This window comes from Catellatospora sp. NPDC049133 (assembly GCF_040648455.1).
GTDB lineage: Bacteria > Actinomycetota > Actinomycetes > Mycobacteriales > Micromonosporaceae > Catellatospora > Catellatospora aurea.
Window position 1 is genome coordinate 287,496 of the sequence record NZ_JBEZDT010000002.1, and the last position, 50,371, is coordinate 337,866.

General features: G+C 72.6%; 40 protein-coding genes and 1 pseudogene (1 of these 41 running past the window's edge). 14 read left to right on the top strand and 27 right to left on the bottom strand.

Annotation, left to right across the window (positions count from 1 at the left end; translation table 11 throughout):
- Positions 1 to 656 carry the 5' portion of a hypothetical protein gene (locus AB0B35_RS03545; RefSeq protein WP_361040178.1) on the bottom strand. It extends 34 nt beyond the left edge of the window, so 656 of the gene's 690 nt are visible here — the first part of the coding sequence; it begins with the start codon at positions 654 to 656; its stop codon lies off the left edge, out of view.
- Positions 649 to 1,185, bottom strand: coding sequence for a SigE family RNA polymerase sigma factor (locus tag AB0B35_RS03550; protein WP_361040181.1), 537 nt, complete (start codon positions 1,183 to 1,185; stop codon positions 649 to 651). Before AB0B35_RS03550 ends, AB0B35_RS03545 begins: the two co-directional genes overlap by 8 nt.
- Before the next feature lie 145 nt (positions 1,186 to 1,330).
- Here AB0B35_RS03550 and AB0B35_RS03555 point away from each other — a divergent pair, with 145 nt between their 5' ends.
- Positions 1,331 to 4,594 carry a S8 family serine peptidase gene (locus AB0B35_RS03555; RefSeq protein WP_361040183.1) on the top strand — a complete coding sequence of 1,088 codons (3,264 nt, stop codon included), beginning with the start codon at positions 1,331 to 1,333 and terminating at the stop codon, positions 4,592 to 4,594.
- 241 nt (positions 4,595 to 4,835) lie between these two features.
- Here AB0B35_RS03555 and AB0B35_RS03560 read toward each other — a convergent pair whose 3' ends face one another.
- Together AB0B35_RS03560 and AB0B35_RS03565 are read right to left on the bottom strand one after the other, a co-directional pair.
- Complete coding sequence (locus tag AB0B35_RS03560; RefSeq protein WP_361040186.1) at positions 4,836 to 6,113, bottom strand: ATP-binding protein; 1,278 nt, start codon at positions 6,111 to 6,113, stop codon at positions 4,836 to 4,838.
- A 112-nt stretch (positions 6,114 to 6,225) separates the two neighbouring features.
- A complete protein-coding gene (locus tag AB0B35_RS03565; RefSeq protein ID WP_361040286.1) occupies positions 6,226 to 7,395 on the bottom strand; it encodes an acyl-CoA dehydrogenase family protein in 1,170 nt (389 codons plus the stop codon).
- Positions 7,396 to 7,559: 164 nt separating this feature from the next.
- On the opposite strand from AB0B35_RS03565, the gene AB0B35_RS03570 reads away from it, so the two are divergent.
- Together AB0B35_RS03570 and AB0B35_RS03575 are read left to right on the top strand one after the other, a co-directional pair.
- Positions 7,560 to 8,978: a UDP-glucose/GDP-mannose dehydrogenase family protein gene (locus tag AB0B35_RS03570; RefSeq protein ID WP_361040188.1), complete on the top strand. Its 1,419-nt coding sequence runs from the start codon at positions 7,560 to 7,562 to the stop codon at positions 8,976 to 8,978.
- 192 nt (positions 8,979 to 9,170) lie between these two features.
- Entirely contained in the window at positions 9,171 to 14,126 is a 4,956-nt protein-coding gene (locus AB0B35_RS03575; RefSeq protein WP_361040289.1) for a permease, read from the top strand.
- Positions 14,127 to 14,263: 137 nt separating this feature from the next.
- On the opposite strand, the gene purE is transcribed toward AB0B35_RS03575, so the two are convergent.
- The 5 genes from purE to AB0B35_RS03600 form a co-directional block, all read right to left on the bottom strand.
- Positions 14,264 to 14,770, bottom strand: coding sequence for a 5-(carboxyamino)imidazole ribonucleotide mutase (gene purE, locus AB0B35_RS03580; protein ID WP_360522114.1), 507 nt, complete (start codon positions 14,768 to 14,770; stop codon positions 14,264 to 14,266).
- 58 nt (positions 14,771 to 14,828) lie between these two features.
- Positions 14,829 to 15,974, bottom strand: coding sequence for a 5-(carboxyamino)imidazole ribonucleotide synthase (locus AB0B35_RS03585; protein ID WP_361040191.1), 1,146 nt, complete (start codon positions 15,972 to 15,974; stop codon positions 14,829 to 14,831).
- A 15-nt stretch (positions 15,975 to 15,989) separates the two neighbouring features.
- Entirely contained in the window at positions 15,990 to 18,167 is a 2,178-nt protein-coding gene (locus AB0B35_RS03590; protein WP_361040193.1) for a hypothetical protein, read from the bottom strand.
- 107 nt (positions 18,168 to 18,274) lie between these two features.
- Positions 18,275 to 20,287 (bottom strand): thioredoxin domain-containing protein, encoded by a 2,013-nt coding sequence (locus AB0B35_RS03595; protein WP_361040196.1) that lies wholly within the window; start codon positions 20,285 to 20,287, stop codon positions 18,275 to 18,277.
- Between the two features lie 136 nt (positions 20,288 to 20,423).
- Positions 20,424 to 20,957, bottom strand: a complete 534-nt coding sequence (locus tag AB0B35_RS03600; RefSeq protein WP_361040200.1) for a flavoprotein — start codon at positions 20,955 to 20,957, stop codon at positions 20,424 to 20,426.
- Positions 20,958 to 21,022: 65 nt separating this feature from the next.
- Here AB0B35_RS03600 and AB0B35_RS03605 point away from each other — a divergent pair, with 65 nt between their 5' ends.
- Entirely contained in the window at positions 21,023 to 22,105 is a 1,083-nt protein-coding gene (locus AB0B35_RS03605; RefSeq protein ID WP_361040202.1) for a DUF3626 domain-containing protein, read from the top strand.
- 86 nt (positions 22,106 to 22,191) lie between these two features.
- On the opposite strand, the gene AB0B35_RS03610 is transcribed toward AB0B35_RS03605, so the two are convergent.
- From AB0B35_RS03610 to mca, 5 genes are all read right to left on the bottom strand, one after another.
- Positions 22,192 to 22,902 carry a PspA/IM30 family protein gene (locus AB0B35_RS03610; protein ID WP_360522096.1) on the bottom strand — a complete coding sequence of 237 codons (711 nt, stop codon included), beginning with the start codon at positions 22,900 to 22,902 and terminating at the stop codon, positions 22,192 to 22,194.
- A gap of 2 nt (positions 22,903 to 22,904) precedes the next feature.
- Positions 22,905 to 24,524 (bottom strand): hypothetical protein, encoded by a 1,620-nt coding sequence (locus tag AB0B35_RS03615; protein ID WP_361040204.1) that lies wholly within the window; start codon positions 24,522 to 24,524, stop codon positions 22,905 to 22,907.
- A gap of 186 nt (positions 24,525 to 24,710) precedes the next feature.
- Positions 24,711 to 27,260: a bifunctional diguanylate cyclase/phosphodiesterase gene (locus AB0B35_RS03620; RefSeq protein ID WP_361040206.1), complete on the bottom strand. Its 2,550-nt coding sequence runs from the start codon at positions 27,258 to 27,260 to the stop codon at positions 24,711 to 24,713.
- Positions 27,261 to 27,369: 109 nt separating this feature from the next.
- On the bottom strand, positions 27,370 to 27,591 hold the full coding sequence (locus AB0B35_RS03625) for a hypothetical protein (RefSeq protein ID WP_155374249.1): 222 nt from the start codon (positions 27,589 to 27,591) through the stop codon (positions 27,370 to 27,372).
- 5 nt (positions 27,592 to 27,596) lie between these two features.
- Positions 27,597 to 28,487 (bottom strand): mycothiol conjugate amidase Mca, encoded by an 891-nt coding sequence (gene mca / locus AB0B35_RS03630; RefSeq protein ID WP_361040208.1) that lies wholly within the window; start codon positions 28,485 to 28,487, stop codon positions 27,597 to 27,599.
- Positions 28,488 to 28,566: 79 nt separating this feature from the next.
- Here mca and AB0B35_RS03635 point away from each other — a divergent pair, with 79 nt between their 5' ends.
- On the top strand, positions 28,567 to 29,007 hold the full coding sequence (locus AB0B35_RS03635) for a DUF4307 domain-containing protein (protein ID WP_361040210.1): 441 nt from the start codon (positions 28,567 to 28,569) through the stop codon (positions 29,005 to 29,007).
- 114 nt (positions 29,008 to 29,121) lie between these two features.
- The gene (gene greA, locus AB0B35_RS03640) at positions 29,122 to 29,610 is read left to right on the top strand and encodes a transcription elongation factor GreA (RefSeq protein WP_360522080.1); all 489 of its coding nucleotides are present in this window, start codon (positions 29,122 to 29,124) and stop codon (positions 29,608 to 29,610) included.
- A 169-nt stretch (positions 29,611 to 29,779) separates the two neighbouring features.
- Here the strand turns inward: greA and ilvA are convergent, their stop codons facing one another.
- The 3 genes from ilvA to AB0B35_RS03655 form a co-directional block, all read right to left on the bottom strand.
- Positions 29,780 to 31,006, bottom strand: a complete 1,227-nt coding sequence (gene ilvA, locus AB0B35_RS03645; RefSeq protein ID WP_361040212.1) for a threonine ammonia-lyase — start codon at positions 31,004 to 31,006, stop codon at positions 29,780 to 29,782.
- Positions 31,003 to 31,785: a DUF4328 domain-containing protein gene (locus AB0B35_RS03650; protein ID WP_361040214.1), complete on the bottom strand. Its 783-nt coding sequence runs from the start codon at positions 31,783 to 31,785 to the stop codon at positions 31,003 to 31,005. The genes ilvA and AB0B35_RS03650 overlap by 4 nt, the downstream gene beginning before the upstream one ends.
- Before the next feature lie 173 nt (positions 31,786 to 31,958).
- Positions 31,959 to 33,332, bottom strand: coding sequence for an amidase (locus AB0B35_RS03655; protein WP_361040216.1), 1,374 nt, complete (start codon positions 33,330 to 33,332; stop codon positions 31,959 to 31,961).
- Positions 33,333 to 33,490: 158 nt separating this feature from the next.
- On the opposite strand from AB0B35_RS03655, the gene AB0B35_RS03660 reads away from it, so the two are divergent.
- Positions 33,491 to 34,075 carry a hypothetical protein gene (locus tag AB0B35_RS03660; RefSeq protein WP_361040219.1) on the top strand — a complete coding sequence of 195 codons (585 nt, stop codon included), beginning with the start codon at positions 33,491 to 33,493 and terminating at the stop codon, positions 34,073 to 34,075.
- 122 nt (positions 34,076 to 34,197) lie between these two features.
- Here AB0B35_RS03660 and AB0B35_RS03665 read toward each other — a convergent pair whose 3' ends face one another.
- A complete protein-coding gene (locus AB0B35_RS03665; RefSeq protein WP_361040221.1) occupies positions 34,198 to 35,334 on the bottom strand; it encodes a cystathionine gamma-synthase in 1,137 nt (378 codons plus the stop codon).
- A 30-nt stretch (positions 35,335 to 35,364) separates the two neighbouring features.
- Here AB0B35_RS03665 and msrA point away from each other — a divergent pair, with 30 nt between their 5' ends.
- The gene (gene msrA, locus AB0B35_RS03670; protein ID WP_361040223.1) at positions 35,365 to 36,021 is read left to right on the top strand and encodes a peptide-methionine (S)-S-oxide reductase MsrA; all 657 of its coding nucleotides are present in this window, start codon (positions 35,365 to 35,367) and stop codon (positions 36,019 to 36,021) included.
- 69 nt (positions 36,022 to 36,090) lie between these two features.
- Here msrA and AB0B35_RS03675 read toward each other — a convergent pair whose 3' ends face one another.
- From AB0B35_RS03675 to AB0B35_RS03690, 4 genes are all read right to left on the bottom strand, one after another.
- Positions 36,091 to 36,468 (bottom strand): hypothetical protein, encoded by a 378-nt coding sequence (locus tag AB0B35_RS03675; protein WP_361040226.1) that lies wholly within the window; start codon positions 36,466 to 36,468, stop codon positions 36,091 to 36,093.
- Positions 36,469 to 36,566: 98 nt separating this feature from the next.
- A complete protein-coding gene (locus AB0B35_RS03680) occupies positions 36,567 to 37,094 on the bottom strand; it encodes a hypothetical protein (RefSeq protein ID WP_361040228.1) in 528 nt (175 codons plus the stop codon).
- A 78-nt stretch (positions 37,095 to 37,172) separates the two neighbouring features.
- Positions 37,173 to 37,760: a hypothetical protein gene (locus AB0B35_RS03685; RefSeq protein ID WP_361040231.1), complete on the bottom strand. Its 588-nt coding sequence runs from the start codon at positions 37,758 to 37,760 to the stop codon at positions 37,173 to 37,175.
- A 90-nt stretch (positions 37,761 to 37,850) separates the two neighbouring features.
- Positions 37,851 to 40,211: a glycoside hydrolase family 3 N-terminal domain-containing protein gene (locus tag AB0B35_RS03690; RefSeq protein WP_361040233.1), complete on the bottom strand. Its 2,361-nt coding sequence runs from the start codon at positions 40,209 to 40,211 to the stop codon at positions 37,851 to 37,853.
- Positions 40,212 to 40,461: 250 nt separating this feature from the next.
- On the opposite strand from AB0B35_RS03690, the gene AB0B35_RS03695 reads away from it, so the two are divergent.
- Positions 40,462 to 40,986 carry a GNAT family N-acetyltransferase gene (locus AB0B35_RS03695; RefSeq protein WP_361040235.1) on the top strand — a complete coding sequence of 175 codons (525 nt, stop codon included), beginning with the start codon at positions 40,462 to 40,464 and terminating at the stop codon, positions 40,984 to 40,986.
- Positions 40,987 to 40,995: 9 nt separating this feature from the next.
- Here the strand turns inward: AB0B35_RS03695 and AB0B35_RS03700 are convergent, their stop codons facing one another.
- Entirely contained in the window at positions 40,996 to 41,586 is a 591-nt protein-coding gene (locus AB0B35_RS03700) for a hypothetical protein (RefSeq protein WP_361040238.1), read from the bottom strand.
- Between the two features lie 135 nt (positions 41,587 to 41,721).
- Between AB0B35_RS03700 and AB0B35_RS03705 the strand changes: the two genes are divergently transcribed.
- Together AB0B35_RS03705 and AB0B35_RS03710 are read left to right on the top strand one after the other, a co-directional pair.
- The gene (locus tag AB0B35_RS03705) at positions 41,722 to 42,645 is read left to right on the top strand and encodes a ribonuclease Z (protein ID WP_361040240.1); all 924 of its coding nucleotides are present in this window, start codon (positions 41,722 to 41,724) and stop codon (positions 42,643 to 42,645) included.
- A gap of 67 nt (positions 42,646 to 42,712) precedes the next feature.
- Positions 42,713 to 43,876, top strand: coding sequence for a hypothetical protein (locus AB0B35_RS03710; RefSeq protein WP_361040243.1), 1,164 nt, complete (start codon positions 42,713 to 42,715; stop codon positions 43,874 to 43,876).
- Between the two features lie 262 nt (positions 43,877 to 44,138).
- On the opposite strand, the gene AB0B35_RS03715 is transcribed toward AB0B35_RS03710, so the two are convergent.
- The 4 genes from AB0B35_RS03715 to AB0B35_RS03730 all read right to left on the bottom strand — a co-directional run bounded on the left by AB0B35_RS03715 (position 44,139) and on the right by AB0B35_RS03730 (position 47,533).
- Positions 44,139 to 44,477, bottom strand: coding sequence for a hypothetical protein (locus tag AB0B35_RS03715; protein WP_361040247.1), 339 nt, complete (start codon positions 44,475 to 44,477; stop codon positions 44,139 to 44,141).
- Positions 44,478 to 44,579: 102 nt separating this feature from the next.
- Complete coding sequence (locus AB0B35_RS03720) at positions 44,580 to 45,572, bottom strand: choice-of-anchor A family protein (protein WP_361040249.1); 993 nt, start codon at positions 45,570 to 45,572, stop codon at positions 44,580 to 44,582.
- Positions 45,573 to 45,759: 187 nt separating this feature from the next.
- Complete coding sequence (locus AB0B35_RS03725; RefSeq protein WP_203689591.1) at positions 45,760 to 47,133, bottom strand: cystathionine beta-synthase; 1,374 nt, start codon at positions 47,131 to 47,133, stop codon at positions 45,760 to 45,762.
- A 31-nt stretch (positions 47,134 to 47,164) separates the two neighbouring features.
- Positions 47,165 to 47,533, bottom strand: coding sequence for a DUF1232 domain-containing protein (locus tag AB0B35_RS03730; protein WP_361040253.1), 369 nt, complete (start codon positions 47,531 to 47,533; stop codon positions 47,165 to 47,167).
- A 136-nt stretch (positions 47,534 to 47,669) separates the two neighbouring features.
- On the opposite strand from AB0B35_RS03730, the gene AB0B35_RS03735 reads away from it, so the two are divergent.
- From AB0B35_RS03735 to AB0B35_RS03745, 3 genes and pseudogenes are all read left to right on the top strand, one after another.
- Complete coding sequence (locus AB0B35_RS03735; protein ID WP_361040255.1) at positions 47,670 to 48,731, top strand: SGNH/GDSL hydrolase family protein; 1,062 nt, start codon at positions 47,670 to 47,672, stop codon at positions 48,729 to 48,731.
- Between the two features lie 155 nt (positions 48,732 to 48,886).
- Entirely contained in the window at positions 48,887 to 49,690 is an 804-nt protein-coding gene (locus AB0B35_RS03740) for an SGNH/GDSL hydrolase family protein (protein WP_203698095.1), read from the top strand.
- A 212-nt stretch (positions 49,691 to 49,902) separates the two neighbouring features.
- Positions 49,903 to 50,371, top strand: a pseudogene (locus tag AB0B35_RS03745) (acetyl-CoA C-acyltransferase); the annotation flags it as partial.

The window sequence follows — 50,371 nt, forward strand, 5'->3', positions numbered from 1 at the left end:
TACGTGGTGGTGAGGTTCTCGGGCAGGTCGGGGACCAGGGCATTGGTGCCGTCGACGACCTGGACGTAGCGCCGGCCCTGGAACAGCGACCAGGTCCCGTCGGCGACCTGCTCGATCTTGAAAAGCTGCGCCTGCGCGGCGGGGTCGCACGCCCGGCCGCGCACACTGCCCGGCGCGGCGTCGTGCACGACGGTCATGCAGAGGCGGCCACCGGCCTGCGGCACGGCCAGCTCGATCCGGTACCGGTCCCCCTCGGGGCGCAGGACCCAGCGGGCTCTGTCATCGACGCCCTGCTCGGTGGTGGCGCGCACTCGGTCGTCGTCAGGGCCGATCGCCAGCACGGCATCGCGCATGCCGGGCACCACGATCATGACCTGCCGTCGACCGGCGAGGATCTCCTGCGGTCCTGCCGAAGCGGCCACGGACGGGACAGCCGACGTCGGCGCGCCGACCACCGGCGGCTCCGCACCGTCGCGCGCCTGAAACAGGGCCGTGGCGGCGGCCACGGCAAGCACCACCAAGCCCGTGCCGGTAACGGCCGCACGCCGGCTGCGACGGCGGTCGGCGCGCTCGCGCAGCATCGACGCGGCGGGGAGCTTCGCTGCCCGCTGGGCGCCGTCGGCGATCCGGATCAGGTCGTCGTGCAGTTCAGCCATGGGAGGCCTCCTCCTGGTGCGCCTCGTCCAGCAGCCCGGCCATGGCCCTGCGGCCACGGGCCAGGTACGTCTTGACGGTCCCGACCGGCTTGCCCATCTCAGCGGCCACGTCGGCGACGCTGAGATCGTTCAGGTGGTGCAGCACCACGGCCCGGCGCTCGTTGACGCCCAGCCTTTGCAACGCCTGCAGCAGGGCGACGTGATCCTCGGTGAGGCCGGGCACGCTGTGGTCCACGGCAGCCCGGCGGTGGGCGCGTACCCGGTTGAAGGCCTTACGCCAGCTGCTCACCGCGATCCGGGTGGCGACCCGGCGCACCCACGCCTCCGGGCTGTCCGCGTCCCTGACCTCGGGCCAGTGCTGCCAGGCCCGGGTGAACGCCTCGGCGACGGCGTCCTCCGCCTCGGTGCGGTTGCCGGTGAGCGTGTACACGTGACCCACGACGCGTCCCGCACAGGCGGCGTAGAAGGCGTCGAAGTCCTCGGCGTCACTCGTCCGGCCCGTGCCCCCGAAGCTTCGTTTCGCGGTCACCCGGCGAATGGAACCCCGGCCGGGTCGCCGGCCGACCGTCCCGGGGCAGCTTTGTGAGCACCGTCACGCCCGACTGATCAACCGACGGCCGCGGCCGGACGTCATCGTGCGGTCCCGGGAGACACCCGGCGGCGGAGAGGACGATGTGCGACGACGGCAACGACACGCACTGACAGCCGGGGCGCTCGCGACCGCGCTGGTCGCGGCGGCACTGACGGCTCAACCCGCGAGCGCGGTGACCGCGGTGGGCACGACGGCCCCGCCCGCGGCGACGGCGCAGCGGCCGACGGCCGGGAGCACCACCCCCGCCGTCTTCACGCTCATCACCGGGGACCGGGTCACCCTGTACGCGGACCGCGCCGTGGGCATCGAACGCGGACCGGGGCGCGCCGGCATGCGGTTCGTGAGCAGCCACGAGGACGGCCACCGGTACGTCGTGCCGGCCGACGCGATGCCGCTGCTGCGCGACGGGCGGCTCGACCGGCGGCTGTTCGACCTGACCGCGCTCAGCGGGTTCGGCTACGACGACCGGGTCGCCGAGCTGCCGCTGCTGGTCGCCTACCCGCAGGACGCGTCCGTGCGGGCGCGCGCGGCCGTGGTCGGCGGTGACGCGCGGGTGTGGGCGGACCTGCCCGCCGCCGACGTGCTCGCCGTGCGGGCGAACCGCGACGACCGGGCGGACCTCTGGTCGTCGCTGACCCGCGGCACCGCGTCGCAGCGCACGCTCACGGCCGGGATCACCGGCATCTGGCTGGACGGTAAGCGCCGGATTTCGCTCGACCGCAGCGTGCGCCAGATCGGCGCGCCGGCGGCCTGGCAGGCCGGCTTCGACGGTACGGGTGTCACGGTCGGTGTGCTCGACACCGGCATCGACGCCGCCCACCCCGACTTCGCCGGGCAGCTCGCCGCGGTCCGGGACTTCACCGGCGGGAACGACCCGTCCGACAGCGTCGGCCACGGCACCCACGTCGCCTCGACCATCGCGGGCACCGGGGCCGCCTCCGGCGGCGTGTACCGCGGCGTCGCGCCCGGCGCGAAACTGGTCGTCGGCAAGGTCTGCGCCACCGACCTGTGCCAGGACTCCGACGTCATCGCGGGCATGGAGTGGGCCGCGGCGCAGGCGAAGGTGGTCAACCTGAGCCTCGGCGACACCGACCGGCCCGGCCTCGACCCGCTGGAGACCGCGGTCCAGGACCTGAGCCGGCGGTACGGCACCCTGTTCGTCGTCGCCGCGGGCAACGAGGGCAAGCCGAAGTCGATCTCGTCACCGTCCACGGTGGACGAGGCGCTGTCCGTCGGCGCGGTCGACGCCGACGACCAGCGGGCGTACTTCTCCAGCCGCGGCCCCCGCCTCGGCGACAACCACATCAAGCCCGACCTCAGCGCGCCCGGCGTCGACATCGTCGCGGCCGCCCCCGGCGGCGGCTACCAGCCCATGGCGGGCACCTCGATGGCGACCCCGCACGTCGCGGGCTCGGCCGCGATCCTCGCCGGGCAGCACCCGGACTGGACCGGACCGCAGCTCAAGGCCGCGCTGATGAATGCCACGAAGCCCGGCGGCGAAGACAGCCTGTACGAGGTGGGCGCGGGCCGCCTCGACATCGGCCGTGCCGTCGCGCAGCCGGTCGCCGCCGAGGTCGGCTCCATCGACTTCCCGGTCCAGCGCTGGCCGCACGCCGACGACACGCCGTTCGATCAGATCATCTGGTATCGCAACACGAGCCCCGCGCCGGTCACGCTGTCGCTGTCGGTCGCCCCGGCACCGGCGGGCATGCTCACCGTCAACCCGGCCACCCTGGTCGTGCCCGCAGGCGGCCGCGCTTCGGCGACGGTCACCGTGGACACCCGCGTCGACGCGCCCGACGGCGTCTACCAGGGCACCGTCACCGCGACCGGGGCCGGGGACCTGCGGGTACGCGTCCCGTTCGCGCTCAACCGGGAGATCGAGAGCTACGACGTCCGGCTGCCCCACACCGGGCGGGACGGCAAGCCGGCCACGGACTACGAGACCGTGGCGGCGAACCTGGCCACCGGCGAGTTCACCACCCTGTCCTCGGTGGCGGGCGGCGGCACCATGCGGCTGCCCAAGGGCCGGTACGCGCTGTACAGCACCATCCACGACGGCAGCGTGTCCACGCTGCTCGTGCAGCCGCTGCTGGACGTGCGCGGGCCGGTCACCGAGGCGCTCGACGCGCGTACCGCCAAGCCGGTCGCCCTGACCGTGCCGCAGCGCGACGCCGCCCCGACGGCGATCAACATCAGTGCGAACTGGGACGACGGCCTGCGCTACCCGGGCGTGCAGCTCAACGGCACGTCGTTCCGGGACGTGTTCTTCGGCCGGATCGGGCCCGCCGTCGCGGCACCCGAGTTCGCCGTGACCCTCGGTATCGGGCTCGCCCGTCCCGGCAAGGACGGGACCTTCCGCAACAGCCCGTACACGTACGACCTCGCGTACGTGCGCAAGGGTGACATGTTCACCGGTCTGGCCAGGAAGCTGTCCCCGGCGAACCTGGCCACCGTCAAGGCGGTCTACCGCAGCCAGTCGGCGACCGCCGCCGCGGTGCGCTTCCACCGCGCGGCCGCCATCGGCGGACCCGGGCCGATCGGCTCCAACACCGCGATCGACCTGCCGTTCCGCGCCACCGAGTACTACAACACCGACGGCGGGCTGATCTGGACGACGACGTTCGTCGAGGGCGCGAACTCCACCACGCAGGAGTCGATCTACCAGGCGGGCAGGACGTACGCCCAGACCTGGAACGCGGCGGCGTTCGGGCCGACGGTGCTCGGGGCCCCGGAGTGGTCGCCGACGGGGTACGCGGGCCGGGACGGTGACGTGATCACGGTCCAGCCGGCCATGTTCGCCGACGCGGACGGCCGGCCGGTCGGGCGCGACGACCTGCAGGTGAAGACGCGACTGTCGCGCAACGGCAAGGAGATCGGCACGGCCGAGGGCTCGTACGCGGAGTTCACGGTGCCCGCCGCGAAGGCCGCGTACCGGCTGGAGGCGACCGTCACCCGTGGCGCGCCGGACACCCTGTCCACCTCGGTCACGGTCGTCTGGACCTTCACCTCGGCGCACACCTCCGCGCCGGAGCGGTTCCCGCTGACCACGGCCCGGCTCGTGCCGGTGCTCGACGACACCAACACCGCACGGGCGGGCCGCATTGTGGCCGTTCCGGTGGTGCTGGACCGGCACCTGGCCACGGCGTCCGCGTCCTGCCGCGAGCTCGGCGTCGAGGCGTCGTTCGACGACGGCCGGACGTGGGTCGAGCAGCGTGTGCTCTGGGGAACGGCCTTCGTCAGCCACCCGAAGCGGCCCGGCTTCGTGTCGCTGCGCGTGAAGGCCACCGACCAGGCGGGCAACACGGTCACGCAGACGATCGTGCGCGCGTACCGCACCGCATAGCTGGACAACGGACAGGGCCTGGCGGATGGCCGCCAGGCCCTGTCCGTGTCCGAAGGCCGCAGTTCAGGCGACTATCGGCTTCCGGCGATTTAGTATCCAGAAGTCCTAGCAGGAAGAAGGACCATGAACAGCCCCAGGCGCAAAACAGCTTGAGATCGACATGCGATGCAAAATCAGATGGCCAAGCCTGAAGAGGCGCAGCCAGACGGGCCATGAGGTTTGGCAGGCCCTACGGATTAGGTCAGAACTGCGACGTCCAGAGGGAGTCGAGCGGCAACACCGTGGTGCCGTCCTCATGGGTATACGCCAACTGACCGCTGTAGAGAACGACGGCCGCCATGAGGCGAGCACCGAGCCGGGCACGCAGCGCCCGGATTCCAGCGAGATCGGCGCCGTCGACCCTGGTTCCAGCCTTGACCTCGAACGCTATGACATTTCCGTCATCGCGTTCCAGTACGAGGTCGACCTCCTCGGCTGCGGCGGTCCGAAAATGTCCGACCGCTACCGGCGCATCCCACCAACTGACCTGTTTGAGGATCTCACCAACGGCGAAGGTTTCCACGAGGTGCCCGTACTCGGTCAGCACCGACGGATCGTTCTGTGCGATCTTCTCGGGCGTCAGGCCTAGCAGCCATGCCATCACGCCCGCGTCGACGAGGTGGACCTTGGGCTGACGCGCTATGCGGGAGCCCAAGGTGGTGCCCCACGCCGGCAGTCGCTGGATGAGAAAGACAGCTTCCAGCAGACGGACGTAGTTCTCCGCGCTACTTTTTTCCATGCCAACGGCTTCTGCAGCAGCAGCGATATTGAGCACTTGACCGGATCGAGACGCAAGCACGTTCATCAGCCTGGGAAGCATTTCTCGCTGCCGCACCCGGGCCAGTTCGATCACGTCACGCGCGATCACGAGTTCGAGATAATTGGCTAACCAGCGTGAGCGCGACCGACCTGGCGGCCGGCGCAGCGCCACCGGCATCCCGCCCGACGTGATCCGCCGGGCGTACTCGTCACGAGTGGTGACTGACGGCTCGGTGAAGACCGGTACACCGACGCCTTCAAGCAACCGATGTATCAGCAGATCACCCGGCGTTCCGTCGATCTCGACCTGCGCGAGCGGCAACACGTCCAGGACGTCGACACGGCCGGTCAACGCCTGACCAGCCTGCGGGAGGGTCGAGTACCTGGTCGATCCAGCCAACAGATAGCGGCCTGGACTCAGGTCGCGATTCAGTTCTGCTTTGATCGCGTCGAGCAACTCAGGCACATGCTGATACTCGTCTATCAAAACGGGACCCGGACCGGCCACGAATCGACCTGGGTCATTGCGCACGGCTGCTCGCGTCGCCGGATCATCGCAGTCGATGACCGGCCTGCCCACGTCGTCGGCGAGCGAGTGCAACAGGGTGCTCTTACCCACTGTCCGGGGACCGTTCAAAACGATCGCCGGCTCCTCGCCAAGTCGACGGGACAACACGGAGGCAAGCCGACGATGAGCCAGGCCGGTGAGCGATCCATCCACGTCGCCAGCCTAAGTTACTTCCGCTTCTGCACCCAATATTTTCCGCGTTTACAGATCCGGTCTTCCGCGATTCAGCGATCCCGCGTCCGCCCCGCCGGTAGCTGGCACTGGATCAGATGACGCCCTTGAGGAGCTGGCGGGCCATGACGATGCGCTGGACCTGGTTGGTGCCCTCGTAGATCTGGGTGATTTTGGCGTCGCGCATCATGCGCTCCAGCGGGAAGTCCTTGGTGTAGCCGTAGCCGCCGAGCAGCTGGACCGCGTCGGTCGTGATCGCCATGGCCACGTCGGAGGCGAAGCACTTGGCGGCCGCGCCGAAGTAGGTCAGGTCGGCGTCGCCGCGCTCGGAGCGGGCGGCGGCGGAGTAGGTCAGTTCGCGGGCGGCGGTGAGCTTCATGCCCATGTCGGCGAGCATGAACTGCACGCCCTGGAAGTCCGCGATCGGCTTGCCGAACTGGCGGCGCTCCTTGACGTAGTCCAGGGCCGCGTCAAGCGCACCCTGGGCGATGCCCAGCGCCTGGGCGGCGATGGTGACGCGGGTGTGGTCCAGGGTGCGCATGGCGGTGGCGAAGCCGGTGCCGGGTTCGCCGATCATCCGGTCGGCCGGGATGCGCACGTTGTCGAGGTACACCTCGCGGGTGGGCGAGCCCTTGATGCCGAGCTTCTTCTCCGGTGCGCCGAAGCTCACGCCGGGGTCGGACTTCTCGACGACGAACGCGGAGATGCCCTTGGCGCCGATGCCGGGCTCGGTGACGGCGAAGACGGTGTAGTACTCGCTGACGCCGGCGTTGGTGATCCAGCGCTTCACGCCGTTGAGAATATAGTGATCTTCGTCACGAACTGCCCGGGTTGTCATGGCGGCCGCGTCGCTGCCCGCTTCGGGCTCGGAGAGGCAGTACGAGAACATGCCCTCGCCGGAGGCGACCTTGGGCAGGTAACGCTGCTTGAGCTCGGCGGACCCGGCCAGCAGCAGGGGCATGGTGCCCAGTTTGTTCACGGCCGGGATGAGCGAGGACGAGGCGCACGCGCGGGCGACCTCCTCGATGACGATCGCGGTGGCGAGCGCGTCAGCGCCCGCGCCGCCGTACTCCTCGGGGATGTGCGGGGCGTGGAAGTCCGAGGCGCGCAGCGCATCGAAGCTGGCCTGCGGGAACTCGCTCGTTTCGTCCGCCTCGGCGGCGTTAGGGGCGACCTTGGCGTCGCACACCTCACGCACGGCTTCGCGGATCGCCACGTGCTCCTCGGAGAGCTGGTACAGCGTGAACACCCGAGACCTCCTCAGAACCGGCTAGCAGATGGGGCGTACCGGTCGGTAGCTTAACGCTCGATCAGCCAAGGTCGTCCATCGGCTGCCGGTAAACTTTCTTTGGGGTGGTCGAGGGCGTAGGCTCTTCAACTGCTCAAACCTGATACCCCCACCCCCCTTGCGGATCAAGGAGACGAAGCGTGACGCTCCCGTACGCGAGCCAGCCTGCCCCGGTGACCCCGCCGTCAGGCGCCGCCCGGCCCCGACTGACCTTCATCGGCACCGGTTACCTGGGAGCCACCTACGCCATCTGCTACGCCGAACTCGGGTACGAGGTCATCGGCTTCGACGTGGACGTCGACAAGATCGAGAAGCTGGGCAAGGGCGAGGTGCCCTTCCACGAGCCCGGGCTCGACGAGATGCTGCGCCGCAACCTGGCCGCGGGCCGGCTGCGCTTCACCACGTCGTACCAGGAGACCGCCGACTTCGGTGACGTCCACTTCATCTGTGTGGGCACCCCGCAGCGCGCCAGCGGCCTGGGCGCCGACCTGACCTACGTCGAGGCGTCGGTCAGCAACCTGGCCCAGCACCTGAGCCGCAAGGCCCTGATCGTCGGCAAGTCCACCGTGCCGGTCGGCACCGCGGAGTGGGTCGAGCAGCTGGTCGCCAAGCACGCCCGCCCGGAGCTGGCGGTCGAGGTCGCCTGGAGCCCCGAGTTCCTGCAGGAGGGCTTCGCCGTCGACGACGTCATGCGGCCCAACCGCATCGTGGTGGCGACGAAGACCGAGTGGTCGAACTCGCTGCTGCACGCCGCCCACAAGGGCGTCTTCGACCTGGCCGCCACCGAGGACCGCGAGGTGCCGGTGGTTTCCACCGACTTCGCCACCGCCGAGCTGGTCAAGGTCGCCGCGAACTCGTTCCTGGCCACCAAGATCTCCTTCATCAACGCGATGGCCGAGGTCTGCGAGGTCGCCGGTGGCGACATCACGCAGCTGGCCCGCGCGCTCGGCTACGACCCGCGCATCGGCAACCGCTTCCTGCAGTCGGGCGTCGGCTTCGGCGGCGGCTGCCTGCCCAAGGACATCCGCGCGTTCCAGGCCCGCGCCCAGGAGCTGGGCGCCGGTGAGGCGCTGCGCTTCCTGCACGAGGTCGACCTGATCAACCTGCGCCGCCGCCAGCGGGTGCTGAACCTGGCCGCCGGCCTGCTCGGCCGCAAGTTCGGCCCGGCCGGCCCGGACCTGTCCGGCGCGCGCATCGCCGTGCTCGGCGCGACCTTCAAGCCCAACTCCGACGACGTACGCGACGCGCCCGCGCTCGCCGTGGCGGGCATGCTGTCCCGCGCCGGCGCCTCGGTGCACGTGTACGACCCGCAGGGCATGGAGAACGCGAAGCGGGCGCTGCCCGAGGTCGAGTACGCCAAGTCGATGGTCGAAGCCGTCACCGATGCCGACCTGGTCTGCGTGCTCACCGAGTGGGCCGAGTTCCGCAACGCCGACCCCGTGGCGCTGGGCGAGGTTGCCGCGAACAAGCTGATCGTCGACGGCCGCAACTGCCTCGACGCGACCGCCTGGAAGTCCGCGGGCTGGACGCTGCGCGCACTGGGCCGCCCGACGGTCTGACGTACTGACGAGAGGGGCCCGTCCGCACCGCGCGGCCGGGCCCTTTCGTTTACGTGGGGTGCGGCGTGTCCCCGCGATCCACTTGCTGACTGAAATGGGGCTTTTCAAAGGTCACTCCTATTAGGCATGCTGCTGCTGAGTGGATCCATACGCCGCGTCGTCAAGGTGACGTGCTTGGAGTCGGAGGTAGCCATGGCTGCGGCCACCAGCACGTGCTCGATGTGTGGCCGGGAACGGGATCCGTCGGTGCGCTGCCCGCACTGCGGCAACACCCCGGAGCAGCTCGCGGCCGAGGTGGCCCGGCTCAACAAGGCCATCGCCGACATGAACGCCGAGGACCTGCGCCTGTCCGGCGAGCGCAAGAAGCTGAGTGGCAAGCTGCAGGCGGCGCTGTACCAGCGCGACATCCTCGCCCACGCCGAGGCGCAGCGGCAGAAGAAGGCCGCCCCCAAGCAGCGCCGCTGGATCCCCCGGCCGCCCGGCGCGAAGGACCCCGCCGTGCCGCCCGCGGAGTCGGCGGATCCGGCGGCGACCAGCCCCGCGGCAGGGGACGACGCCACGGCGCCCCGCCAGGCCCCTACCGCCCCTCGTGGTGTCGGCACGGGTCGGCCCGGTGACGCGGCCCGGCCGCCAGGCTCGGGTCGGCCCACCGACTCGGCGCGGGGCGGCGGCGGGCCACGGGTCGCGCCGCTGCCTGAGTCGATGGCCGAGCCGCCGCCGGAGGCGTCCGCGCGTTCGGTGCAGAACATCATGCTCGCGCTGGGCTCGCTGCTGCTCGGCATCGCCGCGGTGGTGTTCGGCGCGGTCGCGCTCAGCAACGTCGCCCCCGGCATCCGGCTCACCGTGCTGGCGGTGGCCACCGTCGCGCTGCTCGGCATCGCGCCGAGCCTGGTCCGGGGCGGCCTGTCCGCGACCGCGGAGGCGCTGGCCGCAGTCGGCCTGGCGCTGCTGCCCGTCGACGGCTATCTGCTGGCGCAGTTGAGCCTGATCGACACGTCGCTGGCCGTCGTGGCCGGGCTGGTCTTCGCCGCGACGGCCGGGATCTCGTACTTCTACCACCGGGCCACCGGGCTGACCATCCCGCGCTATGCCGTCGTGATCGCCATCCAGCCGGTGCTGCCGCTGCTGGTGTACGACCTGATCCACGGGCCGGCCGGCTGGGCCGTGGTGCTGACCGTGGTCGCCGCGCAGAACGCCGTGATCGCCCGCGCGGTCGAGTTGGCCAACGTCCCTGCCCGGCCCGCGTCGGCGAAGACCGCCGGGCTTCCCGAGAGCGTCGCGACATTCATGCGGCGGCCCGATACGGCCGCCACGGCGACCCGGCGCTCCGCGTTCTGGCTGCGCGAGCTGGCCTGGGTGCTGCACGGGCTGGCCATCGCCGCCGCCACCGTGTACGCCGTGGCCGCCCTGCTCACCGCCGACACGGTGCCGTCGGTGCTGCGCGCCTCCGGCACGCTGCTGCTGGCGGTCGGTGTGGCGCTGGTCGGCGCGTTGATGCTGCGCCGGGCACCGCTGAACGAACTCGCCGCCGGGGCCATGGTGCTGGCCGTCATCGGCTCGGCCGCGCGGGTCGCCGTGGTCGCCCTGCCCGACCGGGCATTGCTGGTCATCGCCGCCGCTGTCGCGATCACCGGCCTGGGCGTACGGGCCATCCCGGAGCCGACCCGGCGCGGCCCGCAACTCGCCTCCACCCTCGCCCTGGTCGTGATGGGCCTGTTCACCGCGGGCAGCGCGCTGCGGGCCGCGCTCGCGCCGGTCGCCGCGGCCTGGCCGTTCGGCAGCGCCGACGTGACCGGGTTCACCGCCGAGATCGCACAGCGGGCCGGTCACCCGGGTTGGCCGCTGGTCGCCACGATCGCGCTGCTCACCATCGCGGCGGCGCTGGCGCTGCCGGCCGCCTGGCGGCACGAGACCGTCGTGGCGGGCGCGGCGCTCACCGCGCTGGCCGCACCCGCCTCGCTGGGCCTGGGCTGGGTCGCCACCCAGTGGCTGCTGGCCGCCGCGGCGATCGCGCTGCTGGCCGCCGGGATCGGCGTCGCGGGCATCGGCGCCGCCGAGGGCGCGCCCTGGGCCGCGACCACCCCACGCGCGGCCCGCACGCATCTGATCGCCTCGTTCCTGGTCGGCGCGACCGCGGTCGGGGTCGCGCTGGCGCACACCTGGTCCACCGCGGGGCTGATGGTGGCGTTCACGCTGGCAGGGGTGCTGCTCGCGGCGGCGCAGCGGGCGCTGCCCGTGCCCCCCGCCACCGGGCTGCTCGGCGACGCCGCGGCCGGTGCGGCCGCGTTCGCCGCGCCGCTGGCCGTCGGCACCAGTGTGCTCACCCTGTACCCCGCGGCCGGGGAGCAGGTCGCGCTCGCCTCCGCGTTCCTCGCCTGTGCGGCCACCCTGGGCGTGGTCGCGGCGCGTCTGGTCGCGCATCGCCGCCTGGGCACCCCGCTCGCGCTGGGTGCGGGGCTGGGCGCGCTGGTCGTGGCCGGGGCGTCGTTCGGCACCGCGGGCGCGGGCGTGCTCGACGCCGGGCTGGGCGCGCTGCTGCTGGTCGCGGCGATCCTGCTGGCGCTGGCCCCGTACATCGACTCCGGCCGCCGGGCCGACCGGGCCCTGGACGGCGCGGACTTCGCCGCCGCGGCGGTCACCACCGCGCTGATCGCCGCCCTGGCCCGGGTGGCGCACCTGATCGCCCCGGCGTACTGGCTGGTGCTGTCGGCGCTGCTGGTGTTCGCGGTCGGGGTCGCCGTCCGCCTGCTCCCGGAGGAGCTGCGCCGCGGACCCGTCGCGGGCAGCGCCATGGCCGGCGGCATCCTCGTGCTCATCGCGGGCTACCCAGCGCTGGCGGGCGGGATCAAGGCGCTCGCCCGGCCCGGCGACCTGTGGGCGGCCAACCTGGCCCCGGTCGGCGGCGGGGTGGAGTTCGGCTGGCAGGCGCCCGCCGCCCTGGTGGTGCTCGCGATCGCCGCGGCCGTCGTGCTGCCGCCGCCGCGCAGCCACCAGGCCGCCGCGATCGCCGCGATCCTGGCCACCGTCGGCACCCCCGCCGCCCTGGGCTGGCCCTGGTGGTCCCCGATCGTGCTGGGCCTGACCATCGCCACCGGGTACGCCCTCGCGGCGGCCGTGGCGCAGGACGCGCGCGCCGGATACACCCGTCTGGCCGTGGCCACCGCGGTGGCACTGCACGCGCTCGGGGCCAGTCTGGTGCGCCCGTGGACCACCGCCGCGGCGCTCGGCATGATCGCCCTCGTCGGCGCGGCGCTCGTGCTGATGGCCGCGCTGATGACCGACCAGGCCCGGCAGGCCGGCGACCAGCCGCCCGGACACCTGGACGTGCTCGGCGGCGCGGGCGTGCTCGCCGTGCTGCTGGCCGGTCCCGCGGCGCTGGCCGCGTTCGCCGCGAGCGCCGGCAAGGAACCCGAGGTGCTGCTGACCGCGGCACTGGGCGGGGTCAGCATCGGGCTCGCGGCGCTGGCCGCGGCCCGCCGGCCCGCCGCGCCCTACCTGGGCTGGGGCACGGTCGGCGTGGCGATCTCCGGCACGCTCATCGCCCTGCTCGCACTGGCCAACGGACATCCCGCCGGGGTGTACGCCGCCGCGGCGGCCCTGCTCGTGGTGCTCGCCGAACTGCTCCGCACCACCACCCGCGACCAGCTCGGCCTCACCCCCGAACGGGTGGCCGTGCCGATGCCGCGCCGCGTGCCGAAGGAGGGGCCGCAGCGCTGGCGCGTCGGGTTCGACACCCGCCAGGAGCTGATCGAGCGCAGCCGGCGCTTCCCGTCGTACCCGGGCGCGATGGCAGCCGCCGCGGCCGCCGCACCGGCCTTCATCGCCCTCATCTCGCTCGCGCCCGCGCTGCACGCCGCGCTGGTCCGCCCGTACGACAGCCTGAACGCGATCTGGCAGGGGCCACCCGCGACCGGCACGGTCACCACGGACGTCGCTGCGGTGCTGACCGCGGTGCTGCTCACCGTCGCCGCCGGTATCGCGGCCGTCGGCTTCGGCGGCGGGCCCACCCGGGCCGTGTCCGTCGTGGTCCCCGGCGCGGCGGTGACGCTGCTGATCGCCCCCACCGGCCTCGGCCTGGCCTGGCCCGCGAGCGTGCTGGCCGGGCTGGGCGTGTTCACGGTCTGCATGCTCAGCGTCGCGCTCACCGAGCCGCCGTCCGGTGACGACGTCGACCGGCCCGTCCGGGCCGCGCGGGTCGCGGTGCTGCTGCTGGGCCTCATCGCGGGCGGCGCGGGCCTGGCCGGGGCGCTGGCCACCCCGGGGCTGACCATCTTCACCTTCGGCGGCGCGGTCGCCGTCGGAGCCGTCGCGGCGCTGGGCGGCAAGAGCCAGCGCGCCCGCATCCTGGGCTGGCTCGGCGCGGCACTGGCCGCGCAGCTGTTCGTGCTGACCGTCAGCCTGCGGGTCGGCGCGAAGCCGGAATGGGCGGCGTTCGGCGTGCTGGGCGTCGGGGCGATCCTCATCGTCGGCGCGGCACTGCACCCGCGGTTCACCCGTCCGGAGGCGGTACGCGAGGCCAGCGCGGTCGAGTGGGCCGGCTACACCGCCGGAGTGATCGCCCTGGCCCTGGCCGTACGTGCCCCGTCGCAGGTCGCGGCGCTGCTCGTCGGCTGGGGTGCGGTGCTCGGCATCGCGGCGACCCGGGCGGGCCGGCCGCCGACCCAGCGCCGGATCCTGTGGTGGGCCGCCGCGGCCAGCGAGATCGCCGCATGGTGGCTCATCATGCGCAGCGCCGACATCGCGCTGCCGGAGGCGTACACGATGCCGTTCGCGGTGCTCGCGCTCGCGGTCGGGCTGCTGGAGCTACGGCAGCGCCCGCAGCTGGGCAGCTGGGCGGCGTACGGGCCGGCGCTGATCGCGGGCTTCGGGCCCACCGTCGTGGTCGTGCTGGTCACCGACACCAACCCGATCCGCGAGGTCGGGCTGCTCGTCGCCGCGATCCTGACCCTCGTGATCGGCTCCCGCTACGGCCAGCAGGCCCCAGTGGCGATCGGCGCGGCGGTCACCGTCATCGCCGCTCTGCACGCCCTCACCCTGGTCGGCACGACCTGGCTGGGCGTCCTGGTCGGCGGCATCGTCCTCATCGTCCTCGGCGCCAACTCCGAACGCCGCCGCCGCGCCACCGACCGCTACAAGCAACTCCGCTGACCGGTCTTTGATCATCGGACTTGCCGGGCACCTGTGCGTATCTTGACCGTTGATACGCACAGGTGCCTGGCAAGTCGAGCGATCTTGGTGCGGCGCGGGACCGCGTTCAGGGCTGCGGCGCGAAGGACCCGGCAGGGTCAGAGGGTCGCCTGGAGGGCCGCGTCCTTTTGGGCGACGAGTTCGGTGAGGCTGTGGGCGTAGTCGGTGAGCTTGGCGCGCAGGGTGGCGTCGTGGGCACCGAGGATGCGCGCGGCGAGCAGGCCCGCGTTGCGGCCACCCGCGATGGAGACCGTGGCGACGGGAATGCCCGCGGGCATCTGCACGATGGACATCAGCGAGTCCATGCCGTCGAGGTACTTCAGCGGCACCGGCACGCCGACCACCGGCAGCGGGGTCACGCTGGCGACCATGCCGGGCAGGTGCGCCGCGCCGCCCGCGCCCGCGATGATGACCTTGATGCCCCGGTCCGCGGCGGTCTGCCCATAATCGATCATGAGCTGCGGCGTACGGTGCGCCGACACGACCCGCACCTCGTAGGTCACGCCGAACTCGGCCAGCGCCTCGGCCGCCGGTTTCATCACGGGCCAGTCCGAGTCGGACCCCATGATGATCCCGACCTGCGGTGCGGGAGTCTGCTCAGTCATGCCGAAACCTTCCTTCGCCGGGTGGCGGCGGACGGACCGAGCGCGGCCCGTCGCTTGCTCATGCCTCGGGAGCCTTGCCGTACGTGAGCCAGTGGCCGGCGCGAGCGGCGCGGGCGCGGCAGTCGGCGAGGTCGTCGCCGAGCGCCGTGACGTGCCCGATCTTGCGGCCGGGACGGGTCTGCTTGCCGTACAGGTGGACCTTCACGCCCGGCTCGGCGGCCATCAGGTGGTGCAGCCGCTCGTCGATCGACAGGCCGCCGTCGGGCCCGCCCAGCACATTAGCCATGACGACCACGGGCGCGGCGAGCGAAGTGTCGCCCATCGGGTAGTCGAGGACCGCCCGCAGGTGCTGCTCGAACTGCGAGGTGCGGGCACCCTCGATGGTCCAGTGCCCGGAGTTGTGCGGCCGCATGGCCAGCTCGTTCACCACGAGCCCCGACGGAGTCTCGAACAGCTCCACCGCCAGCAGCCCGACCACGCCCAGCTCGTTGGCGAGGCGGATGGCCAGCTCCTGCGCCCCGACCGCCACGTCCTCGGGCAGGTCCGGGGCGGGGGCGAGCACCTCGACGCAGATACCGTCGCGCTGCACGGTCTCGACCACCGGGTACACCGCGACCTGCCCGTACGGCGAGCGGGCGACCTGCACGGCGAGTTCGCGGCGCAGTTCGACCTTCTCCTCGACGATCAGCTCGGCCCCGCTGGCCAGCAGGTCGATGATCTCCTCGACGTCGTTGACGACGAACACGCCGCGGCCGTCGTAGCCGCCGCGGGCGGTCTTCACGACCGCGGGCAGCCCGAACTCGACCAGTTCCGCGGCCGAGGCGATCGGGGCCCACCGGGGCACGGGCGCGCCCAGCTCCGACAGTTTGCGGCGCATCAGGTGCTTGTCCTGGGCGTACTGCAGCGCGTCGGCCCCCGGGAAGACCTTGTGACCGGCCGCCACCAGGGCGCGGATGTGCTCACCGGGAACGTGCTCGTGGTCGAAGGTGACCACGTCGCACGACTTCGCGAAGGTGCGCAGGGCGTCCAGGTCGGTGTGGCTGCCCAGCTGGACGTCGGTCGCGACCAGGGCCGCGGACTCGTCGACGTCGTTGGCCAGCACCCGCAGGGACTGGCCGAGGGCGATCGCCGCCTGGTGGGTCATACGGGCGAGCTGGCCGCCGCCGATCATGCCGACGACAGGGAGGCCGGTGCGAGTGTCCATCGGCAAGGAGTCTAATCAGCGCCGACGTGCCGAAGCCTTCGCGCCCTTGCGACCGGTGGGCTGCGCCACGCGGCGGGGCACGGACAGCGCCAGCACCAGCGGGGTGCGCTCGTCGCCCTGGCCGAAGGGGTTGCGCTCGCACAGCCGCTCCAGCAGCCCGGCGGGCGGTTCACCGGGCAACGACCAGCCCAGCAGCCGCATGCCGCCGTCTCCGGCGCCGACGACGGCGCAGCCGGCGAGCATGGCGTACACCTCGTCGGGCAGGGTCTTGCGCAGCGCCGCGACGATCTGCTCGGCGACCCGGTCGGCGTCGCGCGGCGGCGGCACCACGGCCAGGTGCGCGGGCGGGCAGGCCTGCTCGCGGGGCGGGCAGACGGAGCGGACCAGCGGCCCGGCGAAACGCTCGGACCAGGCCCGGCGACCTAGCCGGGCGCTGAGCACCGCCAGCCCGAGCCGGACCGGGCCGCCGTGGTCGAGCGCCACCTGCATGCTCCACGGGTCGGCGAGCCCGACCGCGGGCCCGGCGAGCTTGACCAGCGCGCGGGCGTACGAGCCGGGCTCGATCTCCCAGATGGCGCGGGACAGGCCCTGGGCCACGGCGACGGGTTTCGCGGCGACGAGCAGGTGCCAGGGGCGGCGCAGCGCCTGCCGGGCGGTCTTGTCGGCGCCGTGCGCGAACTCGGCGACGTACCAGGCGAACTTCTCGGTGTAGCGGTCACCGGCCGCGATGGGCTCGGTGAGCACCGGGTACGTGGTCCAGTCCTGGCCGGCCGCGGTGATCACCAGGGGGCCGGGCGCGGGGCGGGCGGCGGGCACGTCGGGGGTGCGCTCGTACGGGCCGAGGACCGTGGTCAGCCAGCGTTCCAGCAGGTAGCGCCGCCACAGCCGGGCCACGTCGGCCTCGGGCGCGGTCGGCAGGTGCTGCATGACGGCGAGCGCGTCGTGGTCGGTGCCGCCGTGGCGCGGGTACAGCAGCGCGCTGATCGTCTCGGCGCGCAGCCGCAGCAGGATCTCCCGCAGCGGCGGCTCCAGCGTGGCGGCGGCCGGGGCCGCGGCGGCGGCGCGCAGCGAGACCGGCGGGAGGGTGCGCTCGGCGAATCCGCGCAGCTCGGCGCGCAGGGCCTCGTCGGTGGTCTCCAGGTCCCGGTACGGGAAGCGCAGCGCGACGCCGTACCGGCTGGCGACCCGGTCGGCCAGGCGCGGCAGGTGCCCGACCGGCCCGTTCCAGCCGCCGGCCCCGAGCAGCGCGTCGACCTCCCCGCCGCTGGCCCGCGCCACCGCCCAGGCCAGGTAGCTGGACAGGTCCGGCATGGGTTCGCCGACGTCGGCGAGGAAACCGTCGACGTCGATCTCGTCGGCGAAGAACGGCAGCGCCCGGTGCCGTACGTGGCCGTCGGGCAGCGGACCGAGCAGCGCGGAGGCGTACGCGGAGGAGTCCGCCGGCAGCCCCGGGAAGTTGACCGAGTACACGGGCAGGCCGCGGGGCTCGCTGCGCTCGGACAGCGCCGCGCCGAGCACCGCCGCGCCGGGCAGGCCGGGGCCGAGCAGCACCCCCAGCCGTCCCTCGCCGACCGCACCGAGCAGCGCCATCCGGCCGGTGATCGGGTGACCCCGGTGCCGGACGGGCGGGTGCGCGCGGACCACCCAGCCCTCGGTGTGCCCGGCGGAGATCTCGACGACCTGGTGCGGCAGCACCCGGCGGATGCCGTCGAAGAAGGTGGCCGCGCCCTCGTCGCAGCTGCCCACGGCCAGGAAGCGGGCGACCGTCTCCGGGTCGGGCCGGGCCGGCACGCCTGCGGCGAGCAGCGCGGAGGGCTCGCTCGCGACCAGCACCGCGCCGCGGCAACGGGCGTAGTAGAGCGGCGGGCCGTCGCCGTTGCGGGCCAGCACCAGGCCGTCCGGGTCGGCCATGATCAGGGTGTACGGGTCGGGACCGCCGACCAGGCCCAGCGGCCCGCGATCGGCGTACCGGTTGGCCAGGGTGCTCAGCTCGACGATGCCGTCGACGATCAGCGTGGTGGTGTCCAGCCGGTGCACGATCGGCATCGCCGCCCGGATCAGGAGCTTCGCGGAGCCGCAGACGCCGCGGGCCTCCTCGGAGCCGCGCGGGGCGAGCGCGCGGGACAGTGCGGTGAGCGTGTCGGTGGAGCTGCGATCGGAGCCGAAGCTCAGCAGGGCGGCCAGACCGGCCACGCGACCATCTCCTCAGGGAAGGCTGGGCGACAGTGGCGGCACGGGGCACGCCACGCGGGGGAAGCCTCAGCCTAGCCAGGATTGTCCGTTTGGCCGTTCATATCGCACTATCGGGCGAGAATTGTCGCCAGTTCGACAGTCGTCGTCACGGGACGGTCGCAGACGAAGCCCCGGCAGACGTACGCCGTGGGCTGGTCGCCGACCATCGTCCGGCCCGCCAGCAGCGGCACGCCCGGCGCGTCCGGGTGACCCGCCACGATCACCGCTCCGGGTGGCGCGTGCTCGATCGCGGTCAGCACCAGCGGGTCGGTCTCCGGGTCCGTGGTCGCGATCGCGATCTCGTACGGCCCCGACAGCAGCGCCTCCGCCCCCGCGGCGGCGTACCCGGCGAAGCGCGGATGCCGGGCCAGCAGCGGCACCACCGTGGACAGCGCCCGCTCGGCCATCTCGTGCCAGCGCGGCTCCCCGCTCAGCGCGGAGTAGCTCAGCAGCGCGTTGACCAGCGACGACAGCCCCGAGGGGGTGGCGTTGTCGGTCGGGTCCGCGGGCCGGATCACCAGCTGCTCCGCGTCGTCGGCGGTGTCATGGAAGCCGCCCTGCCCGTCCCGGAACCGCTCCCCCGCCGTGTCCAGCAACCGCCCCGCCGCCTCCAGCCAGCGCCCGTCACCGGTGACCTGGTGCAGGGCGCAGTACGCCTCGGCCACGCAGCCGTAGTCCTCCAGCACACCGGCCGGCTGCCCGACGACACCGTCCCGGGACACCCGGCGCAGCCGCCCGTCGACGACGTGCCGCGTCAGCAGCAGCTCGCCCGCCTCCACCGCGATCGACCGGAAGTCCACATTCTCCACGTCGGCGACGTCGCCGACCTCGGTGTAGTTGCGCCAGAACTCGCACAGCGCGGTGATCGCCAGGCCGTTCCAGGCCGCGACCACCTTGTCGTCCCGCATCGGCTGCGGCCGCTCGCGGCGCGCGGCCATCATCAGCCCGCGCACCCGCTCCCAGCGCTGCTGCACCTCCGGCGCGACGTCGTCGATGTCGCGCTTGAGCACCAGCACCGACGTGCCGTGCTCGAACGTGCCCGAGTCGGTCACCCCGAACAGGTCCGCCGCGAACTTCGCGTCGTCCTCCCCCAGCACTTCGACCAGCTGCGCCGGGGTCCACGAGTACGTCGTGCCCTCCACGCCCTCGGTGTCGGCGTCCAGCGCCGAGGCGAAGCCGCCCTCGGCCGTCTGCAGGTCGTTGACCAGGAACATGGCCGTCTCGGTGGCGATGCGCTGCGCCATCGGGTCGGCGGTCAGCCGCCAGATCTCGTTGTACACCCGCAGCAGCAGCGCGTTGTCGTACAGCATCTTCTCGAAGTGCGGCACCGTCCACGTCGCGTCCACCGCGTATCGGTGGAACCCGCCGGCGAGCTGGTCGTAGATGCCGCCCCGGGCCATCGCCTCGCCGGTGTGGCGCACCAGCTCCAGCGCGTCGGCGTCCTTGGCCCGCTGGTGGTGGCGCAGCAGGAACAGCATCAGCATGTGCGGCGGGAACTTCGGCGCGCCCCCGAAACCGCCCCGCACGCTGTCGTAGTCGGCGCGCAGCCGCTCCACCGCGTGGTCCAGCAGCTCCTTGGTGATCTCGCCGCCGCCGTCGAGCGGGTTGCGCGCGATCGCCTCGACCACCGCGTCACCCTGCTCCAGCACCTGGGTGCGCTGATCCCGCCAGGCCTCGGTGACCGCCTCCAGCAGCCGGGTGAACTGCGGCTTCGGGTAGTACGTGCCGCACAGGAACGGCTTGCCGTCGGGCGCGGCGAACACCGTCATCGGCCAGCCGCCCTGCCCGGTCATCGCCTGCGTCGCCGACATGTAGACCGCGTCCACGTCGGGGCGCTCCTCGCGGTCCACCTTGATCGCCACGAAGTGCTCGTTGACCAGGTCGCCGACGACCGCGTCCTCGAACGACTCGTGCGCCATCACGTGGCACCAGTGGCAGGCGGCGTATCCGACGGAGATCAGCACCGGCACGTCGCGCCGCTTGGCCTCCTCGAACGCCTCGTCGCACCAGGGCCACCAGTGCACCGGGTTGTCAGCGTGCTGCAGCAGGTAGGGCGAGGTCGCGTCCCCGAGTCGGTTCACACGTCCCACCCTCTCACAGCGCCCCGCCCCGTGCCCCGGTGCCCCATTTGTCGCCGTACCGCTCCCCCGGAGCTGCAGTTTCGGGGAACTGCACGAATCACGGCCGGGATAAGTGCAGAAACCCGGAAACTGCACCTCAGCGCAGGTGCACGGGCAACAGGTTCATGATCGCATTCCAGCGGTACGGCTGGTCCGGGTGCTCGGGGCGCAGTGCGTCGCGCTCCGTCACCAGCGCACCCCACTCCGCCAGCAGGGCCAGGTTGCGGCGGAAGCCGGGATGCGCCGCGAGAGCAGCCTTCGCGTACGGGCTGACGATCGTCGGCACCCGGAGCCCGAACGTCGTGTTCAGCAGCCCCAGCGCCACGTTGTCGTTGATCCCGGCCACCCACTTGTTGATCGTGTTGAAGCTGGCCGGAGCGACGATGACCAGATCCGGAGGGCCCGCCCGGTGCCGCTCGTCGGGCTTGCGGAAACGATCCGCGATCGGGTTGCCGGTCAGCGCTTCGAGCGCCGGCAGATCCAGCCAATCCGCGGCGGTCGCGGTCGGCACGACCTGGACCGTCCAGTCGTCCGCCAGCAGCAGCCCGACCAGCTCGGCCACGGCCGTCGCGGGCGGGGCCGCGCATACGACGAGGTGAGCGTTTCTCCTCAGGTGCGAGCTCAGAAGCACCTCGGAAACGTCTCATCAGGTAACGACATTGCCGCCGGTGGGGGCGGTGTGATGGGGTCTCGGGCATGACGGGGGCTGCTTTCCTGGACGCGCCGACGGCGCTGACCACCGCGCAACGGGCGGCGCTCGCGCACGTCACCGGCGTCGCGACCCGGCATCGCGCACGGGCGCTGGAACGCCTCGGAGAGGTGCTCGACCTGCCCGAACTCCTGGCGGCCGTGGCCACGCACGGGCGGGTCACGCTGAACTTCCACCCGGACCGGCTGATGTCCGACGGGCGTACCGTCGCCCAGTCGATGGCCGCCGACGGCCGCTACCGGAGCCAGTTCGAGACCGGCGTGACCAACGGCAGCCGCACCGCCTTCCTCGGCGGCGACCGCGACCGCTGGGAGCAGGCCCTGTTCGGCGACGCCTACCCGGGCGCGCTGCCCGCCGAGCGGCCGCTGTACGGCGGGCTGAACCTGCTCGGCCACCCCGACGGGGCGTGCCCGCGGTTCGGCTCCTGCCACGTGCGGCTCCGGCCCTCGGTGAACGCGCGCTGCACAGTGACCCTGGGCGACAGCCACCTCGGCCCCACCGACGTCGGCACGCTCGCCGTCTTCGCACCGGTGCTGGCCGGGCTCGTCGAGCAGGCCCGCGAAACCGGCGTGACGCTGGGCCGTCCCGATGTCGACCCGCTCGCGGCGCTGCGCGAACTCGCCGGGGCCGCCCCGGCCGCCGAGCCCGGCCGGGCCCTGGACGACTACCTCGAAGTGCAGGTCCACGGGCCGGTGAACCTGGCTGTGGACGCCGAGGCGCTGGTGCTCGACCCGAGCTTCCGCGGCACGGCCGCCGGCGACGTGCTCGCCGGACTCGCCGCGCGACTCGGCGTGGATCTGGAGTGGCATGCCGGCTTCGAGCTGACCGCCGCCGAGGTGGGACCGGACTTCCGGGGTCCGGCCATCCCGCCCCTGGCCGCCCACGTGTGCGAGCGCTACGCCGGCCCGCGCGGGACGTTCGACGCCGAGCTGGTCGGCCGCGCCGCCGCCGACATGCTCCGCGACCCGCTTTCGTGGTCCACCTGGGGCACCCCCGACGAACTCCTCCAGTACGTCAAACAGCTCTGGCACACCCTCGTGCACACCGGCCGCCCGTTCGCGGGCCGCTGACCGACCGGCAGTTTCGAGGAAAGTGCGGGTATAGATCGCCCAGTGGCTGCTCTTTCCCCGAAACTGCAGCCACTGGGCGGACGGCGTCAGCGGCCGGACTTCATCGCCGCCAGGCGGGACTCGATCTCCTGGTCGCGGGCCGAGGCGGACAGCTCCTCGAACTGGGCGTCCACGGTGGAGGCCTGGAGTTCGTCGTGGCCCTTGAGGCGGGCCTCCTCGCGGCGGACCATCTCCTCGAAGCGGTTGATCTCGCTGCTCGGGTCGAGCGCGTCGATGCTGCGCGCCGAGCTCTGCACCCGGCCGCGCGCCTCGGTGACCTTGGCCCGGCCGACCAGCTCGTCACGCTTGCGGCGCAGTTCGTCGAGCTTGCCGCGCATCTGGGTGACACCCTGCTTGAGCTGCTCGGTGACCTGCGTCTGCTCGGCGATCATCGGGCCGAAGCTCTTCACGTCGTTCTCGTACGCGATCTGCTTGCCGATCGCGATCCGGGCGAGGTTGTCGAACTTGTCGGCGTCGGCGGCGTTGCTGGAGCGCACCTGGTCGGCCTTGGCGCTGGCGGCCTGGGCCTTGGCCTGCCACTCGGCGGCGTTCTTCGTCGCCTCCGCCGAGTCGGCCTCCAGCAGCCGGAGGTTGCCGATGGTCTGCGCGACGGCGTTCTCGGCCTCGCTGATGTTCGCGGTGTAGTCGCGGACCATCTGGTCGAGCATCTGCTGCGGGTCCTCGACGTCGTCGAGGATGGCGTGGATATTGGCACGGGCCATCTGGGTGATGCGCCCGAGGATCGACTGTGCCGCCATGATCAATTCCCCCCTGGTTGTTCCTTCGCCGGTCTCGCCCACGTGCTGGGGCCGCCGAAACGGCCCTGTACCGGCGGCGCCACGGACGCTGCCGCGCCGGCCGGCTGGTTCGCCTCGCTGGTGAGGCCGATGCGGAAGCCGCCCATGCCGCCGCCGAGCATGTTCTCCAGCAGGATGCCGCCGAGCACCGCGCCACCCATGCCGCCCGCGGCCGCCGTGCCGAAGCCCCCGGGACCGCCGATGATCACGCGGCCGCCGCCGAGCTGGCCGCCGTACGCCGACGGGAAGGACCAGCGCTCGACGTCGTCGCGGGCCGAGTCGACGGCCTGCGCGGCGAGGTCGTGCGCGCGTTCCGCGGCGGCCAGCGCGGTGACCGGATCGGTGCCGCTCTCGGCACGGTCGAGCTGGGCGTGCGCCTCCGACAGGCGGGCGCGCGCCGTCGAGCCGACCGCGCCGCGGCGTGTGGTGATGTAGCCGGTCGCCGAGTCGACGGCGGCACGGGCCGCGTGCAGGGTCTGCTCCAGCTGGCGGCGGGCCTGCTCGGTGCGGTTCGCGGCATCGCGTACCCCGCCCATGGCCTCGGCCAGGCCGGAAGCGGCTGTCTCCAGCCGGCGCATCATGCCCAGCGGGTCGGTCTTCGCGCCCGCCAGCTGCGTGCGCACGTCCCCGGCGACCTGGTCGGCGCGGGCCACCGCGGCGGCGAGGTTCATCTGGTCCGCGCCGCCCGCACTCCCTGCGGCCTGCATCGCGGCCTTGCCCGCGGCGACCTCGGCCTGCACCTCGTCGAGCAGCCCGGTCACGTGCTGCCCTGCCGCGTCCAGATCGGTGGCCGCCTTGTCCAGCGCGTCCAGCAGGGCTCCGGCCTGGCCGGTGGCCTGCTCGGCCCCGCGCAGCGACAGCGCCGCCTTGCCGCGGTCGCCCGCCGCGATGTCGGCGCCCGCCGCGGTGAGCTGCTCGTCGGCGAAGTCGAGCCGTGCGGTGGCCTCGGTGACGTTGCCCGCCACGGCGGTGAGCGCCCCCTCGGTGTAGCGGTCGGTGAGGCGGGTCAGCTTCGCCTCGGCCGCGGGGAGCGTGCCGCGCAGCTGCCCGGCGCGCGCCGTCAGCGATTGCGCCAGCTCCTCGGCGTTGGCCTGCATGGCACGCAGTTTCTCGAAGGCGTCCGCCTCGGCGTCGAGCCGCCTGTCCACCGTCGAGCACCGGTCGACGATCTCCCGCAGCAGCCGCCGCTGGGTGGCGTCGTCCTCCGGGATCTCGTCGTCGAGCTGGTGGCGGATACGGAACGCCGCGGCCAGGTCCTCCTTCGCGGCGGCGACCGCGGTGGCGAACGTGGTCACGGCCTCGGCGCCGTACTCGGCGGTGGCGAAGCCCAGTTCCTGCTCGCTCGTGCGCACCGCGTTGTCCACAGCCACCAGCTGCCCGTTGGCGTACGTGTTCAGCTGTGTGGCGCTGTAGGCGGCGAACGGGTCGGCCGGGCCGGTCTGCTGCGGGGTGGCCTGCGCCGTCCCCTGGCCGCGCCCCTTGCGCCGCCTGGCCACCGTCAGCACCAGGACCACGCCCAGCACGATGATCGCGAGGCAGCACAGAACCGAGAAGAGATCGACCTCAGTGGTCTGCACCGGCACGTGATCACGATATCCCCCGTAATCCCCCCCAACCCGGCGAATAGCCCTCCCTCAATCGCCCCCACCTGCCGCGACTCTTTAGGAGTCGCGGTCATCCACAGCCCTGATGCCGCAACTCTTTAAGAGTCGCGCCTGGAGGTGGGCCGCGCCCCGGGGCGGAGGGGCGGGCGGCGGGCCGGGGGTGGGTCAGGCGGTGTGGGGGCGGGCGCGGAGGGGGCGGATGGGGCGGGCCGCGCGGGTGAGGGTGTGCAGGGCTTCGGTGATCTCGTCGGCGGGCAGCGGGTGGGAGAAGTAGAAGCCCTGGCCCGCGTCGCAGCCGAGGCGGCGCAGCGCGACCCGCTGGTCGGCCGTCTCCACACCCTCGGCGACGACCCGCAGGCCGAGCTGGCGGCCCAGGTCGACGACCGCCTGCACGATGGCGGCGGCCTGCCGCGACTCGGCCATCCGGCCGACGAAGGTGCGGTCGACCTTCAGCTCGTCGACCGCGATCCGGGTGAGGAAGGTCAGCGACGAGAACCCGGTGCCGAAGTCGTCCACGGCGAACCGGACCCCGAGCCCGCGCAGCTCACGCAGCACCTGGTCGGTGACGGGCAGCGGGCTGAGCACCACCGTCTCGGTGATCTCCAGGACCAACCGGGAGGCGGGCATGTTGTGGCGACGCAGCAGCTCGGCCACGTCCGCGGGCAACTGCGGGTCGAGCAGGCTGCGCGGGGACAGGTTCACCGCGACGGGCACGTCCAGGCCCTGCCGGGTCCACTCGGCGGCCAACGTCAGGGCCTGGTCGAGCACGTGCCGGGTGAACTTGCCGAGCAGGTCGCTGGCCTCGACGGCGCGGACGAAGTGTTTGGGCAGCAGCAGGCCGCGGCGCGGGTGGTGCCAGCGGATGAGCGCCTCCACCCCGGACGGCGCGCCGGTGTCCAGCTCGACCGCGGGCTGCAGGACGAGGTGGAGCTGATCGTCGGCGGCCAGCGCGGCGCGCAGCTCGGCGACCAGCGCCAGCCGGTCGGTGCTGGTCCGGTCGCGGTGCGGGTCGTACGCGGCGACCCGCGACCCCGACTCCTTGGCCTGGTACAGCGCGACGTCGGCGCGCCGCAGCAGCTCGGTGAGGTCGAATTCGCCCGCGGTCGCCACGGCAACCCCGACCGAGACCTCGGCCGACAGCGTGACCCCGGCGACCTCGGTGGGGCTGGCCAGCGTCGCGGTCAGCATGCGCGCCCGGCGCTGGGCGACCAGGTTCGCGGCGCTGAGCCGGTCGACCTCGTCGTGGTCCGCGGACAGTCCGGGCAGGTCGGTGACCAGCAGCGCGAACTCGTCGCCGCCGAGCCGGGCCAGCAGCTCGCCGTGCCCCACGTCGCCGGACAGCCGCGACGCCGCGGTCTGCAGCAGCTCGTCCCCGGCGAGGTGGCCCAGGGTGTCGTTGACCTCTTTGAAGTGGTCCATGTCGAGCAGCAGCAGGGCGACCGGCACCCGGGCGTCGAGCCCGCGCAGCACCGCGTCGCCGCGATCCATCAGGGCGTCGCGGTTGAGCAGGCGGGTCAGCGGGTCGTGGTGGGACTCGTACATGGTGCGCTCGCGCAGCTCGCGCAGGGCGCTGTGGGTGGCGGCGTCGTGCAGGGCGGCGGCCAGGGCGTCGCCGAACACGGCCAGCCGGTGCTGGTCGTTGGGGCCCCAGGCGCGCTGGCGCAGCAGCCGCAGGGTGAGCACGCCGACCCGGCCGCCGGCCACCTCGAGCGCCCGGGTCACCGCGGGCGCGCGGCCCGCGTCCGCCGACGGCGTCTCCGAGGCGGGCTCGACCAGGATCTCCTCGCCGGTACGCAGGCTGCTGCGGTATCGGGTCTGCGAGCCGAGCACGGTCAGCTCCACCGCCCGCACCGGAAACAGCGAACGGGCCGCCTGCAGGCCCTCCTGCGCCACGGCCAGCTCGTCGAGCCGGTGCAGCGAGCGGCTGGCCAGCGCGAACGCCCGCCAGGTGCGGCGCTCCTCGTCCTCGTGCACCCGGTGCACGTAGAGCTGGTGCAGCAGCCACAGCAGCGGCGGCAGCACCCAGAGCCAGCTGCTGTCCCACAACCGCACCGCGACCAGGCCGAGCGCGACGTTGCCGACGATCATCACGGGCGTGCCGCGCAGCGCCTGCCAGACCACCCCGATCATGTTCTGCCCGTCGCGCACGGCCAGGTGCACCGCGAGCAGCACGGCACTGCTGAGCAGGTAGACGAGGGCGGCCAGCACGACGATCGCGGCGGCCTGCGCCGACATCCCGGACGCGCCGGGGGCGACCGGCACCCCGCCGACCCACACCACCAGCGCCGCGACGGCGGCGGCCAGCGTCAGTGAGGCGGCGGCCCGGACGGTCTCGACCGGGCTGGTGCGGTTGCCGGAGACCAGTGACACCACCGGTTTGGCCAGCAGCACGCCGATGCCCGCCGCGGCGGGGATCCAGGTGACCGGCACCAGGACGAAGCCGACGATCAGGGCGGCCTCGCCCCAGTCGACGTCGATGGTGGTGGAGCCGACGCGCATGCGCAGGCCGAACAGGTGGGCCAGCGTGATCAGGCCGATGAGCAGCCCGAACTGGCCGAGGTCACCCTCGTGTACGCCGAGGATCGCGCCGACACCCGCGACCAGCACCGCGGTGACGACGAGACAGGTTATGACAATGCGGACACGCGACGTCAGCGAGGCTGCACCGGACCAGCGGTAGAGTCCGTCCGCCGCCCGCGTGAGCCACCTGCCCATCCGTGCCCCCTGTCCGCGCGCACCGGAGGCGGAGGCCCGTCGTCTCCTTCTGAAGACGACACGCTCTCCGCCTGACGCGACAGGCCGTGTCCGATTCCCTCGGTCCGCCTCAGCGAGGGTCCGGCGTGACGGGCGAGTCCGTCCGCGCACCGTCACTCATGCTCGCCGAATCGAACGTCTCGGGCAACCGCCTGAGCCGCTGATTCATGTTGCGAATCAGGAAAACCGTTGCAGCGGCCAGGAGCAGGATCAGCAGCAGCGCCATCGGACCGGCGAGACCGTCGCCCGACCGGGTGTCGCCGAAGTTGTTGTCGGCCAGGATCTCCAGCATGTGCCTCACCTATCCGCTCCCGCCGGCGCGCGTACGCCGGCGAACAGGTCGTCCTCGGGAATCGCGGTCGCCACGGTCGACCTGACCAGCTGGTAGTCCTCGGTCGGCCAGGCCGTGCGCTGCACGGTCAGCGGCGCGCGGAACCAGGGCCCGTCCGGGTCGATCTGGGTCGCGTGCGCGCGCAGGGCGTCGTCCCGCAGCTCGAAGTACTCGCCGCAGGGCACCCGGGTGGTGATCCGGGGCGACTTGTCGCCGACCCAGTCGTCGTTGAGCCGCTCGGCGTACGGCGACTCCAGCCCGGCCGCCAGCATCGCCTCGTGCAGCGCCGTGAACTTCAGCTTCGTGAAGCTGATGTGGTAGTAGAGCTTCGGCACCTCGAAGGCCGGGCCGAACTCGGGGTAGCGCTGCGGGTCGGCGGCGGCCTCGACCGCGGCCATGGTCACCAGGTGGGTCTGGATGTGGTCCGGGTGCGGGTAGCCGCCCTCCTCGTCGTAGGTCAGCACCACCTCCGGCCGGAACTCCCGGATCAGCTTCACCAGCGGCGCCGCCGCCTCCTCGACCGGCACCCGGGCGAAGCAGCCCTCGGGCAGGCCGGACGGGTCGTCGTGGGTGTAGCCCTCGACCCAGCCCGAGTCGACGAAACCGAGCCACGCCTGGTCGACGCCGAGGATGTCGCGGGCCGCGGCCATCTCCGCACGGCGGATCTCGGCGATGTTCTCCCAGACGTCCGGGCGGTCCAGTTTCGGGTTGAGCACGTCACCCCGCTCGCCGCCCGTACACGTGACGACCAGCACCTCCGCACCCTCGCGGGCATACCGCGCCATAGTCGCGGCACCCTTGGACGACTCGTCGTCCGGATGCGCGTGCACCGCCATCAGTCGCAGCCGCTGCGTCACCGTGCTCTCCCCACGTGCGAGAATCGACCCTGACAGTGTTCCTCACGCGTCTGACGCGTCACACGAAGGACCCCCACCGGTGACCGAGACCTCCACCGACACCGCCGCCGGCCAGGCGGCCGAACGCGCGCCGTGGCCGGCCGGACGGTACGGCCGCCGCCGTGAGCAGCGTCGCGCCTCCCGCACGACGGTGGCCGTGCTGGGCGTGCTGACCGTCCTGGCCATGACGCTCATCGGCGCCCGCCTCTACCGCGCGTACGGTGACGGAGACTACACAGCGTCGGTGACGGCGTTCGAGATGAGCGACACGCAGGTCGCGGTGACGTTCATGATCCAGATGCCGGCCGACGGCACCGCTGTCTGCCTCGTCCGCGCCCGGGACAAGACCGGGCACGAGGTCGGACTGGAGGAGGTCACCGTGCGGCCGGGCCCGGATCCGGAGCGCACCGTGGTGACACACCGCCTGGCGACGACGGGACGTCCGGTGACCGGCGAGGTTAAGGGCTGCCACCCGGCGTGAGTCGCTGGTAGGTTGGTAACTTCGCCCATCGCGCTCAAGGGGGCAGTTACCACTGCAGCGCATGGCCGACCGGCAACCACTTCCGAGAACCCGCAAGACCTGAGGAGAACGCCCGTGTCCACGACTGATGCCACCTGGCTGTCCCAGGACGCGTACGACCGGCTCCAGGGCGAGCTGAACGACCTCATCGCCGCCCGGCCCGCGATGGCCGCCGAGATCAACGCCCGCCGCGAGGAGGGTGACCTCAAGGAGAACGGCGGTTACCACGCCGCCCGCGAGGAGCAGGGCAAGGCAGAGGGCCGCATCCGCCAGCTCCAGGAGCTGCTGCGGGTCGCCCACGTCGGCGAGGCTCCCCGCGGGGACAGCGTCTCCATCGGCAACGTCGTCGTCATCTACTTCGACGACGACACCGAGGACACCGAGACCTTCCTGCTCGGCTCGCGCGAGATCGCGGCGACCACGGACATCACCGTGTACTCCCCCGAGTCGGCCCTCGGCCAGGCGATCCTCGGCGCCCGCAAGGGCCAGACCGTCACCTACACCGCCCCCAGCGGCGTAGACATCAAGGTCACCGTCGTCTCCTTCGAAGCCTTCGGCGGCTGACCCCGCCCCGCACCGCCCCAGGGCCGGCCCGCTCCCGCAGCGCCGGCCCTCGCTGTTTCCCGCCCTCACCCCAAGATCGTGACGATCTTGCTTAAGTTGTTGGAGATATGCCGGATTCAGGCGTGTCGTCCCCACCGCCCGCGCAAGATCGTCGCGATCTTGGGTGGGGTCAGGCAAAGGGGGTGTCGACGTCTACCTGGTAGCCGGCGGTGCGGAGGGCGGTGACCAGTTGGTCTGAGTGTTCGGCGCCGCGGGTTTCGACGGAGAGTTCGACTTCGACCTCGCCGAAGTGCAGGCGGGGGTCGTGGCGTTGGTGGGCCACGTCGAGGACGTTGGCGCGCTGGTCGGCGATCAGGGAGAGCAGGGCGGCGAGCTGGCCGGGGCGGTCGGCGCAGCGGACGTTGACGTGGAGGTAGCGGCCGGCGGCGCTGAGGCCGTGTTCGATGACGCGCAGCAGCAGCAGGGGGTCGATGTTGCCGCCGGAGACGACCGCCACGACGGGGGTCTTCACCTGTACACGGCCCGCGAGCAGGGCGGCCACGCCGACCGCGCCGGCCGGCTCGGCGACCATCTTGCCGCGCTCCAGAAGCATCAGCAGGGCTCGGGATATCTCCTCGTCGGTGACGGTGACGACCTCGTCGACGAGCTTGCTGATGTGGGTGAAGGTGAGGTCGCCGCAGCGGCCGACCGCGATGCCGTCGGCGATGGTGGCGATGCTGGGCAGGCGCACCGGGCGTCCGGCGCGCAGCGCGGGCGGCACCGCTGCCGCGCCGGCGGCCTGTACGCCGATGACGGTGATGTCGGGGCGCAGCGCCTTCGCGGCGACGGCGAGGCCGGAGATCAGGCCGCCGCCGCCGATGCCGGTGATGATGGTCTGCACGTCGGGGCGCTGTTCGAGGATCTCCAGGCCGACCGTGCCCTGTCCGGCGATCACGTCGGGGTGGTCGAACGGGTGGATGAAGACCGCGCCGGTGCGCTCGGCGAACTCCTGCGCCGCGACCAGCGCCTCGTCGACGGTGTTGCCGGCGAACTCGACCCGCGCGCCGTACCCCTTGGTCGCCGCGACCTTCGGCAGCGGCGCGCCCACCGGCATGAACACGGTGGCCTTGGTCTTGCAGAGCCCGGCCGCGAGCGCGACGCCCTGGGCGTGGTTGCCGGCGCTGGCCGCCACCACACCGCGGGCCCGCTCCTGCTCGCTGAGCCGGGAGATGCGCACGTAGGCACCGCGCACCTTGTAGGAGCCCGCACGCTGCAGGTTCTCGCACTTGAGCCAGGCCGGCCCGCCGAGCTTGGCCGACAGCGGCCGGCACGGCTCGATCGGGGTGGTGCGTACGACGGACCGCAGGCGCTCGCGCGCCGCCTCGATGTCGGCCAGGCTGACCAGCTCAGGTGTCACAGGCTGATCGTGCCACTCGGCACGGCCGCGGGCACAACGGGGACGTGCGCCGCCCGGCCGCGCTCGATCCGCGCGGTCTGCGCGCCGCTGATCGACAGGATCAGCTTGACCAGGAAGAACCCGGCGAGCACGGTGCCCACCGCCTCGACCACGCCGAAGGTGAGCATGTCGTCGAAATAGGCCACGTGCGCCGCGAAGGTGTTCACGTCCGGCTCCATGCGGCCACTGATCTGCGAGGTGGCGAAGCTCACCACGTACCCGGCCCACCACAGGCCGGTGAACAGGCCGACCCGCCGGTGCTGGAGGCTGGCGGAGGCGACCTGGTGCATCACCCGGCACGGGATGACGAAGTTCGCGAACGGGATGAACCAGCCGCCGATCGCCCAGCCCGCGGCCATACCCGGCTGCGCCTCGGGGAACGCGTCGATGTTCACCCGGGCGCGGTACAGCCAGATGATCACCAGTACGCCCGCGGCCAGCATGCCGAGCACGTCGACCCCGGTGATCGCCAGCTCGACCAGGTAGGCCCGCTGCAGCAGGTCGGTGTCGCGGTCGGCCTGAGCCTGCTCCGCCATGGCGCCGGGCACCAGGGCCAGCGCCGCGCCCAGCACGGTGAGCACCGTCGAGACCACGACCGCGGCCACCGCGGCCAGGCCGATGCCGTGCACGCCGTAGAGCTTGGCGTGCGGGTGGATCAGCGGCGCGGTGCGGTCCAGCCCGCAGGCGCGGCAGTAGATCCCGGTCGCCGGATTGACGGCGGAGCAATGTGGGCAGGTCACGGCGTTTCTCCAGGGTCGAGGGCCCACGGAGAGTAACGGAACCACCGGCACCGCTGAAACCCACCCCAGCTCAGTCGGGATCATCCGGTTCCCCGTCGGTCACGTTCCGTGCAAGAAGGAAAGGAAGGGCACCTTCCACAACACATAGCGATGTGAAGGTGCCCTTCCTTTCCTCAGTTCGGGCGGGGGAAGCCGGGGGCGTGGCGGCGCCAGGGGGCGGCCAGTTCGATCTGGCCGGCGACCGCCAGGAGCAGCAGTTCCGTGCCGGGCGGGCCGACCAGTTGCACGGCGGCGGGCAGGCCGTCGGGGCGTACACCGACGGGCAGGGTCATCGCCGGGAAACCGGTGATGTTCCACGGCGCGGCGAACGGGGCGTTGCGCACGTTGGCCACCACGTTGGTCAGCCAGCCGCGGCGGTGCCAGTCGCCCGCCTTCAGCGGTGGCCCGGCGAGCACCGGCGTGAGCAGCAGGTCCACACCGTTTGCGACGAAGAACTCCAGGCAACGGTCACGGAACCGGGTGCGGTCCTGCTCGCGTACGAAGCCGCGCCGCCACGCCCAGCCGCCCATCGCGACATGCCGCCGGGTGCGCTTCTGCAGCTTGGACCGGTCGATCCCGGCCGCCTCGACGTCGCGGTGAGCGGCGGCGAACCAGGTCGCCATGCCGCGCAGCCCGAGCGAGGTCGAGTACGCCGGGTCGGCGGTCAGCGTGTCGTGGCCGCACTCGGTCAGCAGGCGGGTGGCGGTGGCCACCGCGGCCCGGTTGGCCTCGTCGGCGCTCGCCCCGGCCACCGGGGACTTCAGCGACACCGCGATGCGCAGCCGGCCCGGCTGGCTCAGCGGCTGCGGTGTGCGCCCGGCCAGCACCGCGAAGCCCAACGCCGCGTCGGCGACCGTCGTGGCCAGCATGCCGTGCTCGACTAGGCCGAACCAGTCGTCCGCGCCCAGGTTCACCGGCAGCACGCCCCGGCCGGGCTTGAGCCCGATCAGGCCGCAGCAGGCCGCCGGGATGCGGATGGAGCCCAGCCCGTCGTTGGCGTGCGCGATCGGCACCAGGCCCGCCGAGACCGCCGCCGCCGAGCCGCCGGAGGAGCCGCCCGGGGTGCGGTCGAGCGCCCACGGGTTGCGGGTCACCGCGCTGTCGTCGTCGGTCACGCCCCACAGCCCCAGCTCGGGCATCCGGGTCGTGCCGAGGACCACCGCACCCGCGCCGCGCAGCCTGCGTACCAGCTCATGGTCCTGCTCGGCGACGGCCTGGCGTGCGCCTGCGGATCCGTGCCACGTCGGCAACCCGGCGACCGGGGTGTTCTCCTTGACCGCGATCGGCACCCCGGCCAGCGGCAGGTTGGCCATGTCACTCTGGTCGTCGACCTTCTCCGCCTCGGCGGCCGCCTCTGCGGCCCGCACGGTGCGGAACGCCGCCACCACCGGGTCGGCACCGGTCAGGTAGTCGAGGTGATCGGCCACGACCTGCGTCGCCGACGTGTCACCGCGCCGCACGGCTCGCGCGATCTGCTTGGCGGTGGCGCCGACCCAGGTGTCCGCCATGTCTTTCCTCCACCACGTCGTGAGCCAGAAAACCGGGGCTCCAGTATGGAGTGCCGTGACGCGTCGTGAGCAACTGGAGCCTTGCCGCGACGGATTTCGTTGGCGATGCTGGGCTGATGCAGCCGGAAGAGAGTGGTCGTGATTGGACCGTTCCGATCGTGGTCGGGGTGATCCTGCTCGTCGTCGTGCTCGTGGTGTGCCTCGGCGGGGCGGCCGCGGCATATCTGCTGACCCGGCGCGCTCCCGGCGCGGTGCCGTCGCCGTCGGCCTCGCCGTCGCCGAGTCCCGTCGCCGTGTTGCCGTCCCCGGCGCCGCTCTCGCCCGCGCGGTGCCTGATCGGACAGTGGCGGGAGACGTCGTACACCTCCAGCGCCGAGATCTTCGGGGTGACCGTGCAGCTGACCGGGGCAGGCACGCTGCTGAGCTACGGCGCGGACGGCACCCTGGTCACCGTGGACAAGGTCACCCGCAAGGGCACCCGCAACGGCGACCGCTACGAGGTGGTCCACAACGGCACCACGCGCCTTAACTACGAGGCCGACGACGAGATGATCAGCTACAGCAACGCGTCCGCCTCGGGCACCACCACCTGGAAGGTCAACGGCAGCGTCCGCGACCGCGAGAATCTCAGCACCACGATCACCCCCGACCGCTACACCTGCAAAGGCGACAAACTGCGCATCTATGGCGACAGCTACTCGATCGAGGCCGACCGCATCCTCCCGCCCGGCCGCCCCGTCTGATCTCCTGTCGGCCCGAATGAGAAGATCGCTGTTTCGGGTCAAAACCTGCGGTTCAACCAGAGGTTTTGACCCAAAACAGCGATCTTCGTCGGAAACGCCGCGGCACGCGGCGCGCGGGCCCGTCAGCCCAGCGCGGTGGCGAGGTCGGCGAGCAGGTCGTCGATGGTCTCGATGCCGACGGACAGGCGGATCAGGTCGGCGGGGACCTCCAGCTCGGAGCCCGCGACGCTGGCGTGCGTCATCCTGCCCGGGTGCTCGATCAGCGACTCGATGCCGCCCAGCGACTCGGCCAGGGTGAACACCTTGGTCGTGTTGCAGACCCGCTCGGCCGCCGCGGGGTCGCCCATCCGGAAGCTGATCATGCCGCCGTACCGGCGCATCTGCTTGGTGGCCAGCTCGTGGCCGGGGTGCTCGGGCAGGCCCGGGTAGAGCACCTGCTTCACCTTCGGGTGCCGGGTCAGGAACTCGGCCACCTTCTCGGCGTTGTCGCAGTGCCGCTCCATGCGCACGGCCAGGGTCTTCACCCCGCGCAGCGTCAGCCAGGCGTCGAACGGACCGTTCACCGCGCCCATCGCGTTCTGGTGGAACTTCAGCGCGTCGGCCAGCGCGAGATCGTTGAGCACCAGCGCGCCGCCGACCACGTCCGAGTGCCCGCCCACGTACTTCGTGGTCGAGTGGACCACCACGTCCGCCCCCAGCGCCAGCGGCTGCTGCAGGTACGGGCTGGCGAAGGTGTTGTCGACCACCAGCAGCGCGTGCGCGTCCCGCGACACCGCCGCCAGGCCCGCGATGTCGGCGATGCCGAGCAGCGGGTTGGTGGGCGTCTCCACCCAGATCATCTTCGTGTCCGGGGTCACCTTGGCCCGCACGTCGTCGACGTCGGAGATCCGGGCCGCCGTCCAGGACAGGCCCCAGCGCTCGGCGACCTTCGCGAACAGGCGGAACGTGCCGCCGTACGCGTCATCGGGAATGATCACGTGGTCGCCGGGCTTGCACACGGTGCGGATGAGCGTGTCCTCGGCGGCCAGCCCGCTGGCGAACGCGAGCCCGCGCGAACCGCCCTCCAGCGCCGCCAGGCACTCCTGCAGCGCGTCGCGGGTCGGGTTGCCGGACCGGGAGTACTCGTAACCCAGCCGTGGCGAGCCGACCGCGTCCTGCTTGTAGGTCGATGTCTGGAAGATCGGCGGGATCACCGCGCCGGTGCGCTCGTCCGGCTCCTGACCCGCGTGGATGGCGAGCGTTTCAAACCCGTAAGACATTCCCCCAGCGTAGAGGAGGACACTGGAGACATGTTCCTTCGCCACAAGAAGCTCGATGTCGTCAACGCCAGCGAGGCCCTGGCCGGCCGGGACACCCCGATCGTGCCGCCGGCCGAGCACTACGTGCTGGGCACTCCGCTCACCGGCCCCTGGCCCAAGGGCATGCAGGTGGCTGTCGTGGGCATGGGGTGCTTCTGGGGCGCCGAGCGCCTCTTCTGGAAGCTCGACGGCGTCTACTCGACCTCGGTCGGATACGCCGGCGGCAGCACGCCGAACCCGACTTACCAGGAGGTCTGCTCCGGCTACACCGGGCACACCGAGGCCGTGGAGATCGTCTTCAACCCGGAGATCATCTCGTACGCCGAGATCCTGCGGGTGTTCTGGGAGAACCACGACCCGACCCAGGGCATGCGCCAGGGCAACGACATCGGCACCCAGTACCGGTCGGCGATCTACGCCACCACGCCGGAACAGCTCAAGGAGGCCGAGGCCTCGCGGGACGCGTTCCAGCCGGTGGTGACCGCCGAAGGCTACGGCCAGATCACCACGGAGATCGCGATGCTCGGCGAGTACTACTACGCCGAGGACTACCACCAGCAGTACCTGGCCAAGAACCCCGACGGTTACTGCGGCATCGGCCCCAACGGCATGAGCTGCCCGATCGGCGTCGCGAAGACCGACGCCTGACGGTCCGACCCGCTCAAATGACGCCGCCGTGCCCCTCCGGGCGCGGCGGCGTCGTCGCGCCCGGAGACGCTACTGGCTGACGGTGTCGCACTCGGCCAGACGCTCGTGCAGCGGCAGCGAGTCCTTGACATCCCCGCCGACCGAGATCTGGCAGCTCACCTTGAGCGGAATGTCCAGCTGCCCGAACTTCGCCGTGAGCGGCACCGGCATCACCCTCAGGGTCACCTTGACGCCCTCGTCCACCGAGACCGTCTTGCGCCACGGAAACGTCACCGACTCGGTGACGGCCTCCCCGGAGCTGTCGACATAGGTGACCGTGCCCGTGCCGCTGCCGCCCTCCCCACCGCCCGTGGCGGAGTACTCGATGTCATGAGAGGCGCCGCAGCCGGACAGCAGCGCCGTCGCGGCGATCGCGGGCAGGCGCAGTTTGGAAACGATCTTCGTCATGCGCATGGCAGCAGACGCTAATGCGCCCCGAGCGGGCCCACGTGCCGCCGACCGGCCGGTCTCGCGTCGCCGGTCGTCCAGTGGAGATCGCGGGATCGTCAGGCGCGGGTGGTCAGGCCGTCGACGAACCTGCCCCCGGCGTAGTGGGCGAGCGCCCCGGCCACCTCGGCGGTGGAGGCGCGCAGCGACTTGACCGACACGAGGATCACCGACGGCCGACCGCCGACGATGTCGCGGTATTCCGTGGGCACGCCCAGGTCGACACCGGCGGCAGGCACCAGGACCAGCCGGGCGGTGGTCTCGGCGCGGCCCCCGACCTCCTCGGTGAACGGCTCCAGGACCAGCGCTTCCACGGCCGACCACGGCAGCGTGCGCTTGATGCCCGCCGTACGCAGGGCCAGCCCGGAGGTGTCCAGCACCACCGGTGCGGGCCGGAACGCGGCGGCCAGCACGGCCAGCGAGATGAGCACCGAGAGCAGCCCGATGCCGAACAGCGCGCCGGAGCCGAGCGGGATGAACAGGAACCGCAGCTCCCAGCCGTTCATCGAGCTCCAGATGACGAAGAGCCCGGCGAGAAAGAAGAAGGCCACGCCGAGATACGGCGGGCGGGCGCGATGCAGCACCATGACGGTCTCCCCAGGACTTGTCGTTGATCGCGCCAGAACGTAGCAGCCGCCGCGACCGGGGGCAACGGTGCTGTGCGGTCACTCGTAGCAGTCCTGGTTGCCCAGCTGGAGGGACAGCTGGACGACCTTGCCCTTGTCGACCTCGATCCGGTACGCCGCCGCGTCGTTGCCCGGCACCTTGACGTACCCGCGGCCCTCGGCCTCGCCGCCCACGGCCTCCCAGGACGGGTACGCCCTGCGGACTTCGTCGACGGTGCTGCCCACGGTGATGCCCTCGGGCGTCTCCACCCCCGGATAGGCGTAGATGGCGGCCAGGCCGAGCTTCTCGGAGAAGAACAGCCTGCCGTCGATGTCGTCCTGGCCTGTCTTCCCCGACCCGATCAGGTGGGCGTACGTCCAGCAGCCGGTCTTCTCACCGGCGGGCGTGGTGATCAGCTTGGTGGCCGCGGCCTGCGCCGGGGTCATGCCGAGCCGCAGCGCGCCGTATCCGGCAGGCCCGAGCGGGACCTCGCCCGCCGGGCGTGTGGGCGCGGTAGACGTGGCCGGCGCGGCGGACGAGGCGGCCGCGGGGCCGGTGGCGGCTCCGGTGTCGCAGGCGGCGAGCAGCACGGCCGAAAGGACCGCGGCGGCCAGTGCACCGGCGGGCCGAGCCAGGTGGGTACGCATGTTCGTCTCCCCGTGTCGTGGCAGGACGGTCGTCCTGGATGCGCACTACACGTGTTCGCGTACCCACCGGTTGCACCCTGATTTCAGCGGTCAGGCGCGAGCGTCGGTGACGATCGCCTCGGAGGTCATCCTGCGTCGGTGGCCGACGAACCGCTCGGGGCCGGTCAGCCGCACCCGTACGGTGTGCCTGATGTCGCCGCTCGAAGCGCCGAACCGCAGCTCCAGGTCGCCCGGTTCGACGAGCCGCCGCCCGTCGCGCCCGGTGTACGCGGCCAGGTCCGCGGGAACGGTGAACTCCACCCGCCGGGCCGCGCCCGGCTCCAGCGCCACGCGGGTGTATCCGATCAGCCGCTGCACCGGCCGGGTGACCTGGGCGACCGGGTCGTGCAGGTAGAGCTGCACCACCTCGGTCCCGGCCCGCTCGCCGGTGTTGCGCACGGTCAGCGCGACCATGACCGCCCCGTCGGTCGGGCAGGTCACCGGTCCGGCGTCGGCGGGCGGCTCCCAGGCGAAGCTCGTGTACGAAAGCCCGTGCCCGAACGGGAACAGCGGGGTCGGGTCCACGGTGCTCACCTCGGTGGCGTGGCCGAGCGGCGGCGCGAGGTAGTTCGCGGGCTGCCCGCCCGGGTGGCGCGGCACGCCGACCGGCAGCCGTCCCGACGGCTCGACCCGTCCGGCCAGCACCCCGGCCACCGCCGGGCCACCCTCCTGGCCGGGGAAGAACGCCTGCACCACCGCTGCGAGCCGGTCGGCCCACTCGCCCAGGGCGTACGGGCGCCCCGCCAGCAGCACGGCGACGACCGGCCGGCCGGTGTCCAGCAACGCGCCGAGCAGCCGCTCCTGCACTCCGGGCAGCCGCAGTTCGGTGACGTCGCAGCCCTCGCCGGAGGTGCCCTTGCCGAACAGCCCGGCCCGGTCGCCGAGCACCACGACGCACACGTCGGCCTGCTCGGCGAGCGCGACCGCGGCCGCGACGCCGGTGGTGTCCGTCCCGTCGACGGCACAGCCGGCCGCGTGGGTGATCGTCGCCTTCGGCAGTTCGGCGCGCAGCGATGCGAGCACCGTGGGGATGGACACGCCGAGCGGCAGGCCGGGGTGGTGCAGCCCGACGTGGCGCGGGAAGGTGTAGCAGCCGAGCATGCCGTCGGCGTCGTCGGCCAGCGGCCCGACCACGGCGATCGAGGCGGCCGTGGCCAGCGGCAGCACGCCGTCGTTGGCCAGCAGTGTCACCGACTGCTCGGCGAGCTGCCGGGCCAGTTCGCGGGCCGCGGGCGGGTCGAGGTCCACGGCGGCCGGGCGCGGCGGTGTCCAGTCCGGGTCGAGCAGGCCGAGTTCGCACTTCTGCCGCAGCACCCGGCGCACCGCCCGGTCCACCAGTGTCATCGGTATGGCGCCGTCGTGGACGGCGTCGGCCAGCGGCCGCCCGTAGCAGCGCACGATCGGCAGTTCGACGTCGACACCGGCGGTCAGGGCGAGGCCCGCCGCGGCCGCGAGGTCACCCGCGACGCCGTGCAGCGAGTGCAGGAAGGTGATGCCGAAGTAGTCGGCGACCACGGTGCCCTCGAAGCCCCATGCGCCGCGCAGCAGGTCGGTGAGCAGCCGGCCGTCCGCGGCGGCGGGCACGCCGTCGATCTCGGCGTACGAGTGCATGACCGAGCGCGCACCGCCGTCGCGCAGCGCCATCTCGAACGGCGGCAGCATCACGTCGGCCAGCTCGCGCGGCCCCATCGCGACGGGGCCGAAGTTGCGCCCGGCCCGCGACGCGGAATAGCCCGCGAAGTGCTTGAGCGTGGCCACGATCCCGGCCGACTCCAGCCCCCGCACGTACGCGGTGCCGATCGTCGCGACCAGGTAGGGGTCTTCGCCGATGGTCTCCTCGGTGCGGCCCCAGCGGGGGTCGCGGGACACGTCGAGCACCGGCGCGAGGCCTTGGTGCACCCCGACCGCGCGCAGGCCCTGGCCGATCGCGGCGGCCACCCGCTCGACGAGTGCGGGATCGAAGGCCGCGCCCCAGGCCAGCGCGGTCGGGAAGATGGTCGCGCCATGTGTGGTGAACCCGGTCAGGCACTCCTCGTGCACCAGCGCCGGGATGCCGAACCGTCCGGACGCGACGATCGCCTCCTGCAGCCCGCCCAGCCGGGCCATGCCCTCGGCCGGGCTGACCGGCGCGGTGCCGAACGGGCGGGTCAGCTGCCCGAGCCCGGCGGCGATCAGGGTCTGCCAGTCGAACCCGTCCTCGACCATGTCCTGCTGGTAGGGCGCGACGTCGTCGCCGTCCGAACCCGCGCCGGGCCACACGCTGTAGAGCTGGGCGATCTTCTCGGCCGGGGTCATCCGCGCGATCAGGTCGTCGACGCGCTGCTCGACCGGCAGCGCCGGGTCCCGCCAGGGCTGCTCGTCGGGTTCGAGATCGGCTGCGGCCGCGACGGCGGCGTCCTTGTGGGTCGACATCGCCCTGCCTGTCTTCCACCCGGAATGGCTGCACTTCCGGTAGTTTCCGGTATTCGTGCCTCACCACTGAGGCATCAGCCCACGCACCCTAACACCCGTATCCGGCGTCAGGACAAGGGTTGCGGCGCACTTTGTCACCCGCGATGTCGAAATCGGAGGCCGCATCGCGGTTCCGAAACTTTCGCAACCTGGCCTCTCATTTCCGGAAGCACGCGCCCGGCCGGAAGCACCTGGCGGTAGCGTGCCGGGCATGACGCTGACGATCCGCCGGGGCGGCACGCCCGAGGACGTGGCCGCGATCGGCGAGCTGCACGCGCTGAGCCGCCGGTCGGCGTACCGCGAGCTGCTCACCGCGCAGGAGCTGGCCGGGATCACCGTCGCGGACCAGCAGGGCGAGTGGGCGCGGCGGTACGCCGCCGAGGCCGACACGCACCGCCTCCACCTCGCCGAACGCGGGAGCACCGTGCTCGGTTTCAGCTACCTGGGTCCCGCCGGAGCCGAGGAACAGGCCCCGGCGGACACCGGCGTGCTCAACGCGATCCACGTCCGCCCGGACGCGATCGGCTCGGGCGTCGGGCTCGCCCTGATGAACACCTGCCTGGCCGAGTTCGCCGCTCTCGGCTGTCGGCAGGCGCTGCTGTACGTCGTGAGTGACAACACCCGGGCGCGCCGCTTCTACGAGCGGGGCGGCTGGGCCGCCGACGGCGTCACCCGCACCACCCCGATCGGCTCGGCGACCGTGCCGGTCGTGCGCTACGCCCGCCCGATCCCGTGACCGCCCGGGTCAGCTGCCGTCGGCGTCCGAGTCGGCGGCCAGCACCAGCACCGCGAGATGGCCGTCGCTGTCCTCGGTGACCTTCATCAGCATGCTGTCCTGGAAGATGCCGTCGCCGTCGTTGAAGGTGTCCCGCCCGGTGTGCGCCGCGTACGGCGCCGCCGCGAACACCTTCGTGTTGAGCGCCTCGTCGCCCGAGGAGAGCGACTCCGCGCCGCTGTACAGGCCCGCCGCGTCGCAGTGCCAGATCTCCACCACCGCGTTGGTGAGCGGTTTGCACTGCTCGCTGTCCTGGACCTTCAGCACCACGCGGAGCCGGGTGCCCGCCCGGTCCTCCCGGATGTCGCTACGGATCTTGTCCGCGTCGAAGTAGTACGGCCCCTGCGTGGTGGACGGCGACAGCTTGCACGTGTTCGCGTCCGTGAACAGGCCGGTCAGGTCCGCCGACGTGGTCGCGTCCGGCGAGACCGCCTCCCCGCTGGTCGTGGTGGCCGGAGTGCCGTCCCCGCACGCCGCGAGCAGGCTGCCCAGCCCGATCGCGCTGATCCCCGCGAAGATCGACCGGCGGCTCACCCGCCGGCCCTCGTGGTCGTGTCCCATCGCCTCGTCCCCCTGCGGCTCGGTGTCCTGTGCCGGCGACGTTAGGCAGGCGGCGTCGGCGTTTACTCGGCGCTTGCTGGAAGAACGCTGGACGTGCGGGGCGCGGTACCCTCGCCCGGTGAAGACGATCTCCACGTGGGGGCGTCCGTGAGCCGGGAGCTGATCGTGCTCGGCACGGCCAGCCAGGTGCCCACCCGCCAGCGCGCCCACAACGGCTACCTGCTGCGCTGGGACGACCAGGGCTTCCTGTTCGACCCCGGCGAGGGTGCCCAGCGGCAGCTGCTGCTGGCCGGCGCCGCGGCGAGCGACATCACCCGGATCTGCGTCACGCACTTCCACGGCGACCACTGCCTCGGCCTGCCCGGCATCGTGCAGCGGCTGTCGCTGGACCGGGTGCCGCACGAGGTGCCGATCCACTTCCCTGGCTCCGGCGCGGACTTCCTGCAGCGGCTGCGCCATGCCAGCCACTTCCACGACCAGGCCCGGATCACCGAGTGCCCGGTCGACGGGGACGGCGTGCTGGCCACCGGACCGTTCGGCACGCTCAGCGCGCGGCGGCTGCGGCACCCGGTCGAGTCGTTCGGCTACCGCCTGGCCGAGCCGGACGGCCGCCGGATGCTGCCGGAGCGGCTGGCCGCGCTCGGCGTACGCGGCCCGGACGTCGGCGTGCTGCAGCGGGTCGGCACGGTGGTCGCCGACGGCCGCCTGGTCAGCCTGGAGGAGGTCAGCGAGCCCCGGCCGGGGCAGGTGGCGGCCTTCGTGATGGACACCGGCTGGTGTGAGGCCGCGATCCGGCTCGCCGAGGGCGCCGACCTGCTGGTCATCGAGTCGACCTTCCTGGAGACGGAGGCCGAGCTGGCCGCCGAGGCCGGGCACCTCACCGCGGCGCAGGCCGCCCGGATCGCCACCGAGGCGGGCGTACGCCGGCTGGTGCTCACCCACTTCTCCCAGCGCCACCCGAACGCGGCGGTGTTCGGCGACGAGGCCGCGGCGCACTTCGACGGCGAGATCGTGGTCGCCGAGGAGCTGGCACGGATCGCGGTGCCACCGCGCCGCTGACAGGAACGGCCTAAACTCGTCGCGGCGACCCCACGCCCCCTCCTGCGCTGAACCCGGAGACACCCCCTTGAGCGAGATCAGCTCACCGAGCGCGCCCGCCCGGACCCGCCCCGCGGGATGGCCGGCCGCCGTCCGGCGGTCGCTGGCCGCCGCCTGGCCCGCGCTAGTGGCGTACGCCGTCGCCCGTACCAGCGGCCTGGTCGTGCTGTTCGTCTGGGCCCACACGGTCGGCAAGGACGCCGTCGGCCTGCTGGGCAGCCGGGCGGACGCCGGGCACTACGTCGAGATCGCCGCTCATGGCTACCCCTCGGCGGCCGAGATCCAGACCAACGCCATGGCGTTCTTCCCCCTGCATCCGACGCTCACCCGCTGGCTCGGGGCGATCCTGCCGTTCGGCCTGCCGACCGTCGGCGTGCTGCTGACCTGGGTCATGTCGCTGGTGGCGGCCTGGGGGCTGTTCGCGATCGGCAACCACCTGCACGACCGGCGCACCGGGGTGCTGCTGGCCACGGTCTGGGGCCTGCTGCCGCACGCGATCGTCGAGTCGATGGGCTACACCGAGGCCATGTTCACCGCGTTCGCGGCCTGGACGCTACTGGCCACCCTGCGCCGGCAGTGGGTGGCCGCGGCCCTGATCAGCGTGCTCGCCGGGCTGACCCGGCCATCCGCCTCCGCGCTCTTCCCGGTCGTGGTGCTGGCCGCCTTCGTGGCGATCGTGCGCCGCCAGGACCGCTCCTGGCGGGCCTGGTTCGCGCTGCTGGTCGCGCCGCTGGGCTGGCTGGGTTACCTGGGCTGGGTGGCGACCCGGACCGGGCGGCTGGACGGCTGGTTCCACATCCAGCACGAGGGTTGGGGATCGAGCTGGGACGCCGGCCGGTACACGGCGAAGATGACCGCTTCGGCGCTGTCCGAGGCGAAGGTGCCCGACTACCTGCTGGTGGCGCTGGTCATGCTGCTCTGCGTGGCGCTGTTCGTGATCTCGGTCATCGACCGCCAGCCCTGGCAGTTGCTCATGTTCAGCGCGCTCATGATCGCCGTCTCGCTCGGCGGCTCGGGTTACTACAACGCGAAGGCGCGCTTCCTGCTGCCCGCGTTCGCCCTGCTGCTGCCGGTCGCGGGGGCGCTGGCCCGGACGAAGCCGGCAAAGATGATCGTCATCGTGGGCACGCTCGCGGTCGTCTCCGCGTACTGCGGCGGCTACCTGCTGCTGATCTGGAAGTTCTCGCCCTAGACGAGTCGGGGCGAGGGTACGTGACCGGACTGCGGGGAACCGGAGATCACGTACCCTCGCCCACTGACGCATCTGTACGACTGGGGAGAACGCCTGGCCGGAGGCGTTGCGGAGTCGACGGAGGCATGTCGGCTCCCGCTCAGTCGTACCGATGCACGCGGCGCGCCAACGCTGGCGGAGCGCAACGGCGTCGCCGCTGGGACGGGGCCCGAGGACCACACGCCGGGGGACGGCAGGGGGTCGTCGGAACACCCTTTACTGGCTAGTCGAAGAGGCTCCTGCGGGTGCCGTTTCGCATGATGGAGCCGCCACGCTCGCCAAGATCAGCACGCCAGGCGGGTAGCGAGCGCATCCCGTTGATGTCGTGCCGCACGGTCCAGGCCTCCCGCCAGTGCCGGCTGGCCGCGGCTTGCGCACGCTCGGCGAGCCTTCGTGGCGGGCACGGCCAATGCTGACCGCACCAGTTGCACAGATGGTCGTCGTCGGGTCGGTCGTGCCGACCCAGCATCTGCTGCGCGTCGCGCCACAGCAGGTGATCGGTTATGTCGGAGGGTTCCCTGTTGCCGGTCTCGGTGGGTGGTGCATGGTCGACGGTGACCACGTTCCACGCTCCCCTCGGTAGCACTGCCGCTTCCGTACGCTTAGTCAACACTCGCGGAAGACAGTGCAGTCGCACAGGCTGTGCGATTGCCGCCGAAACGGGCTAACGGAACCGGCGGCGTGCCCGGTTACCAGCGATTACTGAGATAAGCAGGGCCAGCCCCACGAGCACCCCGGCGACCCCGAACCACGTCACAGGGCGTGACGCCAGCGCCATCAGCCGCTCCCCCGCGGGCTTCGGCGAGGGCTCCGCCGACCCGGTGCCGCCCGGGACGGGACCGCCCGGTCCGGCCGCGGGACTCTCCGCGGCGGCGGACGCGCTCGGCGAGGCTGACGGCGGCGGGGCGCAGTCCAGCCCGTCCGGCAGCACCGGAGCACCGCGGAGCACGGTCCGCAGACCGGCGGGACGGGCCGCCACGGGCGGCAGGCCGGGCGCGGTGGACGGTGCGCCGGAGGACCTCGCCGGGACGACCGGAGACGCGGCGGGCGACAGGCTCGGTGACGGCGCCGGGCTCGCGGAGAGGCTCGGTGACGGGGATGGGCTGGGCGGGGCGAACACCTCGGCGTACGGGGCGAAGACCACGCCGGGCACCGGCGGGCCGGTCAGCACGAGGCGCACCGCGCTCGGGAAGTGCCACACGACGCTGTCCACGGGGCCTCCGCCGAGGCCGGTCACCCGGGGCACCGCCCAGGTCAGCCGGTCGTCGACGAGCCGGGTGTCGACGTTGACCAGCAGCGGCGCGGACTCGATCGGCGACGTGCCGAGAATGAGCTCGGCGATCCGGTTGAGGTCACCCGAGCGAATGGTGAGCGCGTTGGTGCGGTCCTGGCGCAGGTAGACCAGCACCCGCGAACCGCGGGCCAGCGGCGGGGCCAGCGGGCCGCCGTCGGGGGCGCGCAGCTCGACGTTCGGCGGGCAGGCGGCAAGCGCCGCCGAGCGGTCGCGTTCGGCGGGGTCCGGGGTGGGCGCGGCCGCGCCGGCGGAACCGGCGGCGAGTGCCAGCGGCAGCGCGATGAGCACTGCGAACACGGCTCGTCCCGGCGCGCCGGCATCCGTCCGGCGTACCCAGCGGCTCAGCGCGCTCGGCCTCCGCATGACCGGAGGGTAGCCCCCCGCCGCACGCCGATCGTGAATGTGGCATCCCCGACACACCCACCCGATCGCATACCGCGGGCCGCCCGCCCCACCAAGATCGGCAGACTTGCCGGGCACCTGTGCGTATCTTGACGATCGATTCGCACGAGTGCCCGGCAAGTCGAGCGATCTTGGCGGAGCGGCGGGATCAGCCCAGCTGGGCGAGCAGGTCCTGGCGGGTGAGCACGCCGTGGGGCTTGCCGTCGATGAGCACCATCGCGGCGTCGGCCTTCTCCAGCAGTGCCACGATCTCGGCGACCGGCTGGCCGCCGCCGATCATCGGCAGCGCGGGGCCGACGTGCCGGTCCAGCGGGTCGTGCAGCGCAGCCGCGCCGGTGAACAGCGCGTCCAGCAGGTCCTTCTCGGCCACCGCGCCGGCCACCTCGCCGGTGACGACCGGCGGTTCGGCCTTGAGCACCGGCAGCTGGGAGACGCCGTACTCGCGCATGATGTCGATCGCGTCGCGCACGGTCTCGGTGGGGTGCACGTGGATCAGCTCCGGCAGGGCGCCCTTGCTGTGCGACTTCGCGGCGAGGATGTCGGCGACGGTCGCGCCGTGCTCGTCGGTGCGCAGGAAGCCGTAGCGGGCCATCCAGTCGTCGTTGAACAGCTTCGACAGGTAACCGCGGCCGCCGTCGGGCAGCAGCACGACGACCACGTCGTCCGGCCCGGCCTGCGCGGCGACCTTCAGTGCCGCCACCGCGGCCATCCCGCACGAGCCGCCGACCAGCAGACCCTCCTCGCGGGCCAGCCGCCGGGTCATCGCGAACGACTCCTTGTCGGTGACCTCGACGATCTCGTCGCAGACGGTCCGGTCGTACGTCTCCGGCCAGAAGTCCTCGCCCACGCCCTCGACCAGGTACGGCCGGCCGGTGCCGCCGGAGTAGACGGAGCCCTCCGGGTCCGCGCCGATGATCTTCACGCGGCCCTGGGAGACCTCCTTGAGGTAGCGCCCGATGCCGCTGATCGTGCCGCCGGTGCCCACGCCCGCCACGAAGTGCGTGATCCGGCCGTCGGTCTGCTCCCACAGCTCCGGGCCGGTCTGCTCGTAGTGCGACAGCGGATTGTTCGGGTTCGAGTACTGGTTGGGCTTCCACGCGCCGGGGATCTCCCGGGCCAGCCGGTCCGAGACGTTGTAGTAGGACCGCGGGTCCTCAGGCGCGACGGCGGTCGGGCAGACCACGACCTCGGCGCCGTACGCCCGCAGCACGTTCTGCTTGTCCTCGCTGACCTTGTCGGGGCAGACGAAGACGCACTTGTACCCCTTGAGCTGGGCCACCAGCGCCAGCCCGACCCCGGTGTTGCCGCTGGTCGGCTCGACGATGGTGCCGCCCGGCTTGAGCAGGCCGTCCCGCTCGGCCGCCTCGACCATCCGCACCGCGATCCGGTCCTTGACCGAACCCCCCGGATTCAGGTACTCGACTTTGGCGAGCACGGTGGGGCCGCCGGGATCGGTGACATTCCGGAGCTTGACCAGCGGGGTGTTACCGATCAGCTCGACGACGTTCTCGTAGTAGCGCACGCGTCAAGCGTAGACCGGGCTTGAACCGCCGTTAAGCGACGTCGCCGTCGATGACCGGACCGCCCACGGGCGCCTTGACGCCGTTCTCCCACAGCAGGAAGCGATCGGTCTCGCTGATCAGCGCCCCGGCGATCCAGCTGACGATGATCACGTCATCGGCCAGCCCGAGCACCAGGAGGAACGCCTCCGGAACCATGTCGACCGGGGACACCACGTACAGGGTGGCCGCGGTGATCGCCATAAGCCGGCCGAGGCCGTCGTACCTGCCGCGCAGCGTGGCCAGGACCATGCGCGGCATGGCGCCCAGCCGGTCCGCCAGACTGGCGCTGCTGCCGTTACCCGTGATGAGTGCCTTCCACAGCGCGGTGAACGCCGCGGTACGACGCAATGTGCGTCCCATCTCGCCTCCATCCGAGCGCAACCGAAGAGCGCTACCTTTCTCGCATGAGCGAGCGTTACCAGCCGACGATCCGCTGGGTACGTAGGAGCCTCAGCGAGGATTCCCCAGCGGGTCTCCCGAGTGAGGCGGGTTCACTATGAGCGAGCGTACTGCGCAAGGGGCTACGGCGGCACACCGTCGGGGCAGGGATCTGGCGCGGCTGGCCGTCTACGGCGGCGGCGCGCTGGCCGGACTCGGCCTGGCCACCGTCGGCGTGCTGCTCGGCCAGGTCGAAGCGGCCCGGCGCACCATCCCCATCGCCCAGGCCCCGCCGCCGCGCTCGGACGGCCTGTACGGCGGCCGGTTCGGCGGCGAGCCCGTGCACATGGCCATGCTGGGCGACTCCTCGGCGGCCGGGTTCGGGGCGCTGCGGGCCCGGCAGACCCCGGCCGCGCTGATCGCCACCGGACTGTCCCGCCGTCTGGAAAGGCCGGTGCGCCTGCACAGCCTGGCCGTGGTCGGGGCGACCTCGGGAATGCTTACGCACCAGGTGGAGGAGGCGCTGGAGCTGAACCCGGACCTGGCCGTGATCCTGATCGGAGCCAACGACATCACGCACCGGGCCGGGCAGGCCGCCTCCGTACGCCACCTCGCCGACTCGGTGCGGCGGCTGCGCGAGGCCGGCGCGACCGTCGTCGTGGGCACCTGCCCCGACCTGGGTGCCGTGCAGCCGATCCGGCCGCCGCTGCGCTGGCTGGCCCGCACCTGGAGCCGCCAGCTCGCCGCGGCGCAGACCGTCGCCGTGGTCGAGGCCGGGGGCCGCACCGTATCCCTGGGCGAACTGCTCGGGCCGACGTTCTCCGCCCAGCCGCACCGGTTGTTCGCCCGGGACCGCTTCCACCCGTCCGCCGAGGGCTACGCGCTGGCCGCGTCGGTGCTGCTCCCCACGGTGGTGGCCGCGCTGCGCAGCCCGGCCGGGCCGCAGCGCGTGGAAGCGGGCGCACGAACCGCCGTGGACGGGGTACGGTCGCTGCCACAGGCCGCGGTCGAGGCGGCGCGCCACGCCGGCACCGAGGTCGCCGGAGTACGCGTCGACGGCCGTGATCGCGGCCCGGCCGGCCGGTGGGCGCAGCTGCGCCGCCGCATGTGGGAGGTCGTCCGCCAGGGCGAGGCCCCGGCCGGCCTGGCAGACCAGCCGAAGGTAGTGGAGCAGGCGTGAGCGAGGAGTGGGCATGAGCGAGCTTGTCGAGCGAATCAGCGGGCTCCGTGGACATGTCCGCGACGAGCGGAGCGAGGAGTGGGCATGAGCGAGCTTGCCGAGCGAATCAGCGGGCTCCGTGGACATGTCCGCGACGAGCGGAGCGAGGAGTGGGCATGAGTTCCGTGGCACGGAGGATCGGGAAGGCTGCCGCGATCACGCTCATCGCGGGCACGGTCGGCGGTGCGGCGCTGCTCGCGGCCGAGGCGGTGGTGGCTCGCAGCCGCCGGTACGCCAAGCCGGGGCTCGGCCTCGCGCTGCGCACCACCGTGGGGGCGGACACCGCCGCCCCGCTGCGGCTGGTCATGCTCGGCGACTCCGCGGCGCTCGGCGTGGGCGTGGACCGGGTCGCCGACACCGTCGGCGGCCAGCTGGCCGCGCTGCTGTCCGGCGGCGAGTCCGGCAAGGGCGGCCCGGTGCAGGCCGTGGCGCTGTCCAGCGTCGGCGTCGCCGGGTCCCGCTCATCCGACCTGGCCACCCAGGTGGCGCGCTGCCTGCTCGGCGACCGTCCGGATGTCGCGGTGATCCTGGTCGGCGGCAACGACGCGATCACGCTGCGCCGCCCCTCCGACGCGGCGGCCTACCTGGGCGCCGCGGTGCGCCGGCTGCGCGAGGCCGGGGTCGAGGTCGTCGTGGGCACCTGCCCCGACCTGGGCGCGGCCCGCGCCATCGCGCCGCCGCTGCGCCAGGTCGTCGGCTTCCTGGGCCGCCGGGTGGCGCGGGCGCAGGTGCGAGCGGTGCACGCGGCCGGGGGCGCCGTGGTCGACCTGGCCGCCGAGACGGGGCCGGTGTTCCGCGCCGACCCGAACACGCTGTCGGCCGACCGCTACCACCCTTCCGCGGACGGCTACCGGGTGTGGGCGTACGCCCTGCTCCCGGCCGTCGCCCACGCCGCCGGAGTCACCCCCCGCCTGCCCTGACCGGCCCCATCGCGCCTGCCCTGCACGCCGCGGGCGCGGCGCGGCCGCAGCACCCCGGCAAGATCGTTCGACTTGCCGGGCACGTGTGCGTATCTTGAGCCGCCTTTCGCCCACTTGCCGGGCAAGTCGAACGATCTTGGACGGACCGAGGGCGGCTGACGACTTTCTCACCCGGTCTGGTGGGCAAGTTACCGGCGAGTTAACGTTCGTTCATGTCAGATGCTGTCATCGTCGCCACCGCCCGGTCCCCCATCGGCCGGGCCGGCAAGGGCTCCCTGAAGGACCTGCGCGCGGACGACCTCACCGCCACCATCATCCAGGCCGCCCTGGACAAGATCCCGGGCCTGGACCCGGCCGAGATCGACGATCTCTACCTGGGCTGCGGCCTGCCCGGTGGCGAGCAGGGCTTCAACATGGGCAAGGTGGTCTCCACCCTGCTCGGCCTCGACTCGCTGCCCGCCGCCACGGTCACCCGATACTGCGCGTCGTCGCTGCAAACCAGCCGGATGGCGTTCCACGCGATCAAGGCCGGCGAGGGCGACGTGTTCATCTCGGCGGGTGTCGAGATGGTCTCCCGGTACGCCCGCGGCAACTCGGACTGGCTGCCCCCGGACGCCGCCGCGGCCGTCGGCGGGAGCTGGAACAACCCGCGCTTCGAGGCGGCCCAGGCCCGCTCGGCGC

Bases quoted from the DNA above. Each gene is read 5' to 3' on its own strand.
- AB0B35_RS03620 (WP_361040206.1), bottom strand. From the start codon at position 27,260: ATGGGCAGGTGGCTCACGCGGGCGGCGGACGGACTCTACCGCTGGTCC.
- AB0B35_RS03625 (WP_155374249.1), bottom strand. From the start codon at position 27,591: ATGCTGGAGATCCTGGCCGACAACAACTTCGGCGACACCCGGTCGGGC.
- purE (WP_360522114.1), bottom strand. From the start codon at position 14,770: ATGACTGAGCAGACTCCCGCACCGCAGGTCGGGATCATCATGGGGTCC.
- AB0B35_RS03735 (WP_361040255.1), top strand. From the start codon at position 47,670: ATGAGCGAGCGTACTGCGCAAGGGGCTACGGCGGCACACCGTCGGGGC.
- AB0B35_RS03730 (WP_361040253.1), bottom strand. From the start codon at position 47,533: ATGGGACGCACATTGCGTCGTACCGCGGCGTTCACCGCGCTGTGGAAG.
- AB0B35_RS03585 (WP_361040191.1), bottom strand. From the start codon at position 15,974: ATGGACACTCGCACCGGCCTCCCTGTCGTCGGCATGATCGGCGGCGGC.
- AB0B35_RS03690 (WP_361040233.1), bottom strand. From the start codon at position 40,211: ATGTCGACCCACAAGGACGCCGCCGTCGCGGCCGCAGCCGATCTCGAA.
- AB0B35_RS03665 (WP_361040221.1), bottom strand. From the start codon at position 35,334: ATGTCTTACGGGTTTGAAACGCTCGCCATCCACGCGGGTCAGGAGCCG.
- msrA (WP_361040223.1), top strand. From the start codon at position 35,365: ATGTTCCTTCGCCACAAGAAGCTCGATGTCGTCAACGCCAGCGAGGCC.
- AB0B35_RS03605 (WP_361040202.1), top strand. From the start codon at position 21,023: ATGACGGGGGCTGCTTTCCTGGACGCGCCGACGGCGCTGACCACCGCG.
- AB0B35_RS03675 (WP_361040226.1), bottom strand. From the start codon at position 36,468: ATGACGAAGATCGTTTCCAAACTGCGCCTGCCCGCGATCGCCGCGACG.
- AB0B35_RS03680 (WP_361040228.1), bottom strand. From the start codon at position 37,094: ATGGTGCTGCATCGCGCCCGCCCGCCGTATCTCGGCGTGGCCTTCTTC.
- AB0B35_RS03720 (WP_361040249.1), bottom strand. From the start codon at position 45,572: ATGCGGAGGCCGAGCGCGCTGAGCCGCTGGGTACGCCGGACGGATGCC.
- AB0B35_RS03700 (WP_361040238.1), bottom strand. From the start codon at position 41,586: ATGGGACACGACCACGAGGGCCGGCGGGTGAGCCGCCGGTCGATCTTC.
- AB0B35_RS03695 (WP_361040235.1), top strand. From the start codon at position 40,462: ATGACGCTGACGATCCGCCGGGGCGGCACGCCCGAGGACGTGGCCGCG.
- AB0B35_RS03575 (WP_361040289.1), top strand. From the start codon at position 9,171: ATGGCTGCGGCCACCAGCACGTGCTCGATGTGTGGCCGGGAACGGGAT.
- AB0B35_RS03610 (WP_360522096.1), bottom strand. From the start codon at position 22,902: ATGGCGGCACAGTCGATCCTCGGGCGCATCACCCAGATGGCCCGTGCC.
- AB0B35_RS03685 (WP_361040231.1), bottom strand. From the start codon at position 37,760: ATGCGTACCCACCTGGCTCGGCCCGCCGGTGCACTGGCCGCCGCGGTC.
- AB0B35_RS03655 (WP_361040216.1), bottom strand. From the start codon at position 33,332: ATGGCGGACACCTGGGTCGGCGCCACCGCCAAGCAGATCGCGCGAGCC.
- AB0B35_RS03740 (WP_203698095.1), top strand. From the start codon at position 48,887: ATGAGTTCCGTGGCACGGAGGATCGGGAAGGCTGCCGCGATCACGCTC.